Source organism: Neisseria sicca 4320, from assembly GCF_000193735.1.
In the GTDB taxonomy this organism is placed as follows: domain Bacteria; phylum Pseudomonadota; class Gammaproteobacteria; order Burkholderiales; family Neisseriaceae; genus Neisseria; species Neisseria sicca_E.
In genome coordinates this window covers 1-56,348 of record NZ_AEPF01000011.1, presented here as the reverse complement: position 1 = coordinate 56,348, position 56,348 = coordinate 1, and the positions used below count along the sequence as shown (strand labels likewise).

At 51.5% G+C, this 56,348-nt stretch carries 43 protein-coding genes, 1 tRNA gene and 7 pseudogenes; 26 read left to right on the top strand and 25 right to left on the bottom strand.

What is annotated here, in order from left to right; all coding sequences use genetic code 11:
* Nucleotides 1-17: 17 nt before the first annotated feature.
* Nucleotides 18-329 (top strand): 30S ribosomal protein S10, encoded by a 312-nt coding sequence (gene rpsJ / locus NSCA4_RS0101310; RefSeq protein ID WP_002642322.1) that lies wholly within the window; start codon nt 18-20, stop codon nt 327-329.
* 335 nt (nt 330-664) lie between these two features.
* On the opposite strand, the gene NSCA4_RS0101305 is transcribed toward rpsJ, so the two are convergent.
* The gene (locus NSCA4_RS0101305) at nt 665-1,567 is read right to left on the bottom strand and encodes a hypothetical protein (protein WP_016686474.1); all 903 of its coding nucleotides are present in this window, start codon (nt 1,565-1,567) and stop codon (nt 665-667) included.
* Between the two features lie 245 nt (nt 1,568-1,812).
* On the opposite strand from NSCA4_RS0101305, the gene ubiG reads away from it, so the two are divergent.
* Nucleotides 1,813-2,532, top strand: coding sequence for a bifunctional 2-polyprenyl-6-hydroxyphenol methylase/3-demethylubiquinol 3-O-methyltransferase UbiG (gene ubiG, locus NSCA4_RS0101300; protein WP_029609436.1), 720 nt, complete (start codon nt 1,813-1,815; stop codon nt 2,530-2,532).
* 96 nt (nt 2,533-2,628) lie between these two features.
* Here ubiG and NSCA4_RS0101295 read toward each other — a convergent pair whose 3' ends face one another.
* Entirely contained in the window at nt 2,629-3,579 is a 951-nt protein-coding gene (locus NSCA4_RS0101295; RefSeq protein WP_016686472.1) for a bile acid:sodium symporter family protein, read from the bottom strand.
* A gap of 410 nt (nt 3,580-3,989) precedes the next feature.
* Here NSCA4_RS0101295 and gltS point away from each other — a divergent pair, with 410 nt between their 5' ends.
* The 3 genes from gltS (at nt 3,990) to adhE (ending at nt 9,415) form a co-directional block, all read left to right on the top strand.
* Nucleotides 3,990-5,210 (top strand): sodium/glutamate symporter, encoded by a 1,221-nt coding sequence (gltS, locus tag NSCA4_RS0101290; protein WP_016686471.1) that lies wholly within the window; start codon nt 3,990-3,992, stop codon nt 5,208-5,210.
* A 124-nt stretch (nt 5,211-5,334) separates the two neighbouring features.
* Nucleotides 5,335-6,342, top strand: a complete 1,008-nt coding sequence (locus NSCA4_RS0101285; RefSeq protein ID WP_016686470.1) for a lysozyme inhibitor LprI family protein — start codon at nt 5,335-5,337, stop codon at nt 6,340-6,342.
* Nucleotides 6,343-6,799: 457 nt separating this feature from the next.
* Nucleotides 6,800-9,415: a bifunctional acetaldehyde-CoA/alcohol dehydrogenase gene (adhE, locus tag NSCA4_RS0101280; RefSeq protein ID WP_016686469.1), complete on the top strand. Its 2,616-nt coding sequence runs from the start codon at nt 6,800-6,802 to the stop codon at nt 9,413-9,415.
* A 231-nt stretch (nt 9,416-9,646) separates the two neighbouring features.
* Here the strand turns inward: adhE and NSCA4_RS0101275 are convergent, their stop codons facing one another.
* From NSCA4_RS0101275 to NSCA4_RS0101260, 5 genes and pseudogenes are all read right to left on the bottom strand, one after another.
* Nucleotides 9,647-10,558 (bottom strand): AraC family transcriptional regulator, encoded by a 912-nt coding sequence (locus NSCA4_RS0101275; RefSeq protein ID WP_016686468.1) that lies wholly within the window; start codon nt 10,556-10,558, stop codon nt 9,647-9,649.
* A gap of 149 nt (nt 10,559-10,707) precedes the next feature.
* Nucleotides 10,708-11,262 carry a hypothetical protein gene (locus NSCA4_RS0101270; RefSeq protein ID WP_016686467.1) on the bottom strand — a complete coding sequence of 185 codons (555 nt, stop codon included), beginning with the start codon at nt 11,260-11,262 and terminating at the stop codon, nt 10,708-10,710.
* A pseudogene (locus tag NSCA4_RS12575) lies at nt 11,259-12,055 on the bottom strand (DNA-methyltransferase). The gene NSCA4_RS0101270 and the pseudogene NSCA4_RS12575 overlap by 4 nt, the downstream one beginning before the upstream one ends.
* Nucleotides 12,048-12,212: pseudogene (locus NSCA4_RS16245) on the bottom strand (DNA adenine methylase); the annotation flags it as partial. The pseudogenes NSCA4_RS12575 and NSCA4_RS16245, both read right to left, overlap by 8 nt.
* Nucleotides 12,185-12,975, bottom strand: a pseudogene (locus NSCA4_RS0101260) (DpnI domain-containing protein). The pseudogenes NSCA4_RS16245 and NSCA4_RS0101260, both read right to left, overlap by 28 nt.
* Before the next feature lie 19 nt (nt 12,976-12,994).
* Between NSCA4_RS0101260 and NSCA4_RS14880 the strand changes: the two are divergent.
* Nucleotides 12,995-13,108, top strand: a pseudogene (locus NSCA4_RS14880) (IS5/IS1182 family transposase); the annotation flags it as partial.
* Nucleotides 13,109-13,218: 110 nt separating this feature from the next.
* Here the strand turns inward: NSCA4_RS14880 and leuS are convergent.
* Complete coding sequence (gene leuS, locus NSCA4_RS0101255) at nt 13,219-15,840, bottom strand: leucine--tRNA ligase (protein ID WP_029609434.1); 2,622 nt, start codon at nt 15,838-15,840, stop codon at nt 13,219-13,221.
* A 361-nt stretch (nt 15,841-16,201) separates the two neighbouring features.
* Here leuS and dnaJ point away from each other — a divergent pair, with 361 nt between their 5' ends.
* Nucleotides 16,202-17,338 (top strand): molecular chaperone DnaJ, encoded by a 1,137-nt coding sequence (gene dnaJ / locus NSCA4_RS0101250; RefSeq protein ID WP_016686465.1) that lies wholly within the window; start codon nt 16,202-16,204, stop codon nt 17,336-17,338.
* 545 nt (nt 17,339-17,883) lie between these two features.
* Here the strand turns inward: dnaJ and NSCA4_RS0101245 are convergent.
* The 3 genes from NSCA4_RS0101245 to NSCA4_RS15900 form a co-directional block, all read right to left on the bottom strand.
* A complete protein-coding gene (locus tag NSCA4_RS0101245; RefSeq protein ID WP_016686464.1) occupies nt 17,884-18,858 on the bottom strand; it encodes a S49 family peptidase in 975 nt (324 codons plus the stop codon).
* A gap of 81 nt (nt 18,859-18,939) precedes the next feature.
* Entirely contained in the window at nt 18,940-19,890 is a 951-nt protein-coding gene (locus NSCA4_RS0101240) for a YheT family hydrolase (protein WP_016686463.1), read from the bottom strand.
* A gap of 46 nt (nt 19,891-19,936) precedes the next feature.
* Complete coding sequence (locus tag NSCA4_RS15900) at nt 19,937-20,167, bottom strand: phosphatase PAP2 family protein (protein WP_255265255.1); 231 nt, start codon at nt 20,165-20,167, stop codon at nt 19,937-19,939.
* A 238-nt stretch (nt 20,168-20,405) separates the two neighbouring features.
* Here NSCA4_RS15900 and NSCA4_RS15400 point away from each other — a divergent pair, with 238 nt between their 5' ends.
* Together NSCA4_RS15400 and NSCA4_RS14875 are read left to right on the top strand one after the other, a co-directional pair.
* Nucleotides 20,406-20,609, top strand: a complete 204-nt coding sequence (locus NSCA4_RS15400) for a hypothetical protein (protein ID WP_176621460.1) — start codon at nt 20,406-20,408, stop codon at nt 20,607-20,609.
* Nucleotides 20,610-20,941: 332 nt separating this feature from the next.
* Nucleotides 20,942-21,049, top strand: a pseudogene (locus NSCA4_RS14875) (IS5/IS1182 family transposase); the annotation flags it as partial.
* 425 nt (nt 21,050-21,474) lie between these two features.
* On the opposite strand, the gene NSCA4_RS0101225 reads toward NSCA4_RS14875, so the two are convergent.
* Nucleotides 21,475-22,461, bottom strand: coding sequence for a peptidylprolyl isomerase (locus NSCA4_RS0101225; protein WP_016686460.1), 987 nt, complete (start codon nt 22,459-22,461; stop codon nt 21,475-21,477).
* Nucleotides 22,458-24,866, bottom strand: a complete 2,409-nt coding sequence (locus tag NSCA4_RS0101220) for an LPS-assembly protein LptD (RefSeq protein WP_029609433.1) — start codon at nt 24,864-24,866, stop codon at nt 22,458-22,460. The genes NSCA4_RS0101225 and NSCA4_RS0101220 overlap by 4 nt, the downstream gene beginning before the upstream one ends.
* 69 nt (nt 24,867-24,935) lie before the next feature.
* Here NSCA4_RS0101220 and amgK point away from each other — a divergent pair, with 69 nt between their 5' ends.
* Entirely contained in the window at nt 24,936-25,940 is a 1,005-nt protein-coding gene (amgK, locus tag NSCA4_RS0101215) for an N-acetylmuramate/N-acetylglucosamine kinase AmgK (protein WP_016686458.1), read from the top strand.
* A gap of 399 nt (nt 25,941-26,339) precedes the next feature.
* Here amgK and NSCA4_RS0101210 read toward each other — a convergent pair whose 3' ends face one another.
* The 3 genes from NSCA4_RS0101210 to NSCA4_RS0101200 form a co-directional block, all read right to left on the bottom strand.
* Nucleotides 26,340-27,815, bottom strand: a complete 1,476-nt coding sequence (locus tag NSCA4_RS0101210) for a malate:quinone oxidoreductase (protein ID WP_016686457.1) — start codon at nt 27,813-27,815, stop codon at nt 26,340-26,342.
* A gap of 375 nt (nt 27,816-28,190) precedes the next feature.
* A complete protein-coding gene (locus tag NSCA4_RS0101205) occupies nt 28,191-28,778 on the bottom strand; it encodes a GNAT family N-acetyltransferase (RefSeq protein WP_016686456.1) in 588 nt (195 codons plus the stop codon).
* An 83-nt stretch (nt 28,779-28,861) separates the two neighbouring features.
* A complete protein-coding gene (locus NSCA4_RS0101200) occupies nt 28,862-29,452 on the bottom strand; it encodes a 5-formyltetrahydrofolate cyclo-ligase (protein WP_016686455.1) in 591 nt (196 codons plus the stop codon).
* Between the two features lie 77 nt (nt 29,453-29,529).
* Here NSCA4_RS0101200 and NSCA4_RS0101195 point away from each other — a divergent pair, with 77 nt between their 5' ends.
* The 6 genes from NSCA4_RS0101195 (at nt 29,530) to NSCA4_RS0101170 (ending at nt 36,845) form a co-directional block, all read left to right on the top strand.
* Nucleotides 29,530-29,772 carry a hypothetical protein gene (locus tag NSCA4_RS0101195; protein ID WP_016686454.1) on the top strand — a complete coding sequence of 81 codons (243 nt, stop codon included), beginning with the start codon at nt 29,530-29,532 and terminating at the stop codon, nt 29,770-29,772.
* 173 nt (nt 29,773-29,945) lie between these two features.
* Nucleotides 29,946-30,674, top strand: coding sequence for a 30S ribosomal protein S2 (gene rpsB / locus NSCA4_RS0101190; RefSeq protein WP_002243114.1), 729 nt, complete (start codon nt 29,946-29,948; stop codon nt 30,672-30,674).
* A 121-nt stretch (nt 30,675-30,795) separates the two neighbouring features.
* Nucleotides 30,796-31,650, top strand: coding sequence for a translation elongation factor Ts (gene tsf, locus NSCA4_RS0101185; RefSeq protein WP_016686453.1), 855 nt, complete (start codon nt 30,796-30,798; stop codon nt 31,648-31,650).
* A gap of 413 nt (nt 31,651-32,063) precedes the next feature.
* On the top strand, nt 32,064-32,783 hold the full coding sequence (gene pyrH, locus NSCA4_RS0101180) for a UMP kinase (RefSeq protein ID WP_003741378.1): 720 nt from the start codon (nt 32,064-32,066) through the stop codon (nt 32,781-32,783).
* A gap of 427 nt (nt 32,784-33,210) precedes the next feature.
* The gene (gene mnmG / locus NSCA4_RS0101175) at nt 33,211-35,106 is read left to right on the top strand and encodes a tRNA uridine-5-carboxymethylaminomethyl(34) synthesis enzyme MnmG (protein WP_016686452.1); all 1,896 of its coding nucleotides are present in this window, start codon (nt 33,211-33,213) and stop codon (nt 35,104-35,106) included.
* Between the two features lie 266 nt (nt 35,107-35,372).
* Complete coding sequence (locus tag NSCA4_RS0101170; RefSeq protein WP_036537881.1) at nt 35,373-36,845, top strand: KAP family P-loop NTPase fold protein; 1,473 nt, start codon at nt 35,373-35,375, stop codon at nt 36,843-36,845.
* A gap of 58 nt (nt 36,846-36,903) precedes the next feature.
* Here the strand turns inward: NSCA4_RS0101170 and NSCA4_RS0101165 are convergent.
* The 4 genes from NSCA4_RS0101165 to pyrE all read right to left on the bottom strand — a co-directional run bounded on the left by NSCA4_RS0101165 (nt 36,904) and on the right by pyrE (nt 39,841).
* A tRNA-Thr gene (locus NSCA4_RS0101165) sits at nt 36,904-36,979 on the bottom strand.
* 315 nt (nt 36,980-37,294) lie between these two features.
* The gene (argA, locus tag NSCA4_RS0101160) at nt 37,295-38,605 is read right to left on the bottom strand and encodes an amino-acid N-acetyltransferase (RefSeq protein ID WP_016686450.1); all 1,311 of its coding nucleotides are present in this window, start codon (nt 38,603-38,605) and stop codon (nt 37,295-37,297) included.
* Nucleotides 38,602-39,087 (bottom strand): MJ0042-type zinc finger domain-containing protein, encoded by a 486-nt coding sequence (locus tag NSCA4_RS0101155; RefSeq protein ID WP_003759233.1) that lies wholly within the window; start codon nt 39,085-39,087, stop codon nt 38,602-38,604. Before NSCA4_RS0101155 ends, argA begins: the two co-directional genes overlap by 4 nt.
* Before the next feature lie 112 nt (nt 39,088-39,199).
* Nucleotides 39,200-39,841 (bottom strand): orotate phosphoribosyltransferase, encoded by a 642-nt coding sequence (gene pyrE / locus NSCA4_RS0101150; RefSeq protein WP_016686449.1) that lies wholly within the window; start codon nt 39,839-39,841, stop codon nt 39,200-39,202.
* A gap of 408 nt (nt 39,842-40,249) precedes the next feature.
* Between pyrE and NSCA4_RS15895 the strand changes: the two genes are divergently transcribed.
* The 7 genes and pseudogenes from NSCA4_RS15895 to NSCA4_RS0101110 all read left to right on the top strand — a co-directional run bounded on the left by NSCA4_RS15895 (nt 40,250) and on the right by NSCA4_RS0101110 (nt 46,506).
* Nucleotides 40,250-41,071, top strand: a complete 822-nt coding sequence (locus NSCA4_RS15895; RefSeq protein WP_255265254.1) for a transferrin-binding protein-like solute binding protein — start codon at nt 40,250-40,252, stop codon at nt 41,069-41,071.
* A gap of 216 nt (nt 41,072-41,287) precedes the next feature.
* A complete protein-coding gene (locus tag NSCA4_RS0101135; protein ID WP_016686446.1) occupies nt 41,288-41,974 on the top strand; it encodes a Bax inhibitor-1/YccA family protein in 687 nt (228 codons plus the stop codon).
* 128 nt (nt 41,975-42,102) lie between these two features.
* On the top strand, nt 42,103-42,609 hold the full coding sequence (coaD, locus tag NSCA4_RS0101130; protein ID WP_016686445.1) for a pantetheine-phosphate adenylyltransferase: 507 nt from the start codon (nt 42,103-42,105) through the stop codon (nt 42,607-42,609).
* A gap of 368 nt (nt 42,610-42,977) precedes the next feature.
* A pseudogene (locus NSCA4_RS12570) lies at nt 42,978-45,083 on the top strand (TonB-dependent receptor).
* A gap of 189 nt (nt 45,084-45,272) precedes the next feature.
* A complete protein-coding gene (locus tag NSCA4_RS0101120; RefSeq protein WP_016686442.1) occupies nt 45,273-45,635 on the top strand; it encodes a hypothetical protein in 363 nt (120 codons plus the stop codon).
* Nucleotides 45,635-46,021 carry an acyl-CoA thioesterase gene (locus NSCA4_RS0101115; protein ID WP_016686441.1) on the top strand — a complete coding sequence of 129 codons (387 nt, stop codon included), beginning with the start codon at nt 45,635-45,637 and terminating at the stop codon, nt 46,019-46,021. Before NSCA4_RS0101120 ends, NSCA4_RS0101115 begins: the two co-directional genes overlap by 1 nt.
* Complete coding sequence (locus NSCA4_RS0101110; protein WP_016686440.1) at nt 46,018-46,506, top strand: TlpA family protein disulfide reductase; 489 nt, start codon at nt 46,018-46,020, stop codon at nt 46,504-46,506. Before NSCA4_RS0101115 ends, NSCA4_RS0101110 begins: the two co-directional genes overlap by 4 nt.
* Nucleotides 46,507-46,826: 320 nt before the next feature.
* Here the strand turns inward: NSCA4_RS0101110 and NSCA4_RS0101105 are convergent, their stop codons facing one another.
* Together NSCA4_RS0101105 and rpmE are read right to left on the bottom strand one after the other, a co-directional pair.
* Nucleotides 46,827-48,479, bottom strand: a complete 1,653-nt coding sequence (locus tag NSCA4_RS0101105; RefSeq protein WP_016686439.1) for an ArnT family glycosyltransferase — start codon at nt 48,477-48,479, stop codon at nt 46,827-46,829.
* Nucleotides 48,480-48,650: 171 nt separating this feature from the next.
* Nucleotides 48,651-48,866, bottom strand: a complete 216-nt coding sequence (gene rpmE, locus NSCA4_RS0101100) for a 50S ribosomal protein L31 (RefSeq protein ID WP_016686438.1) — start codon at nt 48,864-48,866, stop codon at nt 48,651-48,653.
* Nucleotides 48,867-49,149: 283 nt separating this feature from the next.
* Between rpmE and NSCA4_RS0101095 the strand changes: the two genes are divergently transcribed.
* On the top strand, nt 49,150-49,665 hold the full coding sequence (locus tag NSCA4_RS0101095; protein ID WP_029609432.1) for an acyltransferase: 516 nt from the start codon (nt 49,150-49,152) through the stop codon (nt 49,663-49,665).
* A 94-nt stretch (nt 49,666-49,759) separates the two neighbouring features.
* Here NSCA4_RS0101095 and cysS read toward each other — a convergent pair whose 3' ends face one another.
* From cysS to NSCA4_RS0101080, 3 genes are all read right to left on the bottom strand, one after another.
* Nucleotides 49,760-51,181, bottom strand: coding sequence for a cysteine--tRNA ligase (gene cysS / locus NSCA4_RS0101090; protein ID WP_016686436.1), 1,422 nt, complete (start codon nt 51,179-51,181; stop codon nt 49,760-49,762).
* Nucleotides 51,182-51,363: 182 nt separating this feature from the next.
* Nucleotides 51,364-52,518 (bottom strand): GTPase ObgE, encoded by a 1,155-nt coding sequence (gene obgE / locus NSCA4_RS0101085; protein WP_016686435.1) that lies wholly within the window; start codon nt 52,516-52,518, stop codon nt 51,364-51,366.
* A 194-nt stretch (nt 52,519-52,712) separates the two neighbouring features.
* On the bottom strand, nt 52,713-53,411 hold the full coding sequence (locus NSCA4_RS0101080) for a thiol:disulfide interchange protein DsbA/DsbL (protein WP_016686434.1): 699 nt from the start codon (nt 53,409-53,411) through the stop codon (nt 52,713-52,715).
* A 210-nt stretch (nt 53,412-53,621) separates the two neighbouring features.
* Between NSCA4_RS0101080 and murJ the strand changes: the two are divergent.
* Nucleotides 53,622-55,164: pseudogene (murJ, locus tag NSCA4_RS12560) on the top strand (murein biosynthesis integral membrane protein MurJ).
* A 178-nt stretch (nt 55,165-55,342) separates the two neighbouring features.
* On the top strand, nt 55,343-56,317 hold the full coding sequence (locus NSCA4_RS0101070; protein WP_081476519.1) for a glycosyltransferase: 975 nt from the start codon (nt 55,343-55,345) through the stop codon (nt 56,315-56,317).
* Nucleotides 56,318-56,348: the final 31 nt, after the last annotated feature.

Here is a 56,348-nt window from a genome sequence, read left to right as displayed (position 1 = left end):
TTGAAGGATATTGATAAATGGCAAACCAAAAAATCCGTATCCGCCTGAAAGCTTATGATTACAGCCTGATTGACCGTTCTGCCCAAGAAATCGTTGAAACTGCAAAACGTACCGGCGCCGTTGTAAAAGGTCCGATCCCGTTGCCGACTAAAATCGAGCGTTTCAACATTCTGCGTTCTCCACACGTGAACAAAACTTCTCGTGAACAATTGGAAATCCGCACCCACTTGCGCCTGATGGATATCGTGGACTGGACTGATAAAACTACCGACGCACTGATGAAACTGGACTTGCCAGCCGGTGTTGATGTAGAAATTAAAGTTCAATAATTGTTGCTTTTATGAAACCGAACGGGTATCCCGTTCGGTTTTTTGTTATCCATGTGTGTTGTAAAAATTAACAGCACTGTTACACTTTCGGCTTTTGTTTGAGGATCTGATTGGGAAGTGATTCGGTATTATCAAGAATGTCGATAGACGTAGGAAACACGCTCTGTTCTTGACAACGCTGGATAGTTATTTAAAGAAACATTTAAGCAAAAACAAAAGCTGTTCGAGGTAGAAAAAAGTATAAACAAGATGACAATTTCCTATATCTAAGGTCGTCTGAAAGCCATTTATATCTTTCAGACGACCTTTATGGATTTAACCAAAAGGAGTCCGTTTTAACGATTTTTAGGAGGCTGGAGTTTCTCTACCTGAATGTCTTTCGGATGGTCAGCGATAAATGATTTGGTCGCTTTGAGAATTGCTTGGATGCGAGGATCAGTCCATGGGACGATTTTATTGTGTTCATCACGTTTGTCCGACCAGATAATCACGCCGTCCATATATTTGCTGCAGATTTCGAGCATTTTCTGCCAGCGTCCAGCATCGATAAATTGTTTGAAATACGGGCTGTTGCTTGCGGAATAATATTGCGGCCAGAGATAGCCGATGATTTTTTTGTCTGGATAACGTTTTCTAATCTCGGCGACGGTGGTTTGGACGTCTTTTTCCCATTGCGCCAAATCGGGCGTGGTGATGTAGAACACGGGATTGGCGTAGTCGCTGATGGCTGCGCTCATCTGACGACGTTTGCTGAACTGCCGCCATTTTGCCAATACTGCTTCGTTGTCCGCCTGAGTTTGGTAGTAGCGGATGGCATGCAGGTGTTCGTCGGGCAAGCCGTAGTTGCTGATGTAGGCGCGGGGATTTTCTTCTTTGAAAATCTGGTACATACGGGCAAAGTCGGCTTTAAGTTCCTGAGGCGTGAGGATTTGTCCGTCTTTTTCGGCAAACCAGGTTTCGATGTCGGTGGAGATGGTGCGGTAGCCTTCGCGATAGGATTGGCGCGCCAATTCGCGGATGCGTTTTTCGTTCAATACGCCGTGTTTGCGCTTGCCGGCAGGGTCGGGCATCACCAGCTCGGATTCGTAAATCAGGAATACTTTGGACAATTTGTCGGCGGTCAGGTCGGTTTTGCCGACGTAGTCCATGCGGTCGTAAATGATAAAGTCTTTGCCGGAGGCAAGCGCGGAGGCGGCGGCAAGGAAGAGTAGGGATGCGGCGTGGATTAATGGTTTCATTGGGTTTCTTTTGAATAGGGTATTTGCTGCTTCGGAAATGTGTGGGCAAGTTTACATAAATTAATGGGAAAGGTCGCGGCAAACAAGGCGGAAGGGGTAAAAACAAGTCAAAGGTCGTCTGAAAAGGGTAAGCGGCGTTTTCAGACGACCTTTTGGCGGCTGGCGGCAGTTTGTCTCTGTTCCATCCTGTCGCTTTGCTATAAAATCAAACCTCTCTTCAACCCGAAATCCAAATCAGGAAAATCATGATGGAAGCAGCTGGACAACACAACGTCGATGCGGACGAAATCGCTAAATTCAGCCAAATTGCGGATAAATGGTGGGATAAAAACGGCGAGTTCAAACCTCTGCACGACATCAATCCGCTGCGCTTGGGCTATATTGACTCGTTCGCGCAGTTGGCGGGCAAGCGTGTTTTGGATGTCGGCTGCGGCGGCGGGATTTTGTCGGAAAGCATGGCAAAACGCGGCGCAGCGCACGTTACCGGCATCGATATGGCGGAAAAATCGCTGCAAACCGCCCAAGCCCATGCTGCTGCTGAAGGTGTAGACAACATCGATTACCGCTGCGTCCGCGTCGAAGACCTCGCCGCCGAACAGCCACACAGCTTCGATGTTGTAACCTGCATGGAAATGATGGAACACGTTCCCGATCCCGCCGCCATCGTCAAAGCCTGTTCAGAGCTAGTGAAGCCTGACGGCATGGTGTTTTTCTCCACCATCAACCGCAATCCTAAGTCTTATCTTCATCTGATTGTCGGGGCGGAATATGTGTTGAACGTCGTACCCAAAGGGACGCACGATTGGCAGAAATTCATCACGCCCGCCGAACTGGCGCGGATGTGCAGACAGGCTGGATTGGATGTTATCAATACTAAGGGCATGACCTACAATCTTTTGACCCGCCGCTATTCCTTATGCGACTCGACAGAAGTCAATTATATGATCGCCTGCCGTCCAGTCTAAAGTTGTTTGTCCGAATCATGATAAAAGGTCGTCTGAAAAATGTTTTTCAGACGACCTTTTGATTATTGTGCAAGGCCTGCAACCGAATACCTCAGCTTATTGCTTACGCTTATCCCACCAAGCGAATAAGTTGCCCAAGACGGTTCCCGATACGGAGTGCCAGACGCAGGCGACGGCGGTGGCGACGGCGGATTCGGCGTTACCTGGGAAGAATTTGGCACTCAGACCGGTGGCGAGACCGGCGTTTTGTACGCCGACTTCGATGGCGAGGGTACGTTGTTTGGCGGTATTCATGCCGGTCAGTGCACCGCTGTAATAGCCGAGGATGTAACCGCCGATATTGTGAGCGGCGATGGCGAGGACCATAACGAGAGCGGATTCGGCGAAGCGGTGACCGTGGACAGCTGCAACACCGCCGACGATGCAGGCAAAGGCGACAACGGCAACAGCGGGCATAATGGCGCGTACATCTTCAAACCAGTGTTTCTTGTGCAGCAAAATATTGGCGGCAGAGCCGATAACAACGGGCAACAGGGTAACGAGCAACATAAACTTGAACATGCCCCAGCCGTCCATTTCGACGGTTTGTCCGACAAGGTAAGTCATCCACAGCGGCGTCATAACGGGGGCAAGGACGGTGGAGACGGTGGTCATGCCGACTGAGAAGGCAACATCGCCTTTGGCAAGGAAACTCATGATGTTGGATGAGACACCGCCCGGGCAAGTACCGACCAAAACCAGACCCAGCGTCAATCCGGGCGAGAGGTTGAAAGCTTTGGCAATACCGATAGCGAGCAGCGGCATGATGGTGTATTGGGCGACTGCACCGATGAAAATATCGAGCGGACGTTTAGCCAAAATTTGATAATCTTCTTTGCCCAAAGTCATGCCCATACCGAGCATGATGATGCCGAGTACGACGACTTGAGTGTCGCCTTTTACCCATGAAAAGGTAGCAGGCTCGATAAAGGCGACGACTGAGGCAAGGACGATAATCAGGGCAGTGAATCGGGTCATTTGCCGGCTGACGGCAGTCAGGAAGTTCATAGTTTGCTCCTTTGTAAGTTGTTATGTATGACGGCGGTTGTCTTAATTTAACGGATATTAACTTTTCCATGTGATTCTGGCAATAATGGACAGATGTGTGTCAAAGGTCGTCTGAAAACTGAGAAAGTACTGTTTTTGATAACGACGTTTTTTCTAGGAACTGATTTATATATTGTCAACAATGTTTAATTGACACCTATAAACTATTCACAATCAATCAATAAGTAGTCAAAAGTAATGCCATGATTGAAAAAAATATTTCATTTATTTGCTGAGTATTCCGTATAAAAATGCCTGAAATCCTAACTAGTCTTTGACAATCTTTAACCCATCCCCTAATATCCAACAGTTTGATTCCGCACGGCGGATTTAAGAAAAACATTTTTGAGATTTTGAGAGGTAAAACAATTATGGAATGGGAATTTAACAGTTACTACACGTTGATTGCCGCTACATTGGTTTTGTTGATCGGTAAGGTTTTGGTAAACAAAGTCAAATTCCTGCGCGATTTCAACATTCCCGAGCCTGTGGCAGGTGGCTTGATTGCTGCGATTATTCTGTTTGCACTGCATCAAGCCTACGGCGTGAGCTTCAAATTTGAAAAACCGCTGCAAGATGCATTCATGCTGATTTTTTTCACCTCTATCGGTTTGAGTGCGGATTTCTCGCGTCTGAAAGCAGGCGGTCTGCCTTTGGTGATTTTCACTGCCATCGTAGGTGCATTTATCATCGTGCAAGATTTCGTCGGTGTCGGCTTGGCAAAAGCTTTGGGGCTGGATCCTCTGATCGGCCTGATTACCGGCTCGATTACGCTGACCGGAGGACACGGTACGGCAGGTGCATGGGGTCCTGACTTTGAAAGTAAATACGGCTTGGTCGGTGCTACCGGACTGGGTATGGCTTCGGCAACATTCGGCCTGGTATTCGGCGGTTTGATCGGTGGCCCGGTTGCGCGTCGTCTGATTAACAAACTGGGACGCAAACCCATTGAACCGAGTGCACGCAAAGAAAATGCCGATGAGCATACCGACGATGTCTTCGAACAAGCGAAGCGTACACGCCTGATTACCGCCGAATCCGCAGTCGAAACGCTTGCCATGTTTGCAGCGTGTTTGGCATTTGCAGAAATTGTGGACGGCTTCGACAAAGAATATCTGTACGACTTGCCGAAATTCGTATGGTGTCTGTTTGCCGGTGTCGTTATTCGTAACATCCTGACTTCTGCGTTTAAAGTCAATATGTTCGACCGCGCCATCGACGTATTCGGCAATGCCTCCCTGTCGCTTTTCCTCGCAATGGCACTTTTGAACCTGAAATTGTGGGAATTGACCGGTCTTGCAGGACCTGTAACCATCATTCTCGCCGTACAAACCGTCGTGATGATTCTGTACGCAACCTTCGTTACCTACGTCTTTATGGGACGCGACTACGATGCCACCGTTTTGGCGGCAGGACACTGCGGCTTCGGTTTGGGCGCCACGCCGACCGCCGTTGCCAATATGCAGTCCATCACACAGACTTTCGGTCCTTCGCACAAAGCCTTCTTGATTGTGCCTATGGTCGGCGCTTTCTTCGTGGACTTGATTAACGCGGCAATCCTCTCCGGTTTCGTAAACGTTATCACCAAATAGGTAAGCGTTTATAACGGTTCGTTGAAAAAGCACTTGCAACATTTACTTGCTGCAAGTGCTTTTGTTATGATGGTCGTCTGAACGGCAGGCCGGTCTGGTCTGCAACCGCATCAAGGAGATATTTATGAACAAAAAACTGCTGGCTTTGCCGCTCGTCCTGATATTGTCCGCGTGCGGCAAGGATGAGCCCAAGCAGGCTTTGGAATGCAATCATCCCGCCGCCATCCAAAGCATCAAAACACAAATCCAAAACATTATCCGCCAAGAAGCGCGCGCATTCGCCCGCAACGACAGCCGCCAATTTGTCGATGCGGACAAAGTCATTGCTGCCGGTTCCGAACTGGAAATCGGCTTAAACAATGCCCAACAAATTGATGAGGATAACAAAACCATGTGCGGTGCGGATTTAAGCATCCGCGTTCCTGCCGATGTCCTTAATGCAGCGGAAGACAATAGCCCTTTGATTTACAGCGAAACGACTTTAGCTGAAATACTGGAACAAAAGCTGACAGGCAGCAATTTGAAATTTGCCGACAATACGCTTTCAACTTCCGTACGTTATACGCCTGATAAAGACGGCAACGCCGTTTTGGAAGACAACACTGTCTCCATGACGGCGCGCACGCTGTCCTCGCTGCTGCTGCCCTACGGTGTCAAAAGTATCGTAATCATTGACGGCAAGGCAGTCAGCAAAGAAGATGCCATGAAGTTGTTGAAAGACAAATACGATGAGCCGCCTGCCGTTTCTCCGGAAGATATTCTGGAAAACAATGCTGCAAGCCAAGCATCGGGCGTGCCGCAGGCTGCAGGATTGGAAACCGAAATCTTGCGTCCTGATGCAGAAGCGAAACGCGAAGAGCCGTCGTTTTCGCAAAGCGATTTGGACAATGCACGCAGTCAAAACCGCAATGCAGATTCCGAAATTCAAAGAATATGGGACGGAATGGAACATACTGTTCAAAAGGAACTGCTCACCGAACAGCGTGCCTGGATTCAGAACAAGATCCAAAACTGCCAACAGGCTGCTGCCCAGGCTGACAGCCCTGCTCATGCCGAATACCTCAAGCTCCAATGCGATACCCGCATGACGCGCGAACGCACGCAATACCTTCGCGGCTATTCGATTGACTAGACGGATATTCCTTCTCGATCATCAAAAGGTCGTCTGAAACTTTGATCTCAAGGTTTCAGACGACCTTTTTTCCTTTTTTCTTTATTTGGCTTTGTCTGATTTATAGTGGATTAAATTTAAATCAGGACAAGGTGAGGCAACGCCGTACTGGTTTAAATTTAATCCACTATATTTGTAATTTTGATACAAAATCCGACAAATTTCGTTTCCATATGAATTGCAGCAGGTAAAGCAATAGCGATATCGCGAAGGAGGAAACTCGGCAAAACCCTTTAACAAATTCGTTAAAATTATTTTATTTCAATGTATTAAAAATCGAAAAATCCTCGAAAAGGTCGTCTGAAACGGCGTGCATGGTTTGTGATGTAAGTCAAAGAGAAATGTAACAAAATTACTTATAGTAATCGTAGTAAAAATTTATTGACTTTATTGCCACCTTATATCAAGGAGATACACCATGAACGCATCAGCCGACAATGTCGTCAGCCCCACCGTAGCCGAGGTCAACAGTTTGGTTGAAAAGGGTTTGCGCTCGTTGGACGAGTTTCGCAAGCTGAATCAGGAGCAGATTGATTATATCGTTGCCAAAGCCTCCATTGCTGCGCTGGACAAACATGGTGTACTCGCCATGCACGCGGTCGAAGAAACGGGGCGCGGTGTATTTGAAGACAAGGCGACTAAAAACCTGTTTGCCTGCGAAAACGTCGTGCGCCGCCTGCGCGATTTGAAAACCGTCGGCGTCATCAGCGAAGACGATGTAACCGGCATTACCGAAATCGCCGATCCGGTCGGGGTCGTCTGCGGTATCGTGCCGACCACCAATCCGACTTCCACCACCATTTTCAAATCCCTGATTGCGCTGAAAACCCGCAATCCGATTATTTTCTCGTTCCACCCTTCCGCCCAACAGTGTTCCGCCCATGCCGCCCAAATCGTGCGCGATGCCGCGATTGCCGCCGGCGCGCCGGAAAACTGTATCCAGTGGATTGAAAAACCGTCTATGGAAGGCACTTCCGCGCTGATGAAGCATCCGGGCGTGGCGACGATTTTGGCGACCGGCGGCAATGCGATGGTGGAAGCCGCTTATTCCTGCGGCAAACCCGCGCTCGGCGTCGGGGCGGGCAACGTGCCTGCCTATGTCGAAAAAACGGCAAACATCCAGCAGGCGGCACACGACATCGTGATGTCCAAAGCGTTCGACAACGGCATGATTTGTGCCAGCGAACAAGCCGTCATCGCCGACAAAGAGATTTATAAAGAGCTGGTCGAAGAGTTCAAATCCTACGGCGTGTACTTCGCCAACAAAAAAGAAAAAGCCATGCTCGAAGACTTCATCTTCGGCGTTACGGCAAACTGCGCCAACTGCGGCGGCGCGAAACTCAATGCCGCCGTTGTAGGCAAACCGGCGGCGTGGATTGCCGAACAGGCTGGGTTTAAAGTCCCCGAAAAAACCAACATCATCATCGCCGAATGCCGCGAAGTCGGCCCCAACGAGCCGCTGACCCGCGAAAAACTCTCGCCCGTACTGGCGATGCTCAAAGCCGATTCCACCGAACAAGGCTTGCAGTTTGCCGAACAAATGGTCGCTTTCGACGGCTTGGGACACTCCGCCGCCATCCATACCGCCGATCATGAATTGGTAAAAACCTTCGGCACCCGCGTCAAAGCCCTGCGCGTGATTTGGAACTCGCCCTCCACCTTCGGCGGCATCGGCGACGTTTACAACGCCTTCCTGCCGTCCCTGACCTTGGGCTGCGGCTCTTACGGCAAAAACTCCGTCGGCGGCAACGTCAGCGCAGTCAACCTGTTAAACATCAAAAAAGTAGGCCGTCGGAGAAACAACATGCAATGGTTCAAAGTACCCGCCAAAATCTATTTCGAGCGCGATTCCATCCAATACCTGCAAGACATGAAAGACTGCGAAAAAGTCATGCTTGTGACCGACCGTTCGATGGTCGATTTGGGCTTCGTCGATAAAGTAACCCACCAGCTCCACCAACGCAAAAACAAAGTAACCATCCAGCTTTTCACCGACGTCGAAGCCGATCCGAGCGTCCAAACCGTCTATAAAGGCACGGATTTGATGCGCAGCTTCCAGCCCGACACCATCATCGCTCTGGGCGGCGGCTCGCCGATGGACGCGGCAAAAGCCATGTGGCTCTTCTACGAACAGCCCCAAGTCGACTTTGAAGACCTCGTCCAAAAATTCATGGACATCCGCAAACGCGCTTTCCGCTTCCCCGAGTTGGGCCGCAAAGCCAAATTCATCGGCATCCCCACCACATCGGGTACCGGCTCCGAAGTCACGCCGTTTACCGTCATCAGCGACGGCGACAAAAAATACCCCATCGCCGACTACTCGCTGACCCCGACCATCGCCATCGTCGATCCCGCGTTTACCATGACCGTTCCCGCCGGCGTAACCGCCGACACCGGTCTGGACGTACTGACCCACGCCGTAGAAGCATACGTTTCCGTGCTCGCCAACGACTTTACCGACGGCCTCGCCCTGCAAGCCATCAAGCTCGTGTTCCAATACCTCGAACGCTCCTACAAACACGGCGCGTCCGACCCCGAAGCGCGCGAACACATGCACAACGCCTCCACCATCGCAGGCATGGCGTTCTCCAACGCATTCCTCGGCATCAACCACTCGATGGCGCACAAAATCGGCGGCAAATACCACGTTCCACACGGCCGCGCCAACGCCATCCTGCTGCCGCACGTCATCCGCTACAACGGCACGCGCCCGCAGAAAACCGCCACCTGGCCGAAGTACAACTACTACAAAGCCGACCTGAAATATCAGGAAATCGCCCGTACCTTAGACCTACCGTGCGCCACCCCTGCCGAAGGCGTAGAATCCTTCGCCCGCGCCTGTCATGAACTGGCGGTCAACGTCGGCATCAAAATGTCGTTCAAAGAGCAGGGCATCGACGAAAAAACCTTCATCGACGGCCGCAAAGAACTGGCACTGCTGTCCTTCGAAGACCAATGCACCCCCGCCAACCCGCGCCTCGCATTGGTCGCCGACATGGAGGAAATCCTGACCAAAGCCTATTACGGCGAATAAAGTTCGCGAAACACAATAAGGCGTAAGAAAAGGTCGTCTGAAAACCAGAAATACGGTTTTCAGGCGACCTCTGTTTTTTATATTGTGCCCCACTTATTTTTAGCAGCCGTAGCGTGGGTTTTGCCCACGAAGCAGACAAAACAGAATAGTCTCGGCAAAATTTTGTATTTCGCGGGCAAAGCCCACGCTACGAAATATATTTTTCAGACGACCCCCTCACTATTTGCCCTATCACTCACCTCGTTTTCTCAACTCCGCCGGTGTGCAGCCGAAATATTCGCGAAATGCCTTGGTAAAGCTTGAAACATGGGCGTAGCCGCAACGGTAGGCTATTTCGCCTATGCTGACGCTGTCCGTACCCAAAGCATACAGCGCATATTGCATATGCTTGTGCCGCAGCCACTCGCTTGCCGTCGTACCGAACGATTCTTTAAGGCGGCGTTGCAGCGTCCGCTCGCTGATATGCAGCGCGTCGGCAAGCGCGGATACTTGGTGCGCGCCCGCATCGAATGCCTGGTTGAGCAGACGGATGAAACTTTCCGAAGGATGAGGCGGTTCGGCGGCGGTTTCGGTATAGGGATAGCGCTTGAGAAAATCCGTCCACAGTCCTGCCAAAAGTTGCAACACGTCCGCTTCACGCTGTAAGTCGTCCGCCAATCCGCCTTGCTCCGCCCCCTTCAAGCTGCTTAAAGCAAGGCGGCGCAGACCGCTGTCCAGCGGCCAATGTCTGACTTTTTCCCGATAAACCGCCTGCAGCAAACCCGCATATTGCGGGCGCGCCAGCCAGCGGTCTAACCCCTTGAGCGTCAGTTTCGCCGTATGCCCGCCTTCATACAAATAACGGCTGAACAAGATTTCCTCGTCGCACGCAATCAATAGGACATGTCCGCCTTCAGCTTCAATACGGTAACGTTCGCGATTAATGCCGAAATCCAAACTGCCTTCGAGCAGCAGGACAAACGCGATGTAAGGCTCCGACAGGCGCGTGCTTTGAAACGTTTTGCGCGCGGTCAGGCTGCCGCCGTGCAGGGAAATGCCGCTGCACAAGGTTTCAAAACGGTAGCTGCCGTCCAAATAGTCGCCCCCTTCGCCCTGTTGAACCATGTTGACGAGCTGTTGGCTGTTAAGACAGGATGTTTCCATAAGCTGTGTGGTGGAATCCGCGTATTTTGAACAAAAGGTCGAGCTACTTTATCACAATGGCAGAAAGACGGAAAACGGCGGGAATTGGTGAAAGGTCGTCTGAAATGATATTCAGACGACCTTGAACGGCTGTGTTTTAAATATGGTATTTATTCATTCATTTCATCATCAGGCAGTCCAAACCACCTTAAGGGAATCGTGTTAAATTGGTAATGACAGTTAACACTGATAATATAATCTAAAACATCCTTATACTCTGGTTTACTGTACCAATTATTCAAAACATATACATACTCAACCCGCCAACCTAAAGAGTGAACCAATTTTGTATATTGTTTTCTCTTAAAGTCGCAAGTTTGTAATTTCTCATCTACTGAACTAGGGGTTTGTTGGAATTTGATTTCAATAATAAATAAGGTATCACGGATGATGATAAATAACCCATTGTCGGGTAGTAATCTTTTAGATAGATGGTCTTTCCAATTAATATTGTATTCCGGTCTTTCCAAAAATCGGTAAAACTCATATTTTTTGAAACAATAAGCCTTCAATTCTCCATTGAACAAAACTTCGTAACCAGCATTATCATTCGTTTTCCTTAAGTCATATCCAGGAATTTCTTCAAACAGCTGTCGTAAGTCCGTACGTTCTTCGAATCTGAGTCCTGTTTGTATTTTTGCACCGCCGATTCCACCAATAATCATTTTTCTAACCTTTTCTTTGCTAATTCAAAAAAATCTTCTTCTAGTTCGCAACCACAAAATTTCCGATCATGTTTTAAGGCGGCGGCTCCTGTTGTGCCGCTGCCCATGAAAGGGTCAAAAATTAAATCTCCGATGTTTGAAGCTGAGAGTATGCAGCGTTCAAGAAAGGCGAGTGGTTTTTGTGTCGGATGTTTGCCGAATGTTTTTTCGGTTTTATTTGGAGGTGCGAATGCCCAAACACATTTCATTTGTTTGCCGTCATTTTGTGTTTTCATAGTTTCATAATGAAACGTGTGTTTGGCTTTTTTATTTTTCTTTGCCCATAAAATTGTTTCTGTTGAATGGGTAAAGAAACGGCAGGACAAATTAGGGGGAGAATTGGGTTTTCCCAAGTAATATTGTTCAAAATATGGTATCCGATGGTTTGCATCAGGTAGCCGATTAAATAGATATTATGGAATGTGCCGCAAACCCAAATTGTGCCGTTTGGTTTTAATAAGGCGTAACACAGTCGGAGCAATTCCAAATCTGCCGCCATTCCGTTGGATTTATCCCAGTTGCCCTTATTGACGGAAACCATTTGTCCGTTTTGACAACTGAAGCCGTTGTTGGAAAGAAAGTAAGGAGGGTCTGCGAAAATCATATCAAAACAGCTGTTTGGATGTTTTCCCAATATCTTCCGCATGACGTTAAGGGAATTTTCGTTGTAGAGAACAAGGTCGTCTGAAACGATTTTTTCCAAACGACTTTGATAAATGGCGGCTTCTTCAGCCGGTTTGTCGAAATCACGCATAAATTGCCAATAATTCTCCAACTTTTTTACGACTGCTGCCCTTTGCGGCAATATTTCTTTGTACTTCAACTGTTTTCAGAATGGCAGAAGAATAGATATCCCTTGTGAATTCAGTATCATGATTTGGAATCAAAACGCCTTGGGAGTTGGGCGCAATTTATTGATTTTTTGTAAAGTCCGCGACCAATGAATTCGATCATATTTTGATCACGCAAAATTTGCAACTGTTGGCGGATTTTGTCTTTGATATGGTTGTTTTGGGGAAATTGGATGGATAGTTTGTTTTCAAATTCATACATTTGCGACAATGTGAATTCTTTGGGGAGCTGGTCGATACATTTCATAATAGCCAAAAGCCAGCCTTTGCGTTCCGCATTTTGGTTGCGTAAAAATAGATTGGATTGCCATTTTTTCAGAACGATTTCGGGTTCGATAATGCGAGAATTGTCTATTAAGAATATTTTGCCGCTTTCAGGTAAAGGTACAAGATTAATGGAACACATGATGTGGTGTGGTCGGTTTTTAATACCTTTATTTCTGGGAATAATCATGTCCGGTGTTATGAAATGTTTAGGTACGAGCACCAATTGCTGTATGGAATAATCCGCTTTTTTATATGCAAGAAAGAAAAAGTTGGGGTTGGTATCTGACTGGATGCGCTCCAACATGGTGTGATATGCACCGTCAGGCACACTGTTGCCTATAGTTTTTTGATTTTTACTCTTTAATTCATATTGCTCGTGACAGTTTGGACAAAAGAGGTCTGCAACAGGTTTGTTATTGGTAAATCTCTGCATCGGCTTGCTTCCGCAACAGGGGCAGTAGCCGTTTTTTTCTAGCCAAGCCTCGCTCATTACACGGATTTTGTGGGTTGCTTTATTTTGTTGCTTACCCAATTCGGTATCGAAAAATAAATTCATGTTTTGGATTTTGAGATTAAGTTATAGTGGATTAAATTTAAATCAGGACAAGGCGACGAAGCCGCAGACAGTACAGATAGTACGGCAAGGCGAGGCAACGCCGTACTGGTTTAAAGTTAATCCACTATATTTGAGGTCTGTAATGTAGACAACTCAATCTACCTTAAAAAGGTCGTCTGAAAACCCTGTTTCCAAGTTTTCAGACGACCTTTCCTAATTACAGCAATCAATGCCGAATCGGCTTTACACCACGATATTCACCAGTCTGCCCGGTACGACGATGATTTTCTTGGCGGGCTTGCCTTCCATGAATTTCACCGCGCCTTCGGTGGCGAGTGCGGCGGCTTCGAGGTCGGCTTTGGAGGCGTCGGCGGCGACGGTGATTTTGCCGCGCAGTTTGCCGTTGACTTGAACCATGACTTCGATTTCGGATTTGACCAAGGCGGCTTCGTCGACTGTCGGCCAGCCTGCTTCCCACAGTTTCGCGCCGTTCAATTCGCTCCACAGGGTTTCGCAGATGTGGGGCACGATGGGCCACAACAGGCGTACGGCGGTTTCCAATACTTCTTGGGCGACGGCGCGGCCTTGTTCGCTGCCGGTGTCGGTTTTGTCGTATTGGTTGAGCAATTCCATCACGGCGGCGATGGCGGTGTTGAACTGCTGGCGGCGGCCGTAGTCGTCGCTGACTTTGGCGGTGGTGGCGTGCAGTTTGTGGCGCAGGTCTTTGAGTTCTTTAGACAAACCGTCTTGGCTGCCTGCAAACGCTTTGACCGCGCCGCCTTGTTTCAGGTATTCGTAAACGGTGCGCCACAGGCGGCGCAGGAAGCGGTGTGCGCCTTCGACGCCGCTGTCGCTCCATTCGAGGGACTGTTCGGGCGGTGCGGCGAACATCATGAACAGGCGGGCGGTATCCGAACCGTATCTTTCAATAATTTCTTGCGGATCGACGCCATTGTTTTTGGACTTGGACATTTTTTCCATGCCACCGAATTGAACAGTGGTGTGGTCATCTGCCCACATTAAACTATAAGTACCGTCTTTTTCTTTTTGTACATCATCAGCGTTGTACCAAGTTTTGATGCCTTTTTCATTCTCACTATAAAAAGTTTCAGCCAGTACCATGCCTTGCGTGAGCAGGCGTTCGAACGGTTCGTCCACGCTGACCAAGCCTTCGTCGCGCATCAGTTTGGTGAAGAAACGCGCGTACAAGAGGTGCAGAATCGCGTGTTCGATACCACCGATGTATTGGTCGACCGCGCCCCAGTATTTCGCGGCTTCAGCCGATACCATGCCTTCTGCGAACTTGGGCGACATGTAGCGGAAGAAATACCAGCTCGATTCCATGAAGGTGTCCATGGTGTCGGTTTCGCGTTTTGCCGCGCCGCCGCAGCATGGGCAGGTGGTTTCGTAAAACTCGGGCATTTTTGCCAAAGGCGAACCCATACCGTCGGGTACGACGTTTTCAGGCAAAACGACGGGCAGTTGGTCGGCTGGGACGGGTACGTCGCCGCATTTTTCGCAATGGACGATGGGAATCGGGCAGCCCCAGTAGCGTTGGCGCGAAATGCCCCAGTCGCGCAGGCGGTATTGGGTTTTCGGTTCGCCCGCGTCTTGGCTTTGCAGCTTGGCGGCGATGGCGTCGAATGCCGTCTGAAAATTCATGCCGTCCAAGTCGCCGCTGTTGACCAATACGCCGTTTTCTTTGTCGGCATACCATTCTTGCCATTGGTTTGCGTCGAATGCGTTGTCGCCGACGGCAATGACTTGTTTTTTCGGCAGATTGTATTTGGTGGCGAACTCGAAATCGCGTTCGTCGTGCGCCGGAACAGCCATCACCGCGCCGTCGCCGTAGCCCCACAATACATAGTTGGCAATCCACACTTCCAGCTTGTCGCCGTTGAGCGGGTTGATGACGTAGCGGCCGGTCGGCACGCCTTTTTTCTCCATCGTCGCCATGTCGGCTTCGGCAACGGAACCCGCTTTGCATTCGGCGATAAATGCCTGCAATTCGGGTTTGTCGGCGGCTGCGGCGGTTGCCAGCGGATGCTCGGCGGCAACGGCAACATAAGTCGCGCCCATCAACGTGTCGGGACGGGTGGTATAAACTTGCAGGAATTTCGCGTAATCGCCTTCCAAGCCTTGTTTGCTGTCGTCTGAAATAGCAAAGCGCACGGTCATACCGCGTGATTTGCCGATCCAGTTGCGTTGCATGGTTTTGACTTGTTCCGGCCAGTGTTCCAGCTTGTCCAAGTCGTTGAGCAGCTCTTCGGCATAATCCGTGATTTTGAAGTAATACATCGGGATTTCGCGTTTTTCGATCAACGCGCCCGAACGCCAGCCGCGCCCGTCGATGACTTGCTCGTTGGCCAGGACGGTTTGGTCGACCGGGTCCCAGTTTACCGTGCCGTTTTTGCGATAGACGATGCCTTTTTCAAACAGCTTGGTAAACAGCCATTGTTCCCAGCGGTAGTATTCGGGTTTGCAGGTGGCGACTTCGCGTTCCCAGTCAATCGCAAAACCCAGGCTTTTGAGCTGGGTTTTCATGTATTCGATGTTGTCGTAGGTCCAAGCGGCGGGGGCGACGTTGTTTTTCATCGCCGCATTTTCCGCCGGCATGCCGAACGCGTCCCAACCCATAGGCTGCATGACGTTGAAGCCGTTTAAGCGTTTGAAGCGGCTCAATACGTCGCCGATGGTGTAGTTGCGCACATGCCCCATGTGCAGCTTGCCGCTGGGGTAAGGGAACATGGAGAGGCAGTAGTATTTGGGTTTGGAAGCGTCTTCGGAGACGTTGAAAATACGGGCGTCATCCCATTTTTTCTGCGCCGCAGGCTCGATGGCGGCGGGCTGGTAATGTTCTTGCATGGTCATTCTGTTTTTCGCTTGAAAATGTGAGGGCGGGCTGACGATTCGATAACGGCGGTATTTTGTTCCATAAATTGCCGCCTTCTGCGTTAAAAATACTCGCAAGATGTCCAATCTCGCTGCGTTTTTTGCCTTGAATCCGGCATTTCTGTGCCAAAATCCAGCCCGTTTCGAATCGCCCGTCCGCCCTGAGAAAAATAAAAGAGGGATTATAGCAGGTTGTCGTTAGGTCGGTTTGACAAAGGTCGTCTGAAAACAGAACGGTATTTTTCAGACGACCTCACATTCAGACACTTGAGTTTTCCCCACCCCACCCATATATCCGGTCTAGTTTTTACACATATCAGCAACCATCACTATCATGAGCAACCAAGATTTTTATGCAACACTCGGCGTGGCGCGCGGTGCGAGCGACGACGAAATCAAAAAAGCCTACCGCAAGCTGGCGATGAAATACCATCCCGACCGCAATCCCGGCGACAAAGAAGCGGAAGAAAAATTTAAAGAAGTTCAAAAAGCCTACGACACCTTGTCCGACAAAGAAAAACGCGCCATGTACGACCAATACGGCCATGCCGCGTTTGAGCAGGGCATGGGCGGCGGCGCGGGCGGATTCGGCGGTTTTGGCGGGTTCGGCGGCGCGCAGGGCTTCGACTTTTCCGACATCTTCAGCCAAATGTTCGGCGGAGGCGGGGGCAGCGGCCGTCAGCAAAACTATCAAGGCGCGGATTTGCAGGTCGGCGTGGAAATCACGTTGGAAGATGCCGCCAAAGGCATCAAAAAACGCATCAACATCCCGACTTACGAAGAATGCGATGTCTGCCACGGCAGCGGTGCAAAACCCGGTACGTCCGCATCAACTTGTTCGACCTGTCACGGTTCCGGCACGGTACACGTCCGCCAAGCTATTTTCCAAATGCAGCAGACTTGTCCGACCTGCCACGGTACAGGCAAGGAAATCAAAGACCCGTGTGTCAAATGTCGTGGCGAAGGCCGCACCAAAACCAGCAAAACCGTTGAGGTCAACATTCCCGCCGGCATCGACGACGGTCAACGCATCCGCTTGAGCGGCGAAGGCGAACCGGGTACGCACGGCGCGCCCGCAGGCGATTTGTACGTCAACGTCCGCGTCAAAGAACACAAAATCTTCGAGCGCAACGGCTTGGATTTACATTGCGAGCTGCCCATCAGTTTCGCCGTCGCAGCCTTGGGGGGCGAAGTCGAAGTTCCGACCTTGGACGGCAAAGTCAAACTGAACATTCCGAAAGAAACGCAAACCGGCCGCCGTATGCGCGTCAAAGGCAAAGGCATCAAATCCCTGCGTTCCAGCGCGACGGGCGATTTGTACTGCCACGTTGTGGTGGAAACGCCGGTCAACCTGACCGACCGCCAGAAAGAGTTGCTGGAAGAGTTCGAAAAAATCTCCACCGGCCTCGACCGCAGCCAAACACCGCGCAAAAAATCGTTCTGGGACAAAGTCGGCGAACTGTTTGACTGATTCGGGTTTGAAAACAGTAAAAGGTCGTCTGAAAGCTGATATCGTCGGCTTTCAGACGACCTTTCTTCAACCTGTTTAAAAGAAAGCCGCAGATATAGTGGATTAACTTTAAACCAGTACGGCGTTGCCTCGCCTTAGCTCAAAGAGAACGATTCTCTAAGGTGCTGAAGCACCAAGTGAATCGGTTCCGTACTGTCTGTACTGTCTGCGGCTTCGTCGCCTTGTCCTTATTTAAATTTAATCCACTATATAACGGATAGTTTGCAACCGATACACTTGATGCATAGCTACCTCGGGAATGGTTCTTTGACTACGACGATGCAGTATGTTATCGGTTTGAAATTGATCTGCTACGCGATATTCGGGCAGCTTTTCCGTAGGCAAAGCCTACGCTACGAATGAAGGAAATCATTCGGTTCTAAATGGATATAAATACCCACTTACCGCTATTACGATATTCCTCTCTTCATTTTCCGCAGAATCAATATCCCCCAAAACAAAACGTCGTCTGAAAACTTTTCAGACGACGTTTTGTTTGTATTGACTTACCACATTTTCGACAATGTTTTTTCCACTTCAGCTTTGACTTGCGCGCCAAAGCGGCGGCTCAGAAGTTTTCTGAAATCATCTTCGGGCGTGTAGCTGACCAGTTCGGGGGCTTTGACGACATCGCGGGCGATGCTGTACACGTTGCCGAAGTCATCAATCAGTCCGACTTTTTTGGCTTCAAGGCCGGTATAGACGCGGCCGCTGAATACGTCGGGGTATTCTTTGTCTTTCAATTTTTCACCGCGTCCGAGCTTGACGGCTTTGATGAATTCTTGATGGGTGTCTGACAGCATGGTTTCCCAGATTTTCGCCTGTTCGGGCGTTTCGGGGGTAAACGGATCGCCCATGCCTTTGTTGCTGCCTGCGGTTTTCAGACGACGTTTGATACCCAGCTTCTCCATCAGGCCGGTTACGTCGAAACCGCCGCCGATCACGCCGATACTGCCGACAATGCTGGAGGGGTCGGCGTAGATTTTGTCCGCGGCGGCAGCGATGTAGTAGCAGCCGGAGGCGCACATATCTTCGGCGACGACATAGACGGGGATGTCTTTATGTTCGCCTTTCAGACGACGTATCTCGTTAAAAGCGGTATTGGAGACAACGGGCGAACCGCCGGGGCTGTTGGCGCGGATGACGATGCCTTTTGCATTCGGATTGCTGTAAGCCGCCTCCATGCTGTCGCGCAGCATTTTGACCTGGTCGTCCATGCGGCCGCCGATTTCGCCTTCCAATGTGATGACTGCCGTATGTTCTTTGCCTGCTGACAGGCCTTGTCCGGCAGTGCCGTCGTCCGAACCGAACCATAGCGCGGCAAACAGCAGGACGCCGATGACCCGCCAGAAGTTGCGCCAAAAACGGGCGCGCCGCTGCTCTTTATAAGCGGCAAGCAGTACGTCGCGCAACACGTCCCGTTCCCAGCGGCCTTCCGGGCTGTCCGGACGTTTATCGGGGTATCCGTTGGTTTCTTGCATAATTTTCCTTTGTTTCTAAATAAATCCTAAATCAGGTTTAGGGCATTTTATAACGAAACTTCCGGCTGAAAAACCTTCCGTTTACTCGAATGCCTCAAAATACGCTAACAGGGTTTGCGGCAGCCATTGCAGGTTCAGACGACCCTCGTCGCGGCTGACGAACGCGGCGTGTCCGCCGTATTGGGGTTGCAGCAGCGTAACGGCGGAAGAAACCTCTTCTCCCGTCGGCAAGGCTTTCGGCGGCAGAAACGGGTCGTTGATGGCGTTGAGCAGCAAAAGCGGCGTACGCACGGTTTTCAGCCAAGGCTTGCACGAAGCGCGGCGGTAATAATCATGCCGGTCGGCGAAACCGTGCAGCGGCGCGGTAAACCTGTCGTCAAAATCCCCCAGCGTTTTGCATTCTTTCAACGAGGTCGTCTGAAAACCTGTTGCGGCGGCTTTGGGTAATAAAGATTTTAAAAAATAGCGGGTGTAGAGCAGTTTTGACATTCCCTTATCAAAGCGCGTGCCTGCCGCTGCCGCATCCACCGGAGCAGAGACGGCGGCAGCGGCGTAAGGTACGGCAGCCATGCCCAGACTGCCGTATTCGCCCAAATATTTTGCCAGCGCATTGCCGCCCAAAGACACGCCCGCAGCATAAATCCTGCGGTAGCGTTCAGACAGCATTTCCAGCATAAAGCTGATTTCCCGCGTATCGCCCAAATGATAAAACACAGGCGCGGTATTCTCCACGCTGCCGCAACTGCGGAAATGAACCACCACGCCGTTCCAGCCTTTTTCAATGACCGCGCGCATCAATTCGACGGCGTAATGGCTGAGGCTGCTGCCCTCCAATCCGTGAAACAAAACCACCAAAGGCGCATCGGGATCGGCGGCATCGACAAAATCACAGGCAACCAAAGTGCGTCCCGTACTGTCCCCCAACAGCTCGCGGCGGTAGGCAGGTGCGGGGCGTTGAATGAATTTGGCAAATATTGTGTCCGCATGACCGTTGCGCAGCCATAAGGGCGTATTGGGACATAAGGTTTCCATTATTTGAAATCCTTCCTGAAAGCAACATAATAAACTAACAACGCTGTCAGCGCCTATCGATCCATCCCGCCCGAACATCCGTCGGATAATGTACGCCTAAATAAACCCGTGAAAACCCCGTCAACAAGGCAAACAAGATGCCGACGGCAAAAGCGGTACGGCGGTATGCAGTCCGATAACACAATAGAATCAGCATCACTGCGACTGCGGCGGAAAATGTACTATGCCCGCTCGGAAACGAAAAATTGACTTCTTCGACGGCACGAGACCAAAGCAACGGGGGCGGACGCTGTATCCATTGCCTTTATACAAAGCATATTCCAAGTCGGCAACAATGCCGCCAAAGGCACGAATACCGCTGCCCGCAGTTTGCCAAACCGCTACAGGCACCTCGCCGCCAAACAGGCCAGCGGTACGGCGACGGCGGTTTTACCCAGATAATGAAGCAACAGCGCAATCGGAAAAAAACCATTGTCCCGTCTGTCCGTAAATGACAAACATCAACGGACGTTCGAATGCAAAACTCCCGCTATTTTCCAGACGGACGCCGATATAAACAGAAAGAGACAAAAATGCCACAGTGTCAGTTTGTACAAAACGGCGGGAAAAAGAAAAAAATTAAGCATAGATCAGAGAAAAAAATTAAGTTTGAATCAAATATCCGACAAACAAGCCGCGTTCGCAATCAAGAAAGACGAACTGATAGTCTTTGGCATTAATTTTTGACAATTATTGCTTTTTTTTCTCTGGAAAATCAGGTAAACCGAATAAAGATACCGCGAGAGAGTGTTATTCTGACCATACAAACCAAACGGCATCCGTATCGTTTCCCGTCAGGGCAGGCGGATGGTTCCGATAATAATTTTATTCAACATTCGGAGGTTATTATGTCTGTGTCAGTATTGTTTTTAGAGGCGATTGTGGCTGTCGGCCTGGCATCCGTCGCCGCCATCGGCATACTGTGGGCAAGCGGATCGGATTGGTAATCCGTCCGTATGCCGTCCCGTAAAAGGTCGTCTGAAAAACAAAATGTTTTTCAGACGACCTTTTTTATAGTGGATTAAATTTAAATCAGGACAAGGCGACGAAGCCGCAGACAGTACAAATAGTACGGCAAGGCGAGGCAACACCGTACTGGTTTAAATTTAATCCACTATATTAATTTAACGTTTGTTTGAAATAAAGCGAACCTATACCTGCCACCCGCCCTCCGAAATGATAATGCCCTATCCTTTTCGCAGACGGAACCCGCACTACGGTTTCCCTCCCCTTGCCTGCTAAAGAAAACGGTTGAGTGAAAATAATACATTGATTCTGGGAAGGCTCATATTCAAGCAGTCGCCTACTCCGGAAAAATGAATAGATTCAGGGCAATGTCGTCTGAAAATCTGAATTTCGAGGTTTCAGACGACCTTTTTAATCGGCAACCATCATTCATATTTGATTGGATGCGGCGGCAACGACGAAACGGGTTTTTTAAATTTTCATCCGCTATGTTGAAAATCGGCTTGATTTCGGATGGATGCCGCTTGCTGCAAAACAAAACGTCGTCTGAAAAACTTTCAGACGACGTCTGCATCCGCTTTAGCGTATGTCGATGTGCGCGCCTTCGTGCAGTTCGCGCAGCAGGTTGATTTCCGCCTGTTCGGCTTTTTTGCGCGACAGATATTGACGTACGGTATTGTGTTGGCGCTCTTCGGGCGTACCGGCCTCACGGACGTCGTTCAGCTTGATGATGTGCCAGCCAAATTGCGTGCGTACGGGCGGGCTGACTTGGCCGGGTTTGAGTTTGTGGACAGCTTCTTCAAACGGCGCAACCATCATGCCGTCGGCGAACCAGCCCAAATTACCGCCGCTGCTCGCGCTACCGTCTTGCGAATATTGGCGCGCCAAACCGGCGAAGTCTGCGCCGCTGCGGGCTTGTGCGTAGATTTTGCGGATGGTGCTTTCCGCGCCGGCCGCAGCGTTTTCGTTGTCGGCCTTAATCAGAATGTGTTGCGCATTGTATTGACGCAGCGGCTCGCCTTCGGGCAGGGCGATGCCTTGCTGTTTCGCCTGTTCGATGGCGCGTGCAACTTCGGCATCGCTGACGCGGCTGTGCTGCATGACTGCCTGTTGGCGCACTTTTTCCGCGATAATGCTGTCCGCAATTTCACGGCGGATAGAGGCAGACGGAGTTTTCAGTGAAGGATTCGCGGCAATGACCGCCTCGATTTCCGCATTTTCCGCCTGAATATTCTTGCGTTTGCCCGCTTGGACAATCAGGGATTGGTTGATGAGTTGCGCCAGAACTTGTTCGCGCAATTCGTTATCGCCGATCTGTGTGCCTTTAGGGATGGCTCGGCGCGCCCGTTCGACTGCCTGCGCCAGTTGGCGGCGGGTAATCACTTCGTTGTCGGCGATGGCGGCAATGCCGTCGCTCAGACGTACGCCGTCAGAACGGGTTTCGGTACCGGTCGTCTGAACAGCGACGGGTTTGACGGATTTTTTTACTGTTTTGGCCTTAGGGGCTGCGTGTGCGTTCAATGCCAGACCGAGTGCGGCGGCAAGAATCAGGGGTTTGACGTTCATGGGGTAACTACCTCGTTGGTTTTGCTGTAGCCGGGAATGGCCAAGCGCAGTTTTTCAAATGGGTTGTTGCCGAGATTGCTCAGGTCTTTGAGTTGGAGATTGAAGAAAACGGCATTTTTGCGGCTGTTTTCGCCGGTCACGTAACGTTGTCCGACGAGGCTTGCGCTCCAGCAGCCGCAGTTGCTTTTATATTCAGCCCCCACCAGCATTTCGAGCGGTTTCTTGGCTTGGATTTCGTAGTTGTAACGTGCAACGGCGTAAAGGTTTTTACGGATAGGCCATTGCGCCGCCAAATCGACTTGGCGGATTTTGTCGTAGAAATAGTTGCCGTCGGATTGCAGGTAAATGCGTTCGTTGCGCCCGTATTTGTAACGCGCGCTCAATACTTTGCCCGGCTCGGGATTGTAGCGGATGGTCGCGGCGTAGCTTTCGGCGCGGCTTTCGTTTTGGTTGTAGTGGATGTCGAATCCGGCGTGGATGCTGTTGCTCAGTTTGCTGTGCGCAAAGCCGACCCAGTCGGATTGGCTGCGTTCGTAACGGCCGACGCTGCCGTCCAGCAATACGTTGTCGTTTTTGAAATAAAACTTCTGTCCGATACCGGCGCGGAACAGCTCGGTGCCGTTGTTCGGGTCGAGGAAGCGGGTTTGCGCGGCGGCGGTCAGGCTGTTGGCGGAGTTGATACGGTCGTTGCCGACGTATAAGTTCTCACGGAAAAGCTGGTTGTAAGAGAAGCTGTTTTCCGAGGTGTCGAAATTGGGTAAGTCGTTTTGGGACTTGGTCGGGATGTAGTTGTAGAACAGGCGCGGTTCGAGGGTTTGCAGATAGGCGTTGCCGAACAAATTGGCGTTGCGCTCGAAGGTCATGCCGGTATCGACGTTGAATATCGGCAATACGCGGCTGACGCGGCGGCCGGATTGGTTGCCGAACGAGCCTAAGTCGTAATAAGTCGCGTGTACGCCGATCTTCGGACGGATATAGCCCCATTGGTTGTTGAAATCCCAACGGACGCTGGGATACAGCACGGTACGGCTGCCGTCTTGTTTGCTGTCGTGTACGAAACGGGTGAACTGGCTGAATACGTTGATATTCGCCTTGCCCATGGTTTTCTGCCAACGTCCGGTCAGGCGCGGCATGATGGCGTAGGGTTCGTCTTTGTAACCGTTTTGGTTGGCAAGGGTTTGGTATTTCTGTACGTTCAGCGCACCGTCAAAAGAGCCGCCCCAGATATTGTCGCCGTAGTTCAGCCACAGTTGGCGGTTGAGGTTGACGTTGCTGGCAATGTCCTCGCGTCCGTAGAAGTCGCGGTAGTAATTGTCGTCTGAAACCTGATTGAAGCTGATGCCGCCGCTGAGTTTGTCGGTCAGTTGGTGGTTGTGGTCAAACTTGATTTGATAGCGGTTGTTTTCTTTTCGTTTTTTATCGTGCGGCATCCAATCGCCGTCAATGACGCCGTTAAATTTCGGCTCGAGATAGCGAATCTGTCCGCCAAGCTGCACGCCGCGCGAGCTGATGATGCCGGGGCGGAAGGTGGCGTCCAAGTTGGGGGCGAGGTTGAAATAATAGGGAAGGGCGAGTTCCAAACCGTCCGAACCGGTTGCCAGCGTCGGAACCAACAGACCGCTCTTGCGATGGCCGTTGAGCGGGAAATCCGCCCAAGGCGTATAAAGCACGGGAACGCCGCCGAACACCAGCGACGCGTCTTTTGCCACGCCTATGCCCGTTTCCTGATCGGTTTCGATGCTTTTCGCTTTGATGTACCAACTCGCATCGCCGGGCGAGCAGGTATTGAATTTGGTGTTGATGAGCTTGTACAGCCCTTTGCCTTTCATTTCCGCCTTTTCACTGACGCTTTGGAGGCGGCGGCCATCTTTTTCGGTATCAACGCGGACATATTCGCTCGAGCCGGTATTGTCTTTCAGGTTGTACACCAAAGTATCGCCGCTGACGGTCGAACCGTCTTGATGCAGCTTAAAGCGGTCGCCCGCCCTGACGGTATCGCTGATTTGGTCGTAATCCGCCCAATCGGCGTTCAACACTTCCTGGTTACGTTCGATGATGACATCGCCTTCGGCGCGGACGGCGACTTTAGATTGTCCGGCAACCCTATCCGCAATCACGCGGGTGTAATCCTGCGGCAGGGCTTCTTCGCCGCTGCGTTTGATTTCAGGCTGCTTGTTTGCTTCGGAAGCCTGATGCTGGCAAAACAGGCAGGTATCGCCCAAGGACAATTTGTCCTGATCGGCCGGACGATGGTTCTCCACGCTTTGAACCGCAGGCGGGGTGGTCTTTACCGGCTCGTAATCGGCAGGTTGCGGCAAAGATGCATTTTGCGCATATGCCCCTCCCGCGCCGAAGCCGACGCTTAACGCCAAAACCAATGGTTTGAGTGAAAATAAACGAGCCAAAATCGCCCCTTAAATCGGTTTGCCAGTTAGAATAGCGGTTATTTTAACCTGAAAATCCGCGACACCGCTATGCAACGACAAACCGAATTACAAAATTGGCTTCACGCCGTCTATCCCGAACAAAACTTCGAATTGAGCTTCGCCGCCGCCGATGCCGACTTCCGACGCTACTTCCGCGCTACTTTTGCCGACGGCAAGACCGTCATCTGCATGGACGCGCCGCCCGATAAAATGAGCGTCGCTCCTTACCTAAAAGTGCAAAAACTTTTCAATATGCTTAACGTTCCCCAAGTATTGCATGTGGACGAAACGCAAGGATTTATGGTGCTCAACGACTTGGGCAGCACCACTTTCCTGACCGCCATGCAGCAAGAACAAAGCGCGGATGCACACAAAGTCCTGCTGCTTGAAGCCATAGACGAACTGGTCGAGCTGCAAAAAGCCAGCCGCGCGGGCGAATTGCCCGAGTACGACCGCGACATCATGCTGCGCGAAATCAACCTTTTCCCCGAATGGTTCGTCGCCAGAGAACTCGGACGCGAACTCAACTTCAAACAACGCCAGCTTTGGCAGCAAACCGTAGACACCCTGTTGCCGCCGCTGCTTGCCCAGCCGCAGGTGTACGTCCACCGCGACTTCATCGTCCGCAACCTCATGCTCACAACCGGCCGACCAGGCGTACTCGACTTCCAAGACGCACTCTACGGCCCGATTTCCTACGACTTGGTTTCCCTCCTGCGCGATGCTTTCATCGAATGGGAAGAAGAATTCGTCTTGGACTTGGTCATCCGTTACTGGGAAAAAGCCCGCGCCGCAGGATTGCCCGTACCCGCAGCGTTTGACGAGTTTTACCGCTGGTTTGAATGGATGGGCGTACAACGCCATCTGAAAGTCGCCGGCATCTTCGCCCGCCTGTACTACCGAGACGGCAAAGACAAATACCGCCCCGAAATCCCGCGCTTCCTCAACTACCTGCGCCGCACCTCTCGCCGCTACACCGAGCTTGCACCGCTTTACGCGCTGTTGGTCGAACTGGTCGGCGATGATGAATTGGAAACCGGGTTTACGTTTTAAAAGGCAGATGGCTTTGTGCCACTCTTGATAACGAAAGAGGTCGTCTGAAAATCCTGAAATGGGTTTTCAGACGACCTCTTTATAATATGTGAATTCGGGTTTGTCCACTGTGCCAATTTAAGCTTGGCTCGACAACAATCAAAACATCAATATCGTCATTCCCGCTCAGGCGGGAATCCAGGTTTTCGGTTTTCAGAAATACTTAGAGATTACTGCAATTTCAAACTTCTGGATTCCTGCCTACGCGGGAATGACGGCTGGGCCTTTTTGTTCAGGTTTGCCATGTATAGCTGACTTTATTGGTTTTATGCTGCACTGCCAACGATGGGCATTTCCATTCTATTGACACATAAAAACAGCGTATCTCAAGGATACGCTGTTTTCATCATTACTTTCCCATCATTGATGATGAATACCCAATACTTTGGCGTTGTGGCTGATGATTTCTTCGGCAAGCTGCGGGTTGTCGTTGAGCTTGATGCCGAAGCCGGGAACAAGTTCTTTCAGACGACCTTCCCATGAGGAAATGCGGCTTGGGAAGCATTGGTGGATGAGCTTGATCATCAAAGGTACGGCGGTTGATGCGCCGGGAGATGCGCCCAAGAGTGCGGCGAGCGAGCCGTCGGCGTGGGCGACGATTTCGGTGCCGAATTGGAGGACGCCGCCTTTTTCGGAGTCTTTTTTGATGATTTGAACGCGTTGACCTGCGGTGATCAGTTCCCAGTCGTCAGGGTTTGCTTCGGGGTAGTATTCCAGCAGGGAGGCGAAGCGTTCTTCTTTGGTTTTGCGCAATTCGCCCAAGAGGTATTTGGTCAGGGGCATATTTGCCCAGCCGGCGCGCAGCATGGGGTAGAGGTTGTCCAAGTGGATGGACAGGGGTAAATCCATGAGCGAACCTTGTTTGAGGAAGTTGGAGCGGAAACCTGCATAAGGACCGAACATGAGGTGGCGTTTGCCGTCGACGTTGCGGGTGTCGAGGTGTGGAACAGACATCGGAGGCGCGCCGACGGAGGCTTGTCCGTACACTTTGGCGTTGTGCTGCGCGGCGGTTTCGGGGTTGCTGTTGCGGAAGAACAGTCCGGAAACGGGGAAGCCGCCGTAGCCTTTGCCTTCGGGGATGCCAGATTTTTGCAGCAGGGTCAGTGCGCCGCCGCCTGCGCCGAGGAAGAGGAAGCGGGTGCGGAGGGTGAGCTGTCCGTCGGGGTTGCGGGTGTCGCTGGTTTTGAGTACCCATGCGCCGTCGGATTCGCGTTTGATGTCGTCGACGTGGCGGTTGAACTCGGTTTTGACGCCTTTTTCGCGCAGGTATTGCACCATTTGGCGGGTCAGGCTGCCGAAATCGACGTCTGTGCCTTCGGCGGAGTAGTTGGCGGCGACGGGTTGTCCTTCTTTACGGCCGTTGATGACCAGCGGCGCCCATTCGGCGATTTTGGCGCGGTCGGTGGAGAATTCCATCCTTTCGAAGAGTTTTTGGGATTTGAAGGCGTCGAAACGTTTTTGCAGGTAGTCGCAATGGTCGGTGTTCATGACCAGCGACATATGCGGGACGGTATGGATGAAGGAGTTGTCGGTGATTTTGCCTTCTTCGACAAGCGATGACCAGAACTGGCGGCTGATGTGGAATTGTTCGGCAATATTGAGGGCGCGGGTCGGGTCGATGGTGCCGTCTGCGCCGAGCGGGGCGTAATTGAGTTCGCATAACGCGGAATGCCCTGTGCCGGCGTTGTTCCAAGCGTTTGACGATTCCAACGCTACGTCTTCCAAGCGTTCGATAAGGGTGATTTCCCAAGACGGTTCGAGTTCTTTGAGCAAAACGCCCAAAGTCGCGCTCATAATGCCTCCACCCACCAAGACAACATCTGTTGCTTCAGCCATGGTTGTACTCCTAGAAACAGGCATATCCTGCCTTTATGATTATCCGTTGTATTACGAACGCCTGTTTCGGCGGTAAAACCTGCTGGCGCGGTGTTTTTGGCGTGGAAGATTGCGCGCGGGTTTTACGTTTTGAACCGATGTTAAACCGTTCATAATATGTTATTGAGAATTTAGTGGATTTTTCTGAGAATTGCAAAGATTTTCTGTTTGGATTTACATAAACGCGGTTTGAAAAGGTCGTCTGAAACATTCAGACGACCTTTATTTATCAGGTGTTTGGCGAGGTTATGCCTGATTTCATTCACTTCTTAAAGACTTCAGATTGTCAGCAAGATGGACGTGTTTTGATGAAAAAATGAAGAAGAAAACGTTTTTTCAGGATGCGTCATAAGCTGCCGCTTTTTCGAGCAGTTTTGACCTTGCCTGCGGCCATTCTTCGCGCAGCAGGCTGTATTCCACCGTATCGCGCACGCTGCCGTCTTTGCGCAGCTTGTGGCAGCGCAAGACGCCGTCTTGGTGTGCGCCCAAGCGTTCGATGGCGCGTTGGGAGGCGGTGTTGAGGTTGTCAGTCTGCCAGCAGGCGCAGCGGCAGTTTAAAGTGTCGAAAACGTAGTCGAGCAACATGATTTTGCAGGCGGTATTGATGCGCGTGCGCCGTGCCGACAGGGCGTACCATGTGAAACCGATGTAGAGGCGTGGGATGGCGGGGTCGATGTGGTAAAGCGAAGTCGAGCCGACGATTTTGCCCGTGTCTTCGTCGATGACGGCAAAGGCGAGGCGGGTTTGCGTAGCGGTGCGGATGTAGTCCGCCACTTGGTGGGGTTCGGGCGCGCTGGTTACGTTCAGCTTCCAAACTTCGCCGTCGCAAACTGCTTCGCGCAAACCGGCTTCGTGTGCCGCCGTCAAAGGTTCGAGACGGACGCGGTCGAAGGACAAAACGGGAGCGGATGAGAAATCAGTCATGGGGTTTCCTTTGTATTTGATGGTTTGAGTTTTCAGACGACCTTTTATAGTGTCTTAAACGGGGGTCGTCTGAAAACTATTGGTCAATGATGTTTGAACACCAGCACGCCCGACTCCGATACAAACCCGTCCAGCGGCAGGTCGTGCGGTTCGCGCGGCAGCGTGTCAACCAGTTGGCAATCGAAGCCTACGCCTATGGTTTTTGCCTGTAAACGGTATTTCATCGCCGCGAGCGTCGCGTCGTAATAGCCGCCAGCCTGCCCCAAGCGGTAGCCTTCGCGGTCCATGCCGACAATCGGGACAAGCAATATCGATAAACCGTGTACGCGGATTTTGCGTCCCGTAAACTGCGGTACATGCAGCTTCGCCCTGCCGCGTTTGCGTTCTTGTTTCGCCCCGTCGGCAGGATAGGGTGTGAACCACATCCGCCGCGAATGCGGTTCGATATAAGGCAGATAGAGTTTGGCGCCGCGTTTTTGCGCCGCACGCACAAAGCCGTCCAGCCGCAGCTCGCTGCCCATCGGCCAATACACGCCGATCTTCCGCCCCTTCTTGATATAACGCTTGAGCAGGCGGTTAACCGTTTGCCCCGCCGTCAACCGTCCTTGATGCCCCATCTGCGCGCGGGCGCGGCGCAATTCTCGGCGCAGGGCGTGTTTTTCCTCATTCCTCATTTCAGACGACCTTTTGAGTGTTGTTGTAGAATACGGCGATTATAAACGCTCCGTTAACATCAAAACAGGATTCCGCCATGTGGCATATCGTCCTTATCGGCTACCTCTTCGTCGCCGTCATGTATTCCGCCGCCCAGCCCAGCATCGTGCGCGCTTTGATTTATTTGGTTTTTTGGGCGGTCCTGCCCGTCGCGTTTACCGTTTTCACCGTCACCATCCGCCGCCGCAACCGCCTGATGAAGCAGCAGGAAAAAGAAGCATTCGAACAAAACCGCCGCGCAGCCGGACAAGAAGGCGGTAAACACGACGGCAGTGCATAAAATCCCTTTTCAGACGACCCCTTATCCGCTATAATCCGTCAGTTTTCCATTTCGGAAACACACTATTTTTTAAAACTTATGCCCACTTTCGCCGAAGGGTGCTTGACAATAGGCGCAGCCTATCAAGTTCTATGCGATTGAATGTGTGCTCTTAACCCTTTCAAGGAAATAAAATGTCTCAAATTACTATGCGTCAGATGATTGAAGCCGGCGTTCACTTCGGCCACCAAACCCGTTTCTGGAACCCGAAAATGGCACAATACATTTTCGGTGCGCGCAACAAAATCCACATCGTCAACCTGGAAAAAACCCTGCCGATGTTCCAAGAAGCGCAAGAAGCCGTACGCCGTCTGGTTGCCAACAAAGGCACCGTGCTGTTTGTCGGCACCAAACGTCAAGCGCGTGAAATCATCCGCGAAGAAGCTACCCGCGCCGGTATGCCTTTCGTCGATTACCGTTGGTTGGGCGGCATGCTGACCAACTACAAAACCGTTAAGCAATCCATCAAACGCCTGGAAGAAAAAACCGCTGCTTTGGAAAACGCTGCCGAAGGCGGTTTCAACAAAAAAGAAATTCTGGAAATGCAACGCGACGTTGAAAAACTGGAACGTTCTTTGGGCGGTATCAAAAACATGAAAGGTCTGCCTGACGCGATTTTTGTTATCGACACCGGCTACCAAAAAGGTACTTTGGTAGAGGCTGAAAAACTGGGCATCCCTGTTATCGCCGTAGTCGATACCAACAACAGCCCTGACGGCGTGAAATACGTTATCCCCGGTAACGACGACTCCGCCAAAGCCATCCGCCTGTACTGCCGCGGCATCGCCGACGCAGTTTTGGAAGGCAAAAACCAAGCGCTGCAAGAAACCGTAGCCGCTGCCCAAGAAGCTGCTGCCGAGTAATCCGGCAAACCGAAGAGGGGCGTTATGCCCCTTTTCTCAAATCCCGTTCTGAAACCTTTTCAGACGACCCCATTCCCAAACACGGATACCCTGTGTTTCCCCAAAATCTAGGAGATTCAAAATGGCAGAAATTACTGCAAAAATGGTTGCCGACCTGCGCGCCGCTACCGGCCTGGGCATGATGGAATGCAAAAAAGCCTTGGTTGAAGCCGAAGGCAACTTCGAAAAAGCCGAAGAAATCCTGCGCATCAAATCCGGCGCGAAAGCCGGCAAACTGGCTGGCCGTACCGCTGCCGAAGGCGTATTGGCTTACGCCATCAACGGCAATGTCGGCGCATTGGTTGAAGTAAACTGCGAAACCGACTTCGTTGCCAAAGACGCAGGCTTCGTAGAATTCGCCAACTTCGTTGCGAAAACCGCTGCCGAGAAAAAACCGGCTACCGTTGAAGAATTGAGCGAACTGGTTGAGACCGAACGCAAAGCCATCATCGCCAAATTGGGCGAGAACATGTCTGTCCGCCGCTTCCAAGTCATCGACACCGCCAACCAACTGGTTGCCTACATCCACGGTGCATTGGCTACCGAAGGCGTATTGGTTGAGTTCAAAGGCTCTGAAGACGTAGCGCGTAAAATCGGTATGCACATCGTTGCCGCCAAACCGCAATGCGTCACCGAAGCCGAAGTAGATGCCGAAACCATCGAAAAAGAACGCCACATCTACACCGAACAAGCTATCGCTTCCGGCAAACCTGCCGACATCGCCGCTAAAATGGTCGAAGGCCGTATCCGCAAATTCTTGGCTGAAATTACCCTGAACGGTCAAGCATTCGTAATGAACCCTGACCAAACCGTTGCCCAATTCGCTAAAGAAAACGGCACCGAAGTTGTTAGCTTCGTACGTTACAAAGTAGGCGACGGCATAGAGAAAAAAGCTGTCGATTACGCAGCAGAAGTAGCCGCTGCCGCCAAAGTGTAAGGCAGAGATGAAAAAGAAAGCACCTGGATTCCAAACGAATCAGGGTGCTTTTTTTTGAGAGCTACACTGTTTAAAATACTGTCGAAAAGAAAATATAGTGGATTAACTTTAAACCAGTACGGCGTTGCCTCGCCTTGCCGTACTATCTGTACTGTCTGCGGCTTCGTCGCCTTGTCCTGATTTAAAGTTAATCCACTATATTTCATCATCAATACATAATAATTTATCCAAACCCATATACCCACGGAAAACGCGTTACCCTGTCAGCCAAACATCCCGAAAGGTCGTCTGAAAAATCAAACGCCCTTTCCCCAAATTGAAGCAGCGCCACAGGATGAACTGAACATTTGGAACGAATGGTCAGTTCGCTCTGAATAATCGGCGCTATCCACCTAAAGAAAGCAAGGTATCCCATGACACAGCAAATCAAATACAAACGCGTATTACTGAAACTCTCCGGCGAATCCCTGATGGGTTCCGACCCTTTCGGCATCAACCACGACACCATCGTCCAAACCGTCGGTGAAATTGCCGAAGTCGTCAAAATGGGCGTACAAGTCGGCATCGTCGTCGGCGGCGGCAACATCTTCCGCGGCGTATCCGCCCAAGCAGGCAGCATGGACCGCGCCACCGCCGACTACATGGGCATGATGGCGACCGTCATGAACGCACTCGCCCTCAAAGATGCCTTCGAAACCCTCGGCATCAAAGCGCGCGTACAATCCGCGCTTTCCATGCAGCAAATCGCCGAAACCTACGCCCGCCCCAAAGCCATCCAATACCTTGAAGAAGGCAAAGTCGTCATCTTCGCCGCCGGTACGGGCAACCCCTTCTTCACCACCGACACCGCCGCCGCCCTGCGCGGAGCCGAAATGAACTGCGACGTCATGCTCAAAGCCACCAACGTGGACGGCGTTTATACCGCAGACCCGAAAAAAGACCCGTCCGCCACGCGCTACGAAACCATCACCTTTGACGAAGCCTTGAACAAAAACCTCAAAGTCATGGACGCGACCGCCTTCGCCCTCTGCCGCGAACGCAAACTCAACATCGTCGTCTTCGGCATCGCCAAACAAGGCTCGCTCAAACGCGTCGTTACTGGCGAAGACGAAGGCACGCTGGTTCATTGCTGATTTACATCGGGCAATGCATTGAAGTGATTTGATCAAGCAAAAGGTCGTCTGAAAAACCGAAACTTGGTTTTCAGACGACCTTCTTTTTTCTCAATATCCTCTCCCCTATGTATGGTAACGGATGGTCGGAAATCCAAAGATTGCATGCGGCAACGTAACGCATTCGTGGCCTGCAAAATTCATCTAAATTCTTCTAAAAAACTGTGGATTTGAGATTTGGTCAAACCCGTTTTATCCGTTTTCATTTCGGTGAAGCCGGATTTTCAGACGACCTTTTTCCCATCCCGTACCCGCAAGCCCCTTTCCACCTGTCAAATCCCCCCGAAAAAGCGTACAATTCCACGTTTATTTTTGAATTCATTATATTTTCAGACGACCTCCGTCAGAGAAAAGAGGTCGTCTGAAACCATTAGGCACGTTGAAACACATGACCCACATGATTTACCCCAAAACCTACGACGTCATCGTCGTCGGCGGCGGCCACGCAGGCACGGAAGCCGCGCTTGCCGCCGCACGCATGGGCGCGCAGACGCTTTTGCTCACACACAACATCGAAACGCTCGGACAAATGTCGTGCAACCCCTCCATCGGCGGCATCGGCAAAGGACATTTAGTACGCGAACTCGACGCGCTCGGCGGCGCGATGGCGTTGGCGACCGACAAATCCGGCATCCAGTTCCGCCGCCTGAACGCCAGCAAAGGCGCGGCGGTGCGTGCCACGCGCGCACAGGCGGACCGCATCCTGTATAAAGCCGCCATCCGCGAAATGCTGGAAAACCAAGAAAACCTCGACCTCTTCCAGCAGTCGGTTGACGATGTAACGCTCGACGGCGACCGCATTTCAGGCGTAATCACCGCGATGGGCGTGGAATTTAAAGCCCGCGCCGTCGTGCTGACCGCAGGCACGTTTTTGTCCGGCAAAATCCACATCGGTTTGGAAAACTACGAAGGCGGCCGCGCCGGCGATCCCGCCGCCAAATCGCTCGGCGGACGTTTGCGCGAGTTAAACCTGCCGCAAGATCGTCTGAAAACCGGCACGCCGCCGCGCATCGACGGCCGCACGATTGATTTCTCCCAACTCACCGAACAGCCCGGCGACACGCCCGTGCCCGTCTTCTCCGTGCGCGGCAACGCCGAAATGCACCCGCGCCAAGTGTCCTGCTGGATTACGCATACCAACCTGCAAACCCACGACATTATCCGCAGCGGTTTTGACCGCAGCCCCATGTTCACAGGCAAAATCGAAGGCGTCGGCCCGCGCTATTGTCCGTCCATCGAAGACAAAATCAACCGCTTCGCCGACAAAGACAGCCACCAGATTTTCCTCGAACCCGAAGGCCTGACCACCAACGAATACTACCCCAACGGCATCTCCACCAGCCTGCCGTTCGACATCCAAATCGCGCTCGTGCGCAGCATGAAAGGCCTTGAAAACGCCCATATCCTGCGCCCCGGCTACGCCATCGAATACGACTACTTCGACCCGCGCAACCTCAAAGCCAGCCTCGAAACCAAAACCATCCAAGGCCTCTTCTTCGCCGGACAAATCAACGGCACGACCGGCTACGAAGAAGCCGCCGCACAAGGCCTGCTCGCAGGCGCAAACGCCGTGCAATACGTCCGCGAACAAGACCCGCTCCTGCTGCGCCGCGAACAAGCCTACCTCGGCGTATTGGTGGACGACCTCATCACCAAAGGTGTGAATGAACCCTACCGCATGTTCACCAGCCGCGCCGAATACCGCCTGCAACTGCGCGAAGACAACGCCGACATGCGCCTGACCGAAGACGGCCACAAAATCGGCTTGGTGGGTGAAGCGCAATGGCGCATGTTCAACGAAAAACGCGAAGCCATCGAACGCGAAATCCAGCGTTTGAAAACAACGTGGTACACGCCGCAAAAACTCGCCGAAGACGAACAAATCCGCGTGTTCGGACAAAAACTCAGCCGCGAAGCCAACCTGCACGACCTCCTGCGCCGCCCGAACCTCGACTACGCCGCACTGATGACGCTCGAAGGCGCAAGGTCGTCTGAAAACCTCTCCGCCGAAGTCATCGAACAAGTCGAAATCCAAGTCAAATACCAAGGCTATATCGACCGCCAAAACGAAGAAATCGACAGCCGCCGCGACATCGAAACCTTAAAGCTGCCCGACGACATCGATTACAGTAAAGTCAAAGGCTTATCCGCCGAAGTGCAGCAAAAGCTCAACCAGCACAAACCCGAAACCGTGGGGCAGGCCAGCCGCATTTCCGGCGTAACCCCTGCGGCTGTGGCATTGCTGATGGTGCATTTGAAGCGCGGGTTTAAGGGGGCGAAGTAGGCTTGTCTGCCGATGGTGCAAAATGTGGAAAGGTCGTCTGAAAACCAAGAATCAGGTTTCAGACGGCCTTTTAAATATCAGAACATATCCATATGATTAAACCAAGACATACTTATGCTGTCATTCCCGCGCAGGCGGGAATCCAGAAGTTTAAAATTACGGTAATCTCTAAACATTTCTGAATGGCTAAGGTCTGGATTCCCGCCTGCGCGGGAATGACAGCATAGGTATTCTTACTTGAATTTATGATTAAACAAAGGGATGACATGGAAACCCAAACTTTAGAAAAACCCACTTTCGATACACAAGACGAATTCAAGCGTAAGCCGATAGCCGAAAACATCATCAGGCTGCTTACTTCGCCCATCGACCTTTCCCCCATGGTTATCGACGGTGGCTGGGGAACGGGCAAAACCGAATTTTGCCAAAAACTGATTCGGCTTATGCAGCAGCAACATCCCAATTACCAGCCCGTCTATATTGACGCCTTCCGTTCAGACCACAGCGGAGAGTCTCTGCTGGCATTGCTTGCCGAAATCATCAAAACCTGTACGCCTGAAGATATTGGAGAGCAGCCGTCTGAACAGCGCAAAAATATTACGAGGAAAGTCGCGAAAGCCGCAGGATTCGTGATGAAAACCGTTGCTAAGGCAGCGGTTGGTCATGTTCTAAAGCAAAATACAGACGATTTGGCAGAAGGATTACAACAGATAATAAATGACGGCCAAGATGCAGACAGTTTGGCCGAAACCGTAACCGATGCTGCTGCCACAATCGCCAGCTACACCATCGATGCAACCGTCGAAGCCTTGTTGAAAGAGCAAATCGAAGCAGAAAAAAATCTGGAAACGCTCAAAGCCTGCTTGAAAGAATTGGCAGCGGAGAAACCGATAATCCTGTTTATCGACGAACTCGACCGCTGCCGCCCCGATTACGCCGTCGATATGCTGGAGGTTATCAAGCATATCTTTGATGTCGAAAACGTCAAAGTCGTGCTGGTGACGAACACCAAACAACTGCGCGCGGCGATTAATCATCGGTATGGGGTGGAAGTGGATGCACAAAAATATTTAGATAAATTTTTGAAGTACAGCTTTGCCTTGCCTGACAAGGTTTCGGTTCGTTCTTGGGGAGGATGGGCTTTAGTTTCAGTTGAATATTTCAAACAGTTGATACGAACCAGTCATATGGCTAGTGAGCTACGAGGCTTAATTGATGAAGAACACAATGTAACAATAAATTTTATCAGCGATATGATAGAACGAAACGATATATCACTTAGGGAAACGGAACGATTAGTCCGATTTTTAGAGATATACCATTCTTTGAGTAGAGGAGGATTAGATAGTCGGGAAATGTGGCAATATATACTGCTGCGTATTACGGGGGTATTTATTTTCTGCTTCTATCCGAGTTTAAGGGAGAATATAAATAAAAATCGTACTGATGCCAAAGATTTTGCTCGATTGTTTAATATTCAGTCTTTAGCAAATATTCCGAAAAATATTTCAGGTGGTATTCATACAAGTACAAATGTAATTGCTATGATGCTCATTCTAAATAGCCAAATGGATACACATTTTAACTCTGATAACCTTCATAATCCAGAATCATGGGAAGACCTTATAAATAAATATTTTTTTAAGAATGAAGAAATTTTTCCTCTAGGAATAGATAGCGTTCTTTATATCCTAAAAGAAACCTTCGAAGTCCTCAGCCTTGAACAAACACCGCAATAAAAAAGGTCGTCTGAAAACACAAAAACCAAGTTTTCAGACGACCTCTCTTTAAGCAATATGGTGCCGGAGAAGGGAATCGAACCCCCGACCTTCGCGTTACGAATGCGCTGCTCTACCGACTGAGCTACACCGGCACGGTGTTCGTTATCATATACATAAACGGGATGATCAGCAAGTTCGTATTTCCCGATAAAGTCGTTGCTCGGTGAAAATATATGCCGTGTTTTCAGACGACCTTTTTTAAAAAGACTGTATGGGGATATTATTTTGATTCTTGACTTTCCACTCCTTCCACCCGCCCGGAAACGGCAATGGGTTGGGCAGGTTTATCCGGAATCGGCAAGTTGTCAGCCTCTGTCCGAATATAATATTTAACAGTGAACAAGCTAAATCTGAATGATGGGTTCGACCGCGAGGTCGGATGAACGGGAGGCGCAAAACGTGTTGCATCAAGATTCAATATTTCGGACGAACACTTGCGAATTACGGCCGTTGGCAAGGTAGTCGCGGCGGCGTTCTTCGGGCAATGCGTCGAGAGAGGTCGTCTGAAAACCGCGTTCGGCAAACCATTCGCCTGTGCGGGTGGAGAGGGCGAACAGGCGGCGGATGTCCATGGCGCGGGCTTTTTGGAAGAGGTGGTCGAGCAGCATTTCGCCGTAGCCGCCGTCACGGGCTTCGGGGGAGACGACGAGGCAGGCTAGTTCGCCGATTTCGGGATCGTCGAAAGTTTTGAGGGCGACGCAGCCGTAGATATTGCGGTCGTGTTCGAGGACGGAGAAACCGGAGATGTGGTTTTCGAGATATTCGCGGCTGCGGTGCAACAGGATGCCTTGTTCTTCAAGCGGGCGTATCAGGGCGATGATGTGCGGGATGTCGCGGCTGTGGGCCTGGCGGATGGAGACGAAGGCATCGCGGGCGATGGCGGTACCGCAGCCTTCGCGGGTAAAGAGTTCGCGTAAAAGTCCGCCGTCTTCGCGCCCGCTGAGGATTTGAACGCGGCTGACGCCGTTTTCGACGGCGTTGACGGCGGCTTGGAGCAGGCGCACGGGGACGTTGTGTGCGGTTTCTATCAGGTTGCGGACTTCGCCTGAGGACAGGGTGGACATGAGGACGCCGTCGGCGTTGCAAATGCCGGCTTCTTCGGTCAGGTACACGAGTTTTTCGGCTTGAAGGGCGACGGCGACGGCTTCGGCGGCTTCGCTCATGCTGAGGTTGAAGGTTTTGCCGCCGTAGGAGTGTCCGAGCGGACTGATAAGGACAATGGCGTCGTCGTCAAGGCGGCGGTTGATGGAGTCGGTGTCGGTTTTGCGGACGATGCCGGTGTAGCCCATGTCTATGCCGTCAATGACGCCGAGCGGACGGGCGGTGAGGAAATTGCCCGAAGCGGTGGGAATCGGTTTGTTGCGCAAGGGGGCGGATGCGCTGCTGCACAGGGCGGCTTCGATGTCGCTGCGTATCATGCCGACCGCCTGCTTGGCGTCGCGCAGGGTGGCGTCGTCGGTAATGCGGCGGTTGCGATGGTATTGCGGAACGAATTGTCTGTCGGCGGCGAGGCGGTTGAGGAAATGGCGCGTGCCGTGTACCAATACGAGCCGCACGCCCAAGCCGGCGAGCAGGTGGAAATCGGCGGCGAGCCGGTTCAGGGTGTCGCCTTCGAGCAGGCTGTCGGTGATGCCGATAACCAGTGTTTTGCCGCGCAGGTAGTGGATATAGGGCGCGGCTTCGCGAAAATCGGCAACAAAACCCGGAGATGTGTTCATAGCAAGACCAGATAGAAAAGCTGCATGATGAGGACGGTCAGCGCGACCAGTACCGCCAGCGTCCAGTTGAAGCCTTCTTCGGATTTGGCGGGTTTGGCAGCGGCAGCCGCCATCAGGGCTTGGAACTCTTCAGTCCGCCGTTTTTCTTCTTCTGCCCGTCGCTTTTCCTCTTCGGTGCGCCGTGCCGCCTCTTCTTTGGCTTTTTTGGCGCGTTCGGCGCTGTCGAGCAGGCTGGCGATTTCGTGGCGGGAGAGTTGTTTGCGGTTGCGGATGTTGCCGCCCATGTCGTGTACGAGGCGGACGTCGGTAACGGCGTTGGGCAGCGTGTCGGGATTGGCGGGAGCGGAAGACGGCGCCAGGCTGTCTTTGGCTTTGAACAGACCTTCGCATTTATTGCAGACGACAAAGCCTTGTGCGACGTTGAGCTGGGTGTCTTTGACCCAAAGTGAGGTTTTGCAGTGTGGGCATATACAGGCGGGCATAGGGGTTTTCCGTGTAAAGTGTGGAATGTGTTGTTTTAATGTGTGTTTGATTGGGGTGGGTCGTCTGAAAAAGGGATTGTCCGTTTTCAGACGACCTTTTGTTTATCGTATTTTAGGCGACGCCGTAGCGTTCGCGGTAGGCTCTGACCGGCTCGAGGAAGCCGCCGAATTCTGCGTTGTTTTGCAGGAGAGTGAACAAGTCGTTCAGATTGGCAATGGCAACGACGGGCAGGCCGTATTGTTTTTCCACTTCCTGAACGGCAGACAATTCACCCGTACCTTTTTCCATGCGGTCGAGTGCGATGGCGACGGCGGCGGGGGTCGCACCTTCCGCTTTAATCAGTTTGACCGATTCGCGCACAGATGTTCCCGCAGAAATCACGTCGTCGATAATCAAAACTCGGCCTTTGAGCGGCGCACCGACCAATACGCCGCCTTCTCCGTGGTCTTTCGCTTCTTTGCGGTTGTAGGCAAACGGCACGTTCACGCCTTTTTCAGCCAGCATCATCGCAGTTGCCGCCGCCAAAATAATGCCTTTGTAAGCAGGGCCGAACAGCATGTCGAATTTTACGCCGCTCTCGATAATCGCCTGCGCATAAAACTTCGCCAGTTGCAGCGTCGATGCGCCGTCGTTAAACAGTCCGGCGTTGAAAAAATAAGGCGACTGACGGCCTGCCTTGGTCGTGAATTCACCGAATTTCAATACATTCTGCGCCAGCGCAAACTTGAGGAAATCTTGACGGAAATCGGACATTTTGCTTCTTTCGAAAGATATAGTGGATTAACTTTAAATCAGGACAAGGCGACGAAGCCGCAGACAGTACAGATAGTACGGCAAGGTGAGGTAACGCCGTACCAGTTTAAAGTTAATCCACTATATTGATTTATAAAGGAAGAGATTATAAAGGATTCATGAGGAAAATGCAGGTCGTCTGAAAAAGTGAGTTGATTTGATGTGTTTCCTGCCAATAAATTGTTAACTTGGTTATAATTTAGTTATATTTTGTTTGTAAATTTACTTGAATTAACTATTACATATGGGTCGGCTTACCTTTTTAGTATAAAATGTCTAAGTCATTGATTCAGGTGCATCGTAAGCACAATCAAGACTTGTTCCTGAATACAGAAACTTCGAGACCCGATTTCAAAAGGATGATACGACATGAAAAAAGTACTTGCATTGATTTGTACAGCAACTTTGGCTGCCTGCGGAGGCGGGGGCGGCGGTGGAAATTCCACTCCTTCTTCACAATCTACGCCTAACGCAGGTCCAAGCAACCCGCCAACGTCGCAGAAGCCTGCAACTCCTCCATCAACGACAACTCCTGCAAAACCTGAGACGGGTAAAACACCTACCACTCCTAAAACTCCTGCTACTCCGGCAGTTCCTACCGCCGCACAGCAAACAGTTGGCGGTAACAGCATTGCCATCGATAATAGCAACATCAAACACATCCGCGTTGACGGTGTGGATTTCGATCTGACCCAAAGCGGCGGTACTTCTTTGAATAATTGGAAAGGCAAAGTCCCTGGTTTTATTTCAGGAATTGCATCCGGCGAGCCGAAATCCGTACAGAAATTCTTAGTCAATACTGCTTCAGCAAACGCTACTGCCGGCGTGTTAGAAGTTAACGGCAAAAAACAAGCTTTCTTCAGCGGACACTTTACGCCCGCAGCCGAGCTGCCTAAAGGACAAGTTCATTACAGCACCAGCGTTGCCTCTATGCATAGTGGCGCAAATTACAATATTTCCCGCACAGAGTTGACTGCCAATTTTGACAGTAAAAAATTAACAGGTACTATCTCCCGTAATGCTGAATTTGGCGGCAACATTCCTGTTAATGCCCAAATTAGCGGCAACAAGTTTGACCAATCCGGTGCGACCGAAGTCAAAGGCGGTTTCTTTGGCAAAAATGCAGCGGAAGTTGCAGGCGGATTCTCTAGCGGCAATACAGTAGGCGCATTCGTTGGCTCGAAGAAATAATCTTCCGGTAAACGGTTATTGCAAATAAAGGTCGTCTGAAATTAGGTTTTTTGGTTTCAGACGACCTGTTTCATTCAAGCCCTTTAAAATACGCCATTAGCCATTATCTATCGGTAAGCGGCGACGGCTGCATACTTAATAATATGCCCAAGCCGATGATTTACTGTTAGAATCCGAATTTATTTGTTTTCAAAACATTTTTCAGGAGCAAACGCCATGCGAAACGACGTTTACGACTATACCGCCACGGGACAGGTTGCTAAAAATACCGTCCTGCAAAAAACTTACCGCCTGCTCGGCCTGTCTTTCATTCCCGCCGTTGCCGGCGCATATTTCAGCGGCCGGTTAGGACTGAATCTATTCTCTCTGTTCGGTCAGGGCTGGATGGGGCTGGTTGCTGTGCTGGTGTTCTTCTACGGCATGACTTTCCTCATTGAGAAAAACCGTTACAGCAATGTCGGCGCAACCCTCCTGATGATCTTCACTTTCGGCATGGGTGTGCTGATCAGCCCGCTTCTGCAATATACGCTCGCTATTCCAAACGGTACGCAAATCGTCGGCATCGCTGCCGCCATGACTGCCGGGGTGTTCTTCACCATGTCTGCAATGGCGCGCCGCACCAATGTCAATATGAATTCGCTAGGCCGCTTCCTGACCGTTGGCGCGGTGGTGTTGATGATCGCGATGATTGCCAACTTCTTTCTGCAAATCCCGGCATTGAGCCTTGCCGTTTCGGCAGCGTTTGTCCTATTCAGCTCGCTGATGATTATGTGGCAGGTGCGTGCGGTGATTGACGGTGGCGAAGACAGCCATATTAGCGCGGCTCTGACCATCTTCATCTCCATCTACAATATCTTCAGCAGCCTGCTGCGGATTCTGCTGGCGTTCAGCGGCGACGATTAACCGTTTACACATCTGACGAAAGCATTCAAAGGTCGTCTGAAAACTGCAAACAGGTTTTCAGACGACCTTTTTGACATTCCATTCCCCGCCCGCTATCCTGACGGCTGCCATCACTCATCCTACTACCCATGAACACTATCCCCCCGCGCCGCGCCGTTTACGCAGGCAGCTTCGACCCGCCGACCCTCGGCCATCTTTGGATGATACAAGAAGCTCAGGTTCTTTTTGACGAACTCGTCGTCGCCATCGGCATCAATCCTGAAAAACGCAATACCTACACCATAGACGAACGCCGCGCCATGCTCGAAGCGATTACGGGCGACTTTCCTAATGTCCGCATCAGCGTATTTGAAAACCGCTTCCTGGTCCGCTACGCGCGCGAAATCGGCGCGGGTTTTATCGTTCGCGGTATCCGCTCCGCCGCCGACTACGAATACGAACGCTCCATGCGCTATATCAACAGCGACCTTGCACCCGAAATTTCGACGGTTTTCCTGATGCCGCCGCGCGAAATCGCCGAAGTGTCTTCCACTATGGTCAAAGGCCTGGTCGGCCCGGATGGCTGGCACGACATAATACGCCGCTACCTGCCCGAAGCCGTGTACAAAAAAATCGTGCAGGATTATGAAACTTAAATGTTGTTAACGAGAAGGTCGTCTGAAAGCTTGAAACGCAGGTTTTCAGACGACCTTTCGATTTATGGCGGTGTTTGTGTAATTCTAAATTTATAGTGGATTAACTTTAAACCTGCACGGCGTTGCCTTGCCTTGCCGTACTATCTGTACTGTCTGCGGCTTCCTCGCCTTGTCCTGATTTAAATTTAATCCACTATATATTTAATAATCAGATAATAGTATTCATTTTAAATGTATTTTTCTTGGTAGCTGCTTCGTTGCAGAATATAAACACGATTTTTCATAAATAAAGATAATTGTTATCAATTATTTCAATTAAACAAAAATATTTCCTATAATGCCGCATCCTTTCACCTTCGGAGTTGAACATGCAATATTCCACCCGTCTTTCCCTGCTTCCCGCACTGATTGCCTCCGCCTTCCCGCTGTATGCTGCCGATACAGCCGATGGTGAACACTACACCGCCACGCTGCCCACCGTTACCGTGGTCGGACAGTCCGACACCAGCGTACTCAAAGGCTACATCAACTACGACGAAGCCGCCGTTACCCGCAACGGCCAGCTCATTAAAGAAACGCCGCAAACCGTCGATACGCTCAACATCCAGAAAAACAAAAATTACGGTACGAACGATTTGAGTTCCATCCTCGAAGGCAACGCCGGCATCGACGCTGCCTACGATATGCGTGGCGAAAGCATTTTCCTGCGCGGTTTTCAAGCTGACGCATCCGATATTTACCGCGACGGCGTACGCGAAAGCGGGCAGGTGCGCCGCAGCACCGCCAACATCGAGCGCGTGGAAATCCTGAAAGGCCCGTCTTCCGTCCTTTACGGCCGCACCAACGGCGGCGGTGTCATCAACATGGTCAGCAAATACGCCAACTTCAAACAAAGCCGCAACATCGGTGCGGTTTACGGCTCGTGGGCAAACCGCAGCCTGAATATGGACATCAACGAAGTGCTGAACAAAAACGTCGCCATCCGCTTCACCGGCGAAGTCGGGCGCGCCAATTCGTTCCGCAGCGGCATAGACAGCAAAAACGTCATGGTTTCGCCCAGCATTACCGTCAAACTCGACAACGGCTTGAAATGGACGGGGCAATACACCTACGACAATGTGGAGCGCACGCCCGACCGCAGCCCGACCAAGTCCGTGTACGACCGCTTCGGACTGCCTTACCGCATGGGTTTTGCCCACCCGAACGATTTTGTCAAAGACAAGCTGCAAGTTTGGCGTTCCGACCTCGAATACGCCTTCAACGACAAATGGCGCGCCCAATGGCAGCTTGCCCACCGCACGGCGGCGCAGGATTTCGACCATTTTCATGCAGGCAGCGAAAACGGCAGCCGAATCAAACGCAACTACGCTTGGCAGCAAACCGACAACAAAACCCTGTCGTCCAATTTCACGCTCAACGGCGACTACAACATCGGCCGTTTTGAAAACCACCTGACCGTAGGCATGGATTACAGTCGCGAACACCGCAACCCGACAGTAGGTTACAACCGCGACTTTTCCGCCTCCATAAACCCCTACGACCGCGCAAGCTGGCCGGCTTCGGGCAGGCTGTAACCCGTCCTCACCCAAAACCGCCACAAAGCCGACGCCTACGGCATTTTCGTGCAAAACATCTTCTCAGCCACGCCCGACTTGAAATTCGTCCTCGGCGGCCGTTACGACAAATACACCTTTAATTCCGAAAGCAAACTCACCGGCAGCAGCCGCCAATACAGCGGCCATTCGTTCAGCCCCAACATCGGCGCAGTGTGGAACGTAACGCCCGCCCACACGCTTTACGCCTCATATAACAAAGGCTTCGCGCCTTACGGCGGACGCGGCTATTTGAGTATCGACACTTCGTCTGCCGCCGTGTTCAACGCCGCCCCCGAGTACACCCGCCAATACGAAACCGGCGTCAAAAGCAGTTGGCTGGACAATCGTTTGGACACCACCCTGTCGGTTTACCAAATCGAACGCTTCAATATCCGCTACCGCCCTGATGCGCAAAATGATCCCTACACTTGGGCAGTCAGCGGCAAACACCGTTCGCGCGGCGTGGAGTTGTCCGCCATCGGACAAATCATCCCCAAAAAACTCTACCTGCGCGGATCGTTGGGCGTAATGCAGGCGAAAGTGGCTGAAGACAAGGAAAATCCCAACCGCGTGGGCATCCATTTGAATAACACCAGCAACGTTACCGGCAACCTGTTTTTCCGTTACACGCCGACCGAAAACCTCTACGGCGAAATCGGCGTAACCGGTACGGGCAAACGCTACGGCTACAACTCCAGCCAAAAAGCAACCACCACGCTTCCCGGCTTCGTCCGCACCGACGCCATGCTCGGCTGGAACCGCAAAAATCTGAACCTCACTTTCGCCGTCGGCAATCTGTTCAATCAAAAATACTGGCGTTCCGACGCCATGCCCGGCGCGCCGCGCACTTATACGGCGCGGGTGAATTACAGTTTCTAATCCCGGTCAGAAAACAGAACAAAGGTCGTCTGAACCCCCTGATATTGGTTTTCAGACGACCTTTTATCTTTTATACGCTCATGAATAAGGCGGGACGCTTAAGGCTGCAAAGAATGCGGCAGTCTGTAAAGATGGCGTTTGCACGGCCTTTGCTATATCATTCCCTTATCTGAAACTAAGGAAAACATCATGTACGAAGTCAACCGCAGCGTCTTCCTGCTCATCCCGCTCGATCCTTTTTGGAACTGGCTGCAAACCCTGCCCGGTAATCATCTTGACGGTTTGACGCTTGAAGACATTCAAGCCGATGCCAATTCTTACCTCGTCCGTCCGTGTGAAACCGCCGACGAAGTATGGGACGAAATCGAAGCGCGGTTTGAAGACATTTTCGCTGCCGAACTTGCCGACTGGTGCGAAGATGAGAGCGAGTGGCCTGATTTGGACGCCGATATTTTCAACGAATGGTTTGACATCCAACTTTCTACCGTCATTACCGACCTCGAACACGAACCGCTCGCCCGTGAAGCCTTTCAACCCTTTAATCTGAACTGATGAACGTCCGCGTCCGCAATTACCATCTTGACGGCTACGGTCATGTCAACAACGCGCGCTATCTCGAATTTCTCGAAGAAGCGCGCTGGACATTTTTTGAGGAACACGGTTTCTTGTCCGAAATCGACGGCTTGATGCTGGTGGTTGTCCGCACCGACATCCGTTATCGCCGCGCCGCCGTCGAGGGCGACATATTACGCTTTGAAGGTCGTCTGAAAGAGCTGACCTCGCGTCATATTATCCTTACCCAAAATATCGTTTTGCCCAGCGGCAAAAATGCCGTCGAAGCCGAAAGCACTTTGATGGTCGTCAGCGCAGAAAGCGGGCGGAGCATCAGCATTCCCGAACCTCTATTTACCCTTTTAAAACAATACGCCGAAGCATGAAAAAACTCATTACCATTGCCGCAGTCGCCATTATCGGCGTGCTGCTCGCCATCGTCCTTATTCCGGATAACAAACCTACTCCCACATTCTCTTTGTCCGACCTGCAAGGCAAACCGGTGTCCAACACCAATTTGCAAGGCAAAGTCAGCTTCATCAATTTCTGGTTTCCCTCCTGTCCGGGCTGTGTCAGCGAAATGCCCAAAGTCATCAAAATGTCCAAAGACTATCAAGGAAAAGATTTTCAAGTCCTCGGCATTGCCCAACCGATAGACCCGCTCGAAAGCGTCACCCAATACGTCCAAAAATACGGCTTGCCCTTTACCGTCATGTTTGATGCCGATAAAGCCGCCGCCCAAGCATTCGGCACGCAGGTTTACCCGACTTCTTTTCTGATTAATAAAAAAGGGGAAATCCTGAAAACCTTTGTCGGCGAGCCGGACTTCGCCGCGCTTTATCAGGAAATCGACAAAGAATTGGCGAAATAGCAATCAAAAAAGGGCGCAATGATGCGCCCTTATGTATTTATTGGGATAACGCGTTGATTCATTTTTGCACAAATGCTGATTGATGCGGAAATGACAGCAGTTTCGGCAATATTGTTTTTTTATGCCTTTCTGCACCACCTTAGATGATTTAAAAGGTCGTCTGAAAATCTAAATATTGGTTTTCAGACGACCTTTGTGTTTATCAAACGCTTGTCAGACGCATTTTTGCAAACGATGTTTCCGATACTCAAATCCCCATGAAAAAACGTCGTCTGAAACCGATTTTCAGACGACGTTTGCCATTCACGCCCCTAGCGGATTCATTCCGCTTTCTCCAGCAAGGCAAAGCCTTCCATTTTGTTTCTCGGGCGCGCGCCCTGCCAGATTTTCGTCCAGCCTTGCGGCGCGTCGGTGTTTTTAGGTTGCTGCACCAGACGGTAGCGGCAGGCAGCGTCGTCGATATGGGGTTTCAATTCGCTGTATTGCGCGCAAGCGATACGGGCGCGGCGGTCTTCGGCGGCGATGCTGATACATTCGAGGTCGTCCGAAAGCCGTTCTTTCAGTTCGGGGGAGAGGGAGGCTTCCATTTGGAGGACGACGGGCGCATGGCTTTTGGCGGCGTCAAGCCACGGCAGGAACAAGGTCATCAGCAATGCCCACGCCAGCGTAACGCCTGCCGCCCAGTTGGTGACGGCTTGTCTGCCGCGGATGTTTTTGCGGGTAATCGCCCACAGCCACAGCGGGGTAAACAACAGGGCGACCGCCATCGGTATCGGGTCGATGTCGGGCGTGTAATACGGGCTGAAATAGGCGGCGCGTTCGGCGAGTTTGGCAGGCCAGCCGTAGTTCATGGCGAAGAAGCCCGTCCACAGGAAAATGGCGAAAAGTCCGAACGCCATGACGCCGAACCAGTTGATAAACGCCGCCGCGCCGCGCCGCAGTCCGTCCAGTTGCGCCGCGCCGAGCAGGGCAAGCGGGGGCAGCAGCCAAACGAGGTTGTCTTGCAGGCGTTGCGGGCTGACGGCAAGAATACTGAGGACGATAAAGAACCATGAAATGCACAATACGCTCCAGTTTTTTTCGCGTATGCGGGGGCGGCTCAACGTCCATGCGGCGAGCGGCCACGCGGGCAGGGTAAACCAGAGCAGGTTTTTCAGGTAATAGAACAGGCTGAAGGTCGTCTGAAAATCACCAAAGCCGCCGAATGCGCCGAGCGAGTGATGTTGCAGCCAGATGGAAAACAGTTCGGGCTGCGTTCTGGAGAAGATGAGCGGATAAACCGTCAGCAGCGGCAGCCCGATGGCAAATGCGCCGACCAGCGTCAGGTAATAACGTTTGACGCGCCATTTCTCATCGAGCAACAGGGCGGGTGCTAAAAACATCAGCGCGGCGGTCATCAGATAGCCCGATGAAAGCGACAGTAACGCCCAGCCACCGCCCAGCAGCAGTGAGGCAGTGATGACGCGGCGTTGCGCCAATGAAAAGCCGCACAATATCATGCCCAATGCGGCAAAAGCGGCGGAAGCGGGGTTGAGGAAGTGCGCGACCGAGAGCAGTCCGATGCTGCCGATCAGGATGAGGACGACGCTGCGCCCGTGGTGCCTGCCCAAAAAGTTGAATCCGGCAAAACCGCAGGCGGTCAGCCCGATAATCGTGAAGAAAACGCCCGCAAAACGCGCGGCATCATAAGCGTCCGCCGCCCAAGGCGACAATAGGTGTTTGAACGCCGCCGCCACCCACAAATAGACGGGCGGAATCTGAAAATCCGGCTGTCCCAACACATGGGCAACCAACGGCGTCGAGCCTGCGTCTAAGGCTTCGACGGCGGTAAAGACGGCGGGTTCGGCGGGATTCCACAAGTCGTGCGAAAACACGCCCGGCCACAGCCAGGCAAATGCCATCAGCAGCAAGAGCCAAGGCTTTTCATGGGTTTTGGCAGGTTGGCGCGGATCGGGCGGGGTGTAGGTGAGCATAGGTTTGAGAGATGTTGAACGTATTTTCGTGTAGTTTAGCAAAGATTCGGCGGGAGGTCGTCTGAAAGGAAGGATTTGGGTTTTGAACTGGTGAAAATGCATTTTCAGACGACATATAAAGCAAAAAAGACTGCATAAAATGCAGTCTTTTTTATTTCAGCAAAGCGGCGATTAGCGTTTGAACAGATTGCCGAATTTGTTGTTGAATTTGTCCACGCGACCGGTTGTATCGACGATTTTTTGGGTGCCGGTGTAGAACGGGTGGCACAAAGAGCAAACCTCGATATTGAAGCTGTCTTTTTCCAGCGCGGATTTGGTGACGAATTTGTTGCCGCAAGAGCAGGTAACGTTGATTTCGTGGTAATTAGGATGGATATCTTGTTTCATTTTGTTTCCTTTCGGTTAAGCGGGCATAGGGGATGTACCTATGCTTCAGGCAAGATTCGGATTTTCGCTGTTTTTTTCTGTTCCGTCAAGAGGATATTGCCCGAGAGAGGCTGGTCGGCGTTGCTTTTGTGTTCTTGAAATGATGATTGGGATAATAAGGTGCTGAATTATTTATCGTATTGTTTATTTGAGTAATTTTTTAAGAATTTTTGCTTTATTCTTGAACTTTATGCAAAATATGGGTCTGATGACATATATTTATCACATGAGGGACCGTATAGGAATGAAGGCAAAAGTAAATGGTTTGATTCTGCGTGTGGTCAGCGGTTTGCTGCCGCCGTCTTATTGTCGTGTTTTAGGCACGCCTGCTAAAAGAGTCCGTGTTTTTTTAGCAAAAAGAGTGTCGCCTCATATCGGTACAAACGTCAATATTGAAAAGGGCGCGTACGTCATGCCGGATACGGTGATCGGTGATAACTCGGGCATCGGCGTTAATTGCGAAATATGCTACGGCTTGACGATAGGCAATAATGTCATGATGGGGCCGGAATGTTTGTTTTATTCTAACAATCACAAGTTTAATCGTGAGACTTTGAAGTATGAGGGCTATACGGAAGTCAATCCGATTGTGATTGAGGATGATGTTTGGATCGGACGACGCGCGATTATTATGGGCGGAGTACGGGTAGGCAAAGGAGCGGTCATCGGCGCTGGGGCTGTGGTAACCAAAGATGTGCCGCCGTACTGCGTCGCCGCTGGGAATCCTGCGGTCATCAAGAAGAGCCTATTGGAAGATTGAGTATACACATCACGGTTTTCAACTTTCAACCAGATACGAAAAAAGGTCGTCTGAAAATAATTTTCTAGACGACCTTTTTTCGTATCAAAGTAAATTAGCCGCGACGCCAAGTCGTGCCGCCGGCGTTGTCTTCCAGAATGATTTTGTGTTCGTTCAGAAGGTCGCGGATGCGGTCGGACTCCGCCCAATTTTTATCCGCGCGCGCCTGTTTGCGTCGGGCGATTAAGTCGTCGATTTCTTCATTGGAGAGGCCGTCTGAAACCGCGCCGCCTTGCAAGAACTCGGTCGGATCGCGTTGCAGCAGGCCGATGATGCCGCCCAAGGCTTTCAGGCAGCCGGCGAGGTGCGCGTCGTTGGTTTTGTTCACTTCACCTGCCAGTTCAAACAACACGGCAACTGCTTCGACCGTACCGAAATCGTCGTTCATGGCGGCGTAGAAGCGGCGGGTGTAGTCGTTGGCATTTTCGGACAATTCGAACGCGGCGGCAGGCGTGTTTTTCAAGGTAGTGTACAGGCGGGTCAGTGCGCCTTTTGCGTCGTCCAGATGCGCGTCGGAGTAGTTCAGCGGGCTGCGGTAGTGGGCGCGCAGGATGAAGAAGCGCACGACTTCGGGGTCGTATTGTTTCAACACTTCGCGGATGGTGAAGAAGTTGCCCAGCGATTTGGACATTTTTTCGCCGTCCACGCGGATGAAGCCGTTGTGCAGCCAGTATTTGACGTGGCTGGCAATGCTTTGACCATGATGGGTTTGCGCGTGGTCGTGGCCGCAGGTGTGGCCGCTGGCGCCGACGCTTTGGGCGATTTCGTTTTCGTGGTGCGGGAACTGTAAATCTGCACCACCGCCGTGAATGTCGAAAGTGTCGCCGAACAGGTTTTCACTCATGGCAGAGCATTCGATGTGCCAGCCCGGACGGCCGTTGCCCCACGGGCTTTCCCATGCCGGCTCGCCTGCTTTGGCCGCTTTCCACAACACAAAATCAAGCGGATCGCGTTTGAAACCATCCACTTCCACACGCTCGCCCGCACGCAGGTCGTCCAGCGATTTGCCCGATAATTGTCCGTAAGCAGCAAACTCGCGCACGGCATAGTAAACGTCGCCGTTTGCGGCAGGATATGCCTTGCCGTTTTGAATCAGGGTTTCAATCATGGCAATCATTTGCGGAATGTTTTCTGTCGCCTTCGGCTCGATGTCGGGACGCAATACGCCCAAAGCATCGGCATCTTCGTGCATGGCTTGGATGAAACGCGCGGTCAGTTCGCCAATGGTCTCGCCGTTTTCAGCAGCGCGGGCAATAATTTTGTCGTCGATGTCGGTGATGTTGCGCACATAAGTGAGCGGATAACCGCACTCGCGCAGCCAGCGGGCAATCATGTCGAACACAACCATCACGCGGGCGTGACCCAAGTGGCAATAGTCGTAAACGGTCATGCCGCAAACGTACATACGCACGTTTTTAGGATCGATGGAGGAGAAGGGTTCTTTTTGGCGGGTAAGGGTGTTGTAGATGGTGGTCATAGGCATTCACTAAGAGGAGCATTAGTATATGAGGTCGTCTGGAAACCGCTTAGACGACGTCTACAAATGAAATCGAGTTCACTTAGATTCTAAAATAAGTTTGTGGAAAGTCATTGCTGTGTTTGTTTCGTTGCATATTTTTCAGACGACCTCTTTATCAAACAAAGGTCGTCTGAAACTTTTTACTCCGGCTTAAATACGCCTGTATCCGTTTTAGGCTGCTGCTCGGCAATCTCGGTATTTACCGCTGCCTGCTCCGCTTCTGCTTTTTCAGCTTCGATGCGTTTTTTCTCGGTCAGGTATTGGTTGATTTGGTGTACCAATTCCTGAGTGCCTTGGTGTGTCAGCGCACTGATTTGGAAGAGACGCGGGGTTTCCATGTCGAATTGGAAGCGGTCGTCGGGTTTGGGGTAGTCCCAGCCGATGGCTTCGAGGAAGGCGGCGGTGCGTGCTTGGGCTTCTTCTTCGTCGAGCATGTCGAGTTTGTTCAGCACCAGCCAGCGCGGTTTGCCGTAGAGTTCTTCGTCGTATTTGCGCAATTCGTTGATGATAGCGAGGGCCTCTTCGGCGGGATTGACGGCTTCGTCGAAGGGCGCCAAATCGACGACGTGCAACAGCAGGCCGGTGCGCGATAAGTGTTTGAGGAAACGGTGGCCTAGGCCTGCGCCTTCTGCCGCGCCTTCAATCAGGCCGGGAATGTCGGCCATGACGAAGCTGTGGTTTTCGTCGATGCGCACGACGCCTAAGTTCGGATGCAGGGTGGTGAAGGGGTAGTTGGCGATTTTGGGACGTGCGGCGGATACGGCGGTAATCAGGGTGGATTTACCGGCGTTGGGCATGCCTAACAAGCCGACATCGGCGAGGACTTTAAGCTCGAGTTGCAGGGAGCGGGTTTCGCCTTCTTCGCCGGGCGTGGATTGTTTAGGGGCGCGGTTGATGGACGATTTGAAGTGGATATTGCCTAAGCCGCCTTTGCCGCCTTTGGCGAGGCAGACGCGCTGGCCGTGGTGGGTGAGGTCGGCAACGATTTCGTCTGTATCGAGGTCGCGGATAAGGGTGCCGACGGGCATTTTGAGGACGATGTCGTCCGCACCTGCGCCGTAGCGGTCGGAGCCGTGGCCTTTTTCGCCGTTTTTGGCTTGGTAGCGTTTGACGAAGCGGTATTCGACGAGGGTGTTGGTGTTTTCGTCGGCTTCCGCCCATACGCTGCCGCCTTTGCCGCCGTCGCCGCCGTCAGGGCCGCCGCGGGGCACGAATTTTTCGCGGCGGAAACTGGTTGCGCCATTACCGCCTTTGCCTGCGGCGACTTCGATTTTTGCTTCGTCGATGAATTTCATGGTGTTCTCTTGTATTTTGAGTTTCAGACGACCTTTTGCGTCTGAGGTCGTCTGAAAAATGGGAATGGGGGATATTATAAGGGATATGGGGGATGTGCGCCCGTTTCTCTGTCCGACTTGATTTTTTGCCTGATTTTTTGTGAAAACAGCCGTCCTGAAATCGCGGTTTCGGACGGCTGTCTGCTTTTTGGGGATTATTTGGCAGTTTTTTGTTCTTCGCGTACTCTGTCTGCAAGCAGGTCTATGGTTTTCATACCTGTTTCCCAGTCTGCAAATTCGACTTTGTATTTGCCGCCGACGATAACGGTGGGGGTGCCGTCGATTTTGTAGGTATTGGTCAGCTCCGCCATTTTGTCTGCGCGGGTTTGGCTTTCGGGAGATTCGTAGGCAGCGAGGACTTTTTTGCCGTCAAAAGCGGTTTGCTCGTTCAACCATTTTTTGAGGACTTCCGGGTCTTGCAGTTTGATTTGCCGGTTGACCATGGCGTCAAAAATATGGCTGTTTGCAATATCTTTGGTGTCGGCGGCCGCCATATCGACAGCGGCAGCAAGGCGTGCCAATGGTTTCATCTCATCACCCCAGACGACGTGTTCGGTACGAAGGTAGGTGTCGTCTTTGAAGGTTTTGGCGTGTTTGCTCAAAACGGGCTCGAGGTGGGCGCAGTGTGGACAGAAGTAGCCGAAAAATTCGAGGACTTCGACTTTGCCTGCCTGCTGTTGGGGAATAGGTGTGCTGAGTGTGGTGTAGTTAAGCCCCTCAACTAAAGCGACAGGTGCAGCGGAAGCTGCTGATGCTGCGGGCGCGCTGTCGGCAGGGACGCTGGTTTGGGCTTTGTTGTCGCAGGCGGTCAGGGCAAGCAGGGCGGCGGTAAGCGCCAAGGCTTTCAGTTTCATGTTTACTCCGTGATAGTTTGGTTAAATGGGGGATTTTATTGCATTTTGGCGGTTTGATATATGGTTTGATGCGAAAAAGACGGTTTCATGTAGGGAAATGATGGTTTCAGACGATGTTGAAAGAGGTCGTCTGAAAAAAGTGTTCTGTTCAATTCTGTCGTACAATACGCGCTTTCAGACGATGTCTGGACTTTTGAAGGAATAAAACGGATGAATTTGTTAGGGGCTTTGGCCAAGGTCGGCAGCTTGACGATGGTGTCGCGCATACTTGGATTTGTGCGTGATACGGTAATTGCCCGGGCGTTTGGTGCAGGCATGGCGACCGACGCCTTTTTTGTGGCGTTCAAACTGCCGAACCTGCTGCGCCGCGTATTTGCGGAAGGGGCGTTTGCACAGGCTTTCGTGCCGATTTTGGCGGAATATAAGGAAACGCGTTCGAAAGAGGCGACGGAGGCGTTTATCCGCCATGTGGCGGGGATGCTGTCGTTTGTCCTGGTGATCGTTACCGCGCTGGGCATTCTTGCCGCGCCTTGGGTAATTTGGATTTCCGCGCCCGGTTTTTGCCAAGGAGGCGGACAAATTCCAGCTTTCCATCGATTTGCTGCGGATTACGTTTCCTTATATCTTATTGATTTCTTTGTCTTCCTTTGTCGGTTCGATACTGAATTCTTATCATGAGTTCAGCATTCCTGCGTTTACGCCGACGTTTTTGAATATTTCTTTTATCGTATTCGCACTGTTTTTCGTGCCGTATTTTGATCCGCCCGTTACCGCGCTGGCTTGGGCGGTCTTTGTCGGCGGGCTTTTGCAGCTTGGCTTCCAACTCCCTTGGTTGGCGAAACTGGGCTTTTTGAAACTGCCCAAATTGAATTTTAAAGATGCGGCGGTCAACCGCGTGATGAAACAGATGGCGCCTGCGATTTTGGGTGTGAGCGTGGCGCAGATTTCTTTGGTTATCAACACGATTTTCGCTTCTTATCTGCAATCGGGCAGCGTTTCGTGGATGTATTACGCCGACCGACTGATGGAGCTGCCCAGTGGTGTTTTGGGTGCTGCGCTCGGTACGATTTTGCTGCCGACTTTGTCCAAACATGCGGCCAATCGGAATAGGGAGCAGTTTTCCGGACTGCTCGACTGGGGTTTGCGCCTGTGTATGCTGCTGACCCTGCCGGCGGCGGTCGGGCTGGCGGTGTTGTCGTTCCCGTTGGTGGCGACGCTGTTTATGTACCGAGAATTTACGCTGTTTGACGCGCAGATGACGCAACATGCGTTGATTGCCTATTCTTTTGGTTTAATCGGCTTAATCATGATTAAAGTGTTGGCACCCGGTTTCTATGCGCGGCAAAACATCAAAACGCCCGTCAAAATTGCCATCTTTACGCTTGTTTGCACGCAGTTGATGAACCTTGCATTTATCGGTCCTTTGAAACACGTCGGGCTTTCGCTTGCCATTGGTTTAGGCGCGTGTATCAATGCGGGATTGTTGTTTTACCTGTTGCGCAAACATGGTATTTACCGACCCGGTAAAGGGTGGGGGAGTTTTCTGGGTAAAATGCTGCTGTCGCTTGTCGTGATGGGCGGCGGATTGTGGGCGGCGCAGGCTTATCTGCCGTTTGAGTGGGTGCATGTCGGCGGTTTGCGTAAAGCAGGGCAGTTGTGCATCCTGATTGCGATAGGCGGCGGTTTGTATTTCGTTTCGCTGGCTGCGTTGGGTTTTAGACCGAGAGATTTCAAGCGGGTGGAAACGCACTGAATCGGAAGCATGGAAAGGTCGTCTGAAAACCGGATGCATAGGTTGGAAAGCTTGTCCCTTATTTCCCAGATGGTATGTTATAAAAAAATTATTAGTGTCTTTAATATTAAACTTGAAACTTAAAGACGCCGTAAATGTCTATTTTTAGTCGTTTACCTACTCAGCAGGATGCAGATTTATGTCGATAACTGTTTCATTAATTGTCCCCGTCTATAATGGCGGAAAGTTCGCGGCAGGTTTGTGCCGTCATTTTGCAGGTCTGCATAAGGCTGTCGAAGGGATGGAATTTATTGTTGTAAACGACGGCTCTACCGATGATACATCGGCTCAGTTCAGGCAGTTTTTTAATGAACATCCCGAATTACGGGCGCAGTTGATTGATACGCCCAACGGCGGAGTCAGCAGGGCGCGCAATATCGGTTTGTCTAAAGTGCGCGGGGAGTATGTGATGTTTATGGATCACGACGACAATATTGATCCGCCACTTTTGACAGGTTTGGTTGAAAAAATGAAGCATTCCGATGCGGATATGCTCCAATTCAATGTCGATGCGCGCTATCCCGCCAATGAAGACGAGGTTATCGGTTTGGCGGATTATATGGACCGCTATCTGTTTTGGTCGTGCGTTTGGTCGTATATCTACAAACGCAGCCTGTTGGAAAAAGCGGGGCTGAAATTTATCGAAGGCATGAAATATTTGGAAGACGGCGTATTTTTGACCGAGTATTTTTTGCAATGCCAAACCGTCATTGCCAGCAATACCGTTGTTTATGATTATGTCGACAACCCCGAATCCGCCATGCGCAGCAAGCGTACGCCCGAGCAGACGAAGAAATACCTCGACGACATCGGTTTGGCAGTAAGGGAATATACGCGCCTGCTCGCTACACCGGGACAGCCGCCCAAAGTTGTCCGCAGGTTATTGGAAATACGGGATTCCTTCCAATTCATCCATTTGGTTTCGATGCTTAAAAGCGGTGTTTCTACGGACGAACTGTTCCGCAGGCTGGAAGAAAACGGCTACGATTTCCGAATGGCGGGCTATCCCAGCAAATTCAACCGCCGCCGCGACGTACGCCTTTTGTGCCATGTATTCCGCAGCCGTTTGTTGTTAAAGCTTCTGGCGGCTTCCAAGATAATGGCGAAAGATTGACAGACTCAAAAAGGTCGTCTGAAAACCAATA

Excerpts from the sequence above, each read along its gene's own strand:
- rpsJ (WP_002642322.1), top strand. The coding sequence starts at position 18 with ATGGCAAACCAAAAAATCCGTATCCGCCTGAAAGCTTATGATTACAGC.
- NSCA4_RS0101305 (WP_016686474.1), bottom strand. The coding sequence starts at position 1,567 with ATGAAACCATTAATCCACGCCGCATCCCTACTCTTCCTTGCCGCCGCC.
- ubiG (WP_029609436.1), top strand. The coding sequence starts at position 1,813 with ATGATGGAAGCAGCTGGACAACACAACGTCGATGCGGACGAAATCGCT.
- NSCA4_RS0101295 (WP_016686472.1), bottom strand. The coding sequence starts at position 3,579 with ATGAACTTCCTGACTGCCGTCAGCCGGCAAATGACCCGATTCACTGCC.
- gltS (WP_016686471.1), top strand. The coding sequence starts at position 3,990 with ATGGAATGGGAATTTAACAGTTACTACACGTTGATTGCCGCTACATTG.
- NSCA4_RS0101285 (WP_016686470.1), top strand. The coding sequence starts at position 5,335 with ATGAACAAAAAACTGCTGGCTTTGCCGCTCGTCCTGATATTGTCCGCG.
- adhE (WP_016686469.1), top strand. The coding sequence starts at position 6,800 with ATGAACGCATCAGCCGACAATGTCGTCAGCCCCACCGTAGCCGAGGTC.
- NSCA4_RS0101275 (WP_016686468.1), bottom strand. The coding sequence starts at position 10,558 with ATGGAAACATCCTGTCTTAACAGCCAACAGCTCGTCAACATGGTTCAA.
- NSCA4_RS0101270 (WP_016686467.1), bottom strand. The coding sequence starts at position 11,262 with ATGATTATTGGTGGAATCGGCGGTGCAAAAATACAAACAGGACTCAGA.
- leuS (WP_029609434.1), bottom strand. The coding sequence starts at position 15,840 with ATGCAAGAACATTACCAGCCCGCCGCCATCGAGCCTGCGGCGCAGAAA.
- dnaJ (WP_016686465.1), top strand. The coding sequence starts at position 16,202 with ATGAGCAACCAAGATTTTTATGCAACACTCGGCGTGGCGCGCGGTGCG.
- NSCA4_RS0101245 (WP_016686464.1), bottom strand. The coding sequence starts at position 18,858 with ATGCAAGAAACCAACGGATACCCCGATAAACGTCCGGACAGCCCGGAA.
- NSCA4_RS0101240 (WP_016686463.1), bottom strand. The coding sequence starts at position 19,890 with ATGGAAACCTTATGTCCCAATACGCCCTTATGGCTGCGCAACGGTCAT.
- NSCA4_RS15400 (WP_176621460.1), top strand. The coding sequence starts at position 20,406 with ATGCAAAACTCCCGCTATTTTCCAGACGGACGCCGATATAAACAGAAA.
- NSCA4_RS0101225 (WP_016686460.1), bottom strand. The coding sequence starts at position 22,461 with ATGAACGTCAAACCCCTGATTCTTGCCGCCGCACTCGGTCTGGCATTG.
- amgK (WP_016686458.1), top strand. The coding sequence starts at position 24,936 with ATGCAACGACAAACCGAATTACAAAATTGGCTTCACGCCGTCTATCCC.
- NSCA4_RS0101210 (WP_016686457.1), bottom strand. The coding sequence starts at position 27,815 with ATGGCTGAAGCAACAGATGTTGTCTTGGTGGGTGGAGGCATTATGAGC.
- NSCA4_RS0101205 (WP_016686456.1), bottom strand. The coding sequence starts at position 28,778 with ATGACTGATTTCTCATCCGCTCCCGTTTTGTCCTTCGACCGCGTCCGT.
- NSCA4_RS0101200 (WP_016686455.1), bottom strand. The coding sequence starts at position 29,452 with ATGAGGAATGAGGAAAAACACGCCCTGCGCCGAGAATTGCGCCGCGCC.
- NSCA4_RS0101195 (WP_016686454.1), top strand. The coding sequence starts at position 29,530 with ATGTGGCATATCGTCCTTATCGGCTACCTCTTCGTCGCCGTCATGTAT.
- rpsB (WP_002243114.1), top strand. The coding sequence starts at position 29,946 with ATGTCTCAAATTACTATGCGTCAGATGATTGAAGCCGGCGTTCACTTC.
- tsf (WP_016686453.1), top strand. The coding sequence starts at position 30,796 with ATGGCAGAAATTACTGCAAAAATGGTTGCCGACCTGCGCGCCGCTACC.
- pyrH (WP_003741378.1), top strand. The coding sequence starts at position 32,064 with ATGACACAGCAAATCAAATACAAACGCGTATTACTGAAACTCTCCGGC.
- mnmG (WP_016686452.1), top strand. The coding sequence starts at position 33,211 with ATGACCCACATGATTTACCCCAAAACCTACGACGTCATCGTCGTCGGC.
- NSCA4_RS0101170 (WP_036537881.1), top strand. The coding sequence starts at position 35,373 with ATGGAAACCCAAACTTTAGAAAAACCCACTTTCGATACACAAGACGAA.
- argA (WP_016686450.1), bottom strand. The coding sequence starts at position 38,605 with ATGAACACATCTCCGGGTTTTGTTGCCGATTTTCGCGAAGCCGCGCCC.
- NSCA4_RS0101155 (WP_003759233.1), bottom strand. The coding sequence starts at position 39,087 with ATGCCCGCCTGTATATGCCCACACTGCAAAACCTCACTTTGGGTCAAA.
- pyrE (WP_016686449.1), bottom strand. The coding sequence starts at position 39,841 with ATGTCCGATTTCCGTCAAGATTTCCTCAAGTTTGCGCTGGCGCAGAAT.
- NSCA4_RS15895 (WP_255265254.1), top strand. The coding sequence starts at position 40,250 with ATGAAAAAAGTACTTGCATTGATTTGTACAGCAACTTTGGCTGCCTGC.
- NSCA4_RS0101135 (WP_016686446.1), top strand. The coding sequence starts at position 41,288 with ATGCGAAACGACGTTTACGACTATACCGCCACGGGACAGGTTGCTAAA.
- coaD (WP_016686445.1), top strand. The coding sequence starts at position 42,103 with ATGAACACTATCCCCCCGCGCCGCGCCGTTTACGCAGGCAGCTTCGAC.
- NSCA4_RS0101120 (WP_016686442.1), top strand. The coding sequence starts at position 45,273 with ATGTACGAAGTCAACCGCAGCGTCTTCCTGCTCATCCCGCTCGATCCT.
- NSCA4_RS0101115 (WP_016686441.1), top strand. The coding sequence starts at position 45,635 with ATGAACGTCCGCGTCCGCAATTACCATCTTGACGGCTACGGTCATGTC.
- NSCA4_RS0101110 (WP_016686440.1), top strand. The coding sequence starts at position 46,018 with ATGAAAAAACTCATTACCATTGCCGCAGTCGCCATTATCGGCGTGCTG.
- NSCA4_RS0101105 (WP_016686439.1), bottom strand. The coding sequence starts at position 48,479 with ATGCTCACCTACACCCCGCCCGATCCGCGCCAACCTGCCAAAACCCAT.
- rpmE (WP_016686438.1), bottom strand. The coding sequence starts at position 48,866 with ATGAAACAAGATATCCATCCTAATTACCACGAAATCAACGTTACCTGC.
- NSCA4_RS0101095 (WP_029609432.1), top strand. The coding sequence starts at position 49,150 with ATGAAGGCAAAAGTAAATGGTTTGATTCTGCGTGTGGTCAGCGGTTTG.
- cysS (WP_016686436.1), bottom strand. The coding sequence starts at position 51,181 with ATGACCACCATCTACAACACCCTTACCCGCCAAAAAGAACCCTTCTCC.
- obgE (WP_016686435.1), bottom strand. The coding sequence starts at position 52,518 with ATGAAATTCATCGACGAAGCAAAAATCGAAGTCGCCGCAGGCAAAGGC.
- NSCA4_RS0101080 (WP_016686434.1), bottom strand. The coding sequence starts at position 53,411 with ATGAAACTGAAAGCCTTGGCGCTTACCGCCGCCCTGCTTGCCCTGACC.
- NSCA4_RS0101070 (WP_081476519.1), top strand. The coding sequence starts at position 55,343 with ATGTCGATAACTGTTTCATTAATTGTCCCCGTCTATAATGGCGGAAAG.